52 protein-coding genes and 1 pseudogene (2 of these 53 running past the window's edge) are annotated in these 55,575 nt (G+C 73.1%); 19 read left to right on the top strand and 34 right to left on the bottom strand.

The window, feature by feature from the left end; translation table 11 throughout:
- The 4 genes from ACZ6MA_RS27945 to ACZ6MA_RS27930 all read right to left on the bottom strand — a co-directional run.
- Positions 1–231, bottom strand: the 5' end (the start) of a protein-coding gene (locus tag ACZ6MA_RS27945) for a polyprenyl synthetase family protein (protein ID WP_469436944.1). Its footprint begins 1,005 nt before the window's first position; 231 of the gene's 1,236 nt are visible here — the first part of the coding sequence; its start codon is at positions 229–231; the stop codon falls past the left edge of the window.
- A 99-nt stretch (positions 232–330) separates the two neighbouring features.
- Positions 331–1,269 carry a diacylglycerol/lipid kinase family protein gene (locus tag ACZ6MA_RS27940; RefSeq protein ID WP_469436943.1) on the bottom strand — a complete coding sequence of 313 codons (939 nt, stop codon included), beginning with the start codon at positions 1,267–1,269 and terminating at the stop codon, positions 331–333.
- Positions 1,266–2,852, bottom strand: coding sequence for an MFS transporter (locus ACZ6MA_RS27935; RefSeq protein ID WP_469436941.1), 1,587 nt, complete (start codon positions 2,850–2,852; stop codon positions 1,266–1,268). The genes ACZ6MA_RS27940 and ACZ6MA_RS27935 overlap by 4 nt, the downstream gene beginning before the upstream one ends.
- Before the next feature lie 3 nt (positions 2,853–2,855).
- A complete protein-coding gene (locus tag ACZ6MA_RS27930; protein WP_469436939.1) occupies positions 2,856–3,746 on the bottom strand; it encodes an SDR family oxidoreductase in 891 nt (296 codons plus the stop codon).
- Positions 3,747–4,031: 285 nt separating this feature from the next.
- On the opposite strand from ACZ6MA_RS27930, the gene ACZ6MA_RS27925 reads away from it, so the two are divergent.
- Entirely contained in the window at positions 4,032–4,688 is a 657-nt protein-coding gene (locus ACZ6MA_RS27925; RefSeq protein WP_469436937.1) for a maleylpyruvate isomerase N-terminal domain-containing protein, read from the top strand.
- Between the two features lie 203 nt (positions 4,689–4,891).
- A pseudogene (locus tag ACZ6MA_RS27920) lies at positions 4,892–5,080 on the top strand (phosphotyrosine protein phosphatase); the annotation flags it as partial.
- Positions 5,081–5,134: 54 nt separating this feature from the next.
- Here ACZ6MA_RS27920 and ACZ6MA_RS27915 read toward each other — a convergent pair.
- Positions 5,135–5,767, bottom strand: coding sequence for an alpha-ketoglutarate-dependent dioxygenase AlkB (locus ACZ6MA_RS27915; protein WP_469436935.1), 633 nt, complete (start codon positions 5,765–5,767; stop codon positions 5,135–5,137).
- Positions 5,768–5,874: 107 nt separating this feature from the next.
- On the opposite strand from ACZ6MA_RS27915, the gene ACZ6MA_RS27910 reads away from it, so the two are divergent.
- The 5 genes from ACZ6MA_RS27910 to ACZ6MA_RS27890 all read left to right on the top strand — a co-directional run bounded on the left by ACZ6MA_RS27910 (position 5,875) and on the right by ACZ6MA_RS27890 (position 10,050).
- Positions 5,875–6,369, top strand: coding sequence for a metallophosphoesterase family protein (locus ACZ6MA_RS27910; RefSeq protein ID WP_469436934.1), 495 nt, complete (start codon positions 5,875–5,877; stop codon positions 6,367–6,369).
- Between the two features lie 225 nt (positions 6,370–6,594).
- Positions 6,595–7,149: a hypothetical protein gene (locus ACZ6MA_RS27905; RefSeq protein WP_469436932.1), complete on the top strand. Its 555-nt coding sequence runs from the start codon at positions 6,595–6,597 to the stop codon at positions 7,147–7,149.
- An 82-nt stretch (positions 7,150–7,231) separates the two neighbouring features.
- Positions 7,232–7,780, top strand: a complete 549-nt coding sequence (locus tag ACZ6MA_RS27900) for a hypothetical protein (RefSeq protein WP_469436930.1) — start codon at positions 7,232–7,234, stop codon at positions 7,778–7,780.
- 148 nt (positions 7,781–7,928) lie between these two features.
- Positions 7,929–8,363, top strand: a complete 435-nt coding sequence (locus tag ACZ6MA_RS27895; protein ID WP_469436929.1) for an ester cyclase — start codon at positions 7,929–7,931, stop codon at positions 8,361–8,363.
- A 241-nt stretch (positions 8,364–8,604) separates the two neighbouring features.
- Positions 8,605–10,050: a glyceraldehyde-3-phosphate dehydrogenase gene (locus ACZ6MA_RS27890; protein WP_469436927.1), complete on the top strand. Its 1,446-nt coding sequence runs from the start codon at positions 8,605–8,607 to the stop codon at positions 10,048–10,050.
- Positions 10,051–10,236: 186 nt separating this feature from the next.
- Here the strand turns inward: ACZ6MA_RS27890 and ACZ6MA_RS27885 are convergent, their stop codons facing one another.
- The 15 genes from ACZ6MA_RS27885 to ACZ6MA_RS27815 all read right to left on the bottom strand — a co-directional run bounded on the left by ACZ6MA_RS27885 (position 10,237) and on the right by ACZ6MA_RS27815 (position 25,750).
- Entirely contained in the window at positions 10,237–10,488 is a 252-nt protein-coding gene (locus ACZ6MA_RS27885; protein ID WP_469436925.1) for a hypothetical protein, read from the bottom strand.
- 35 nt (positions 10,489–10,523) lie between these two features.
- Positions 10,524–10,832 carry a hypothetical protein gene (locus tag ACZ6MA_RS27880; RefSeq protein WP_469436923.1) on the bottom strand — a complete coding sequence of 103 codons (309 nt, stop codon included), beginning with the start codon at positions 10,830–10,832 and terminating at the stop codon, positions 10,524–10,526.
- Between the two features lie 31 nt (positions 10,833–10,863).
- Positions 10,864–11,910, bottom strand: a complete 1,047-nt coding sequence (locus ACZ6MA_RS27875; RefSeq protein ID WP_469436921.1) for a polysaccharide pyruvyl transferase family protein — start codon at positions 11,908–11,910, stop codon at positions 10,864–10,866.
- A complete protein-coding gene (locus ACZ6MA_RS27870) occupies positions 11,900–12,832 on the bottom strand; it encodes a glycosyltransferase family 2 protein (RefSeq protein WP_469436919.1) in 933 nt (310 codons plus the stop codon). Before ACZ6MA_RS27870 ends, ACZ6MA_RS27875 begins: the two co-directional genes overlap by 11 nt.
- Entirely contained in the window at positions 12,829–13,818 is a 990-nt protein-coding gene (locus tag ACZ6MA_RS27865) for a glycosyltransferase family 2 protein (RefSeq protein WP_469436917.1), read from the bottom strand. The genes ACZ6MA_RS27870 and ACZ6MA_RS27865 overlap by 4 nt, the downstream gene beginning before the upstream one ends.
- Complete coding sequence (locus tag ACZ6MA_RS27860; protein ID WP_469436916.1) at positions 13,815–14,813, bottom strand: glycosyltransferase family 9 protein; 999 nt, start codon at positions 14,811–14,813, stop codon at positions 13,815–13,817. The genes ACZ6MA_RS27865 and ACZ6MA_RS27860 overlap by 4 nt, the downstream gene beginning before the upstream one ends.
- A gap of 154 nt (positions 14,814–14,967) precedes the next feature.
- Complete coding sequence (gene rfaE2, locus ACZ6MA_RS27855; RefSeq protein WP_469436914.1) at positions 14,968–16,386, bottom strand: D-glycero-beta-D-manno-heptose 1-phosphate adenylyltransferase; 1,419 nt, start codon at positions 16,384–16,386, stop codon at positions 14,968–14,970.
- A gap of 114 nt (positions 16,387–16,500) precedes the next feature.
- On the bottom strand, positions 16,501–17,211 hold the full coding sequence (locus ACZ6MA_RS27850) for a D-sedoheptulose-7-phosphate isomerase (protein WP_469436913.1): 711 nt from the start codon (positions 17,209–17,211) through the stop codon (positions 16,501–16,503).
- A gap of 54 nt (positions 17,212–17,265) precedes the next feature.
- Positions 17,266–18,594 carry a glycosyltransferase gene (locus tag ACZ6MA_RS27845; protein ID WP_469436911.1) on the bottom strand — a complete coding sequence of 443 codons (1,329 nt, stop codon included), beginning with the start codon at positions 18,592–18,594 and terminating at the stop codon, positions 17,266–17,268.
- The gene (locus ACZ6MA_RS27840; RefSeq protein WP_469436909.1) at positions 18,591–19,553 is read right to left on the bottom strand and encodes a glycosyltransferase; all 963 of its coding nucleotides are present in this window, start codon (positions 19,551–19,553) and stop codon (positions 18,591–18,593) included. The genes ACZ6MA_RS27845 and ACZ6MA_RS27840 overlap by 4 nt, the downstream gene beginning before the upstream one ends.
- A complete protein-coding gene (locus tag ACZ6MA_RS27835; RefSeq protein ID WP_469436907.1) occupies positions 19,550–20,668 on the bottom strand; it encodes a glycosyltransferase family 9 protein in 1,119 nt (372 codons plus the stop codon). The genes ACZ6MA_RS27840 and ACZ6MA_RS27835 overlap by 4 nt, the downstream gene beginning before the upstream one ends.
- Positions 20,662–21,387, bottom strand: coding sequence for a D-glycero-alpha-D-manno-heptose-1,7-bisphosphate 7-phosphatase (locus ACZ6MA_RS27830; RefSeq protein WP_469436906.1), 726 nt, complete (start codon positions 21,385–21,387; stop codon positions 20,662–20,664). Before ACZ6MA_RS27830 ends, ACZ6MA_RS27835 begins: the two co-directional genes overlap by 7 nt.
- Positions 21,388–21,781: 394 nt before the next feature.
- Positions 21,782–22,939, bottom strand: a complete 1,158-nt coding sequence (locus ACZ6MA_RS27825; RefSeq protein ID WP_469436904.1) for a glycosyltransferase family 2 protein — start codon at positions 22,937–22,939, stop codon at positions 21,782–21,784.
- Entirely contained in the window at positions 22,927–24,681 is a 1,755-nt protein-coding gene (locus ACZ6MA_RS27820; protein WP_469436902.1) for a carbamoyltransferase family protein, read from the bottom strand. The genes ACZ6MA_RS27825 and ACZ6MA_RS27820 overlap by 13 nt, the downstream gene beginning before the upstream one ends.
- Positions 24,682–24,787: 106 nt before the next feature.
- The gene (locus ACZ6MA_RS27815) at positions 24,788–25,750 is read right to left on the bottom strand and encodes an NAD-dependent epimerase/dehydratase family protein (protein ID WP_469436900.1); all 963 of its coding nucleotides are present in this window, start codon (positions 25,748–25,750) and stop codon (positions 24,788–24,790) included.
- 745 nt (positions 25,751–26,495) lie between these two features.
- Between ACZ6MA_RS27815 and ACZ6MA_RS27810 the strand changes: the two genes are divergently transcribed.
- Positions 26,496–27,806, top strand: a complete 1,311-nt coding sequence (locus ACZ6MA_RS27810) for an MFS transporter (protein WP_469436898.1) — start codon at positions 26,496–26,498, stop codon at positions 27,804–27,806.
- Positions 27,807–27,892: 86 nt separating this feature from the next.
- Here the strand turns inward: ACZ6MA_RS27810 and ACZ6MA_RS27805 are convergent, their stop codons facing one another.
- Complete coding sequence (locus ACZ6MA_RS27805; protein ID WP_469436897.1) at positions 27,893–28,129, bottom strand: DUF6480 family protein; 237 nt, start codon at positions 28,127–28,129, stop codon at positions 27,893–27,895.
- Between the two features lie 220 nt (positions 28,130–28,349).
- Between ACZ6MA_RS27805 and ACZ6MA_RS27800 the strand changes: the two genes are divergently transcribed.
- The gene (locus tag ACZ6MA_RS27800; protein WP_469436896.1) at positions 28,350–28,766 is read left to right on the top strand and encodes a CBS domain-containing protein; all 417 of its coding nucleotides are present in this window, start codon (positions 28,350–28,352) and stop codon (positions 28,764–28,766) included.
- Between the two features lie 73 nt (positions 28,767–28,839).
- Here the strand turns inward: ACZ6MA_RS27800 and ACZ6MA_RS27795 are convergent, their stop codons facing one another.
- The 7 genes from ACZ6MA_RS27795 to ACZ6MA_RS27765 all read right to left on the bottom strand — a co-directional run bounded on the left by ACZ6MA_RS27795 (position 28,840) and on the right by ACZ6MA_RS27765 (position 37,030).
- On the bottom strand, positions 28,840–29,715 hold the full coding sequence (locus ACZ6MA_RS27795; RefSeq protein WP_469436895.1) for an NmrA family NAD(P)-binding protein: 876 nt from the start codon (positions 29,713–29,715) through the stop codon (positions 28,840–28,842).
- Between the two features lie 102 nt (positions 29,716–29,817).
- Positions 29,818–30,045: a DUF5133 domain-containing protein gene (locus ACZ6MA_RS27790; protein WP_469436894.1), complete on the bottom strand. Its 228-nt coding sequence runs from the start codon at positions 30,043–30,045 to the stop codon at positions 29,818–29,820.
- Positions 30,046–30,172: 127 nt separating this feature from the next.
- Positions 30,173–30,889 (bottom strand): HAD family hydrolase, encoded by a 717-nt coding sequence (locus tag ACZ6MA_RS27785; RefSeq protein ID WP_469436892.1) that lies wholly within the window; start codon positions 30,887–30,889, stop codon positions 30,173–30,175.
- Between the two features lie 3 nt (positions 30,890–30,892).
- The gene (locus ACZ6MA_RS27780; RefSeq protein ID WP_469436891.1) at positions 30,893–32,413 is read right to left on the bottom strand and encodes an FAD-dependent oxidoreductase; all 1,521 of its coding nucleotides are present in this window, start codon (positions 32,411–32,413) and stop codon (positions 30,893–30,895) included.
- Positions 32,414–32,587: 174 nt separating this feature from the next.
- The gene (locus tag ACZ6MA_RS27775; protein WP_469436889.1) at positions 32,588–33,607 is read right to left on the bottom strand and encodes an SDR family NAD(P)-dependent oxidoreductase; all 1,020 of its coding nucleotides are present in this window, start codon (positions 33,605–33,607) and stop codon (positions 32,588–32,590) included.
- A 79-nt stretch (positions 33,608–33,686) separates the two neighbouring features.
- The gene (locus ACZ6MA_RS27770; RefSeq protein ID WP_469436887.1) at positions 33,687–34,877 is read right to left on the bottom strand and encodes a zinc-dependent alcohol dehydrogenase; all 1,191 of its coding nucleotides are present in this window, start codon (positions 34,875–34,877) and stop codon (positions 33,687–33,689) included.
- Between the two features lie 68 nt (positions 34,878–34,945).
- Positions 34,946–37,030, bottom strand: a complete 2,085-nt coding sequence (locus ACZ6MA_RS27765) for a catalase (RefSeq protein ID WP_469436886.1) — start codon at positions 37,028–37,030, stop codon at positions 34,946–34,948.
- A gap of 227 nt (positions 37,031–37,257) precedes the next feature.
- Between ACZ6MA_RS27765 and ACZ6MA_RS27760 the strand changes: the two genes are divergently transcribed.
- From ACZ6MA_RS27760 to ACZ6MA_RS27750, 3 genes are all read left to right on the top strand, one after another.
- Positions 37,258–39,588: a protein kinase domain-containing protein gene (locus tag ACZ6MA_RS27760; RefSeq protein WP_469436884.1), complete on the top strand. Its 2,331-nt coding sequence runs from the start codon at positions 37,258–37,260 to the stop codon at positions 39,586–39,588.
- 268 nt (positions 39,589–39,856) lie between these two features.
- Positions 39,857–41,086, top strand: coding sequence for a serine hydrolase domain-containing protein (locus ACZ6MA_RS27755; protein WP_469436883.1), 1,230 nt, complete (start codon positions 39,857–39,859; stop codon positions 41,084–41,086).
- Between the two features lie 197 nt (positions 41,087–41,283).
- Positions 41,284–42,141 carry a GNAT family N-acetyltransferase gene (locus tag ACZ6MA_RS27750; protein ID WP_469436881.1) on the top strand — a complete coding sequence of 286 codons (858 nt, stop codon included), beginning with the start codon at positions 41,284–41,286 and terminating at the stop codon, positions 42,139–42,141.
- Positions 42,142–42,273: 132 nt separating this feature from the next.
- Here ACZ6MA_RS27750 and ACZ6MA_RS27745 read toward each other — a convergent pair whose 3' ends face one another.
- The gene (locus ACZ6MA_RS27745; RefSeq protein ID WP_469436879.1) at positions 42,274–43,374 is read right to left on the bottom strand and encodes a mechanosensitive ion channel family protein; all 1,101 of its coding nucleotides are present in this window, start codon (positions 43,372–43,374) and stop codon (positions 42,274–42,276) included.
- Between the two features lie 247 nt (positions 43,375–43,621).
- Between ACZ6MA_RS27745 and ACZ6MA_RS27740 the strand changes: the two genes are divergently transcribed.
- Complete coding sequence (locus ACZ6MA_RS27740; RefSeq protein ID WP_469436878.1) at positions 43,622–44,218, top strand: dihydrofolate reductase family protein; 597 nt, start codon at positions 43,622–43,624, stop codon at positions 44,216–44,218.
- Positions 44,219–44,271: 53 nt separating this feature from the next.
- On the opposite strand, the gene ACZ6MA_RS27735 is transcribed toward ACZ6MA_RS27740, so the two are convergent.
- On the bottom strand, positions 44,272–44,991 hold the full coding sequence (locus ACZ6MA_RS27735; protein WP_469437074.1) for a TetR/AcrR family transcriptional regulator C-terminal domain-containing protein: 720 nt from the start codon (positions 44,989–44,991) through the stop codon (positions 44,272–44,274).
- A gap of 177 nt (positions 44,992–45,168) precedes the next feature.
- Between ACZ6MA_RS27735 and ACZ6MA_RS27730 the strand changes: the two genes are divergently transcribed.
- On the top strand, positions 45,169–46,761 hold the full coding sequence (locus ACZ6MA_RS27730) for a CocE/NonD family hydrolase (protein WP_469437072.1): 1,593 nt from the start codon (positions 45,169–45,171) through the stop codon (positions 46,759–46,761).
- A 39-nt stretch (positions 46,762–46,800) separates the two neighbouring features.
- On the top strand, positions 46,801–47,322 hold the full coding sequence (locus tag ACZ6MA_RS27725; RefSeq protein WP_469436876.1) for a DUF6314 family protein: 522 nt from the start codon (positions 46,801–46,803) through the stop codon (positions 47,320–47,322).
- 101 nt (positions 47,323–47,423) lie between these two features.
- Here ACZ6MA_RS27725 and ACZ6MA_RS27720 read toward each other — a convergent pair whose 3' ends face one another.
- Positions 47,424–48,410: a Rossmann-fold NAD(P)-binding domain-containing protein gene (locus tag ACZ6MA_RS27720; RefSeq protein WP_469436874.1), complete on the bottom strand. Its 987-nt coding sequence runs from the start codon at positions 48,408–48,410 to the stop codon at positions 47,424–47,426.
- Between the two features lie 120 nt (positions 48,411–48,530).
- Between ACZ6MA_RS27720 and ACZ6MA_RS27715 the strand changes: the two genes are divergently transcribed.
- Positions 48,531–49,436, top strand: a complete 906-nt coding sequence (locus tag ACZ6MA_RS27715; protein ID WP_469436873.1) for an aminoglycoside phosphotransferase family protein — start codon at positions 48,531–48,533, stop codon at positions 49,434–49,436.
- A gap of 184 nt (positions 49,437–49,620) precedes the next feature.
- Here the strand turns inward: ACZ6MA_RS27715 and ACZ6MA_RS27710 are convergent, their stop codons facing one another.
- The gene (locus tag ACZ6MA_RS27710) at positions 49,621–50,658 is read right to left on the bottom strand and encodes a hypothetical protein (protein WP_469436872.1); all 1,038 of its coding nucleotides are present in this window, start codon (positions 50,656–50,658) and stop codon (positions 49,621–49,623) included.
- Positions 50,659–50,751: 93 nt separating this feature from the next.
- Here ACZ6MA_RS27710 and ACZ6MA_RS27705 point away from each other — a divergent pair, with 93 nt between their 5' ends.
- Positions 50,752–51,261 (top strand): MarR family winged helix-turn-helix transcriptional regulator, encoded by a 510-nt coding sequence (locus ACZ6MA_RS27705; RefSeq protein WP_469436870.1) that lies wholly within the window; start codon positions 50,752–50,754, stop codon positions 51,259–51,261.
- A gap of 394 nt (positions 51,262–51,655) precedes the next feature.
- Complete coding sequence (gene proP, locus ACZ6MA_RS27700; RefSeq protein WP_469437070.1) at positions 51,656–53,176, top strand: glycine betaine/L-proline transporter ProP; 1,521 nt, start codon at positions 51,656–51,658, stop codon at positions 53,174–53,176.
- A gap of 23 nt (positions 53,177–53,199) precedes the next feature.
- Here proP and ACZ6MA_RS27695 read toward each other — a convergent pair whose 3' ends face one another.
- The gene (locus tag ACZ6MA_RS27695; RefSeq protein WP_469436869.1) at positions 53,200–53,859 is read right to left on the bottom strand and encodes an MSMEG_1061 family FMN-dependent PPOX-type flavoprotein; all 660 of its coding nucleotides are present in this window, start codon (positions 53,857–53,859) and stop codon (positions 53,200–53,202) included.
- Positions 53,860–53,942: 83 nt separating this feature from the next.
- Here ACZ6MA_RS27695 and ACZ6MA_RS27690 point away from each other — a divergent pair, with 83 nt between their 5' ends.
- Entirely contained in the window at positions 53,943–54,509 is a 567-nt protein-coding gene (locus ACZ6MA_RS27690) for a hypothetical protein (protein ID WP_469436867.1), read from the top strand.
- Positions 54,510–54,622: 113 nt separating this feature from the next.
- Here the strand turns inward: ACZ6MA_RS27690 and ACZ6MA_RS27685 are convergent, their stop codons facing one another.
- Positions 54,623–55,575, bottom strand: the final stretch of a protein-coding gene (locus ACZ6MA_RS27685; RefSeq protein WP_469436866.1) for a collagenase. 1,429 nt of this gene lie beyond the right edge of the window; only the last 953 of its 2,382 coding nucleotides appear in the window; its start codon lies beyond the right edge, outside the window; it ends in the stop codon at positions 54,623–54,625.

Genomic DNA, 55,575 nt, shown 5'->3' with positions numbered 1-55,575 from the left:
GGGCAGTCCGAGGAGGTCCCGCACGGTGTCGGGCCCGAGGTCCTCGGGATCGGGGTAGAGGTCCGCGATGTGGGCGCACAGTTCGGCGGCGAAGCGCCGCATGTCCCCCCGTACCGGACTCGGCAGCCGCGGCGTCCGACGTGCCGCGGCATCCCGGGGCGCGGGGACGGCGGGGCGGCGGCGGACGGGGGTGTGCCGCGGTGAGCCGTCGGAGGTGGAGGTGACGTGCATGGTGGGCCTTTCTCGTGGCGGCGGCGCGGCCCGGACCGTGGTGGAGGACCGCGTGGGGTGAGGCGGGGGCGCGCGCCGGGGGTATGTGGCTGCCGGGGGTCAGATCGCGATGGCCAGTGCCTGTCGGACCGACGAGAAGGACACGGTGCTGCGGGGGGACAGCGGTTCGCCGTCCACGTGCAGCGCCGTCTTGCCGTCGGCGTCGACCGACAGGGACTCCACTCGCGGGAAGCGGGTCACGGGACGGCCGTGGTGTTCGCGCTGTGGGGCGAGAAGCATGCGGGCCGCCAGCAGGGCGCAGTGCGGGACCGAGGCTTCGGTGAACGCCAGCACTTCCAGGTCCGTGGTCCAGGTGGCGGCGGGGCACGGGTTCAAGGGCCAGGCACCCAGGTAGGCGTAGGGCGAGGCGTTGGCCACCAGGACGGCGAAGGCCCGCTCCGTTCGCTCTGCCGAGGTGACCCGCAGGTCCGTCCCGCCGCGCCGTGCTCCGCGCGGGAAGACGCGGATGCCCTCGGCGACGGAGCGCAGCACCGTCGCCCTCGTGCCGTGGCGTCGTGCCCGGGAGACGCGGGCCATCAGCTCCGCGCCGAAGCCGATGCCGGACGCGCAGAGGAAGTACCGTTCGTCGGCCCTGCCCACGTTCACGACCGTTCGGCGTTCCCCGTTCACGGCCGCTGTCAGTCGCCGGACGGCGTCGGGGACCGTTCGGCCCGTGCCGAGGGAGCGCCCGGCGATGTTGATGCCGCCCGCGGGAATGATGCCGAGCGCGGTCCGCTCGCGGGGATCGCCGTGGGTGCCGTCGGCGAGGAGGCCGTTGACGGCCTCGTTGAGTGTCCCGTCGCCGCCGGCCACGACGAGCAGGGGCAGGGCGTCGCGCCGGGCCGCCCGTGCCAGTCGCGCGGCGTGCCCGGGTGAGGTGGTGACGGCGACGCTCACCTGTGCGGCCGTGGACAGTGCGGTCACCACCGCGGCGATGTCGGTCCGGCCTGCCCGGGTGGCGGCGGGGTTGACGACGAGGAGGGCGCGCGGGGCCGTCATGGGCGGCCGGACCGGGTCATCGCGGGCCCCTGGGCCGGTTTTCGTCCGTCGGGGCGCCGCACTTCCCGCAACAGGTACAGGGCCGTGCCGGCTCCGGCGAGACAGAGCACGGCGGACAGGTACGCGGTGTGCTGCAGAGCGGAGACGAACGCCGTCCGCGCGTCGCGCGCCAGGGATCTCGCGGCCTCCAGCTGCCGCGCGCCCCGGGCTGACGCCGGTCCTCCGGCTGCCGCGGCCTCGGCCGCCATGCGCCGCGCCTGCGACAGGGCGGACAGGAGGTGGTCGCGGGGCCCGGGCCCGCCGGGCGTGTTCCGGTGCGTCGCGTCGGACATCGCCGAGGAGTAGAAGGTGTTGAAGACGGAACCCATCGCGGCCACCCCGGACGTGCTGCCCACGCTGCGCACCGCGTCGTTCACGGCGGCGCCGACCCCCGCTGTCTCCCCGGGGACCGCACCCATGATCAGGCCGGTGGCCGGTCCGCCGGCGAGCCCGGTGCCGGCTCCGACCAGCAGGAGGAAGACGTGCAGCCTGCCGTCACCCGGGCCCGCCGACAGGCCGGCCAGGACGAGGAAGGCGCTTCCGCACAGTGCCAGGCCGGTGACCATCATGTGCCGGGCCGCCACGTGGCGCGCCCCGGCGGCGGCGAGCGCTCCCCCGCACGTCACGCCCAGGCCTCCGAGCACCATCGTGGACCCGGCCGCGAACGGCGACATTCCGCGCAGCCCTTGCAGGTAGAACGTCAGGACGAAGGTCGAGCCCACCAGCGTGAAGAACAGCACCGACAACGTTCCCACCGCGACCGCGTAGGCGCGGTCGCGGAACAGCGCCAAGGGAAGCATCGGCGAACGGACGCGGCCCTCCCAGCGCACCATCGCCACGAGCAGCGCCATGCCGTCGGCCGCGACGCCCAGGACCCGTCCGTCGGCCCAGCCGTGCCGCGGTGCCTGGATGAGGGCCCACATCACCGCCGACAGCCCGGCGCAGGACAGCAGGAGCCCGACCGGGTCCGCCCTGGGCGCGCGGGCCGGCCGGCAGGCGGGCACCACCGCCATGACACCGGCCAGGGCCAGGGCGACCAGCGGCACATTGCCCCAGAAGCACGCCCGCCAGGAGTACCGCTCCACCAGCCACCCCCCGAGGACGGGGCCCACCAGGACGCCCACGCCCGCCACCGTCGCCCAGAGGGTGACGGCGAACCGCTGACGGGCGGGGCCCGTGAAGACATGGACGAGGACCGACAGCGTCGACGGCATGACGAGGGCGGCTCCCGCTCCCATCAGTCCGCGTGCCAGGACGACCTGCGCGGCGTCGTCCGCCAGGGCCCCGAGCAGGGATGCGGCCCCGCACACCCACAGTCCCGCCACCAGTGCCGTGCGCCGGCCGTGGCGGTCGCCCCAGTTGCCGGCGGCGAGGACTCCGGCCGCGAGCACGAGCATGTAGGTGGCGACGACCCACTGCAACTGCGCGGCGCTCAGCCGCAGTTCGCGCTGCATCCGCGGCAACGCGGCGTTGAGAACGGTCTGGTCGATGCCCAGCAGCATGAGGGCCACGCACAGGGCGGCGAGCACCCGCCAATCGCGCACCGGTCACTCCCCCGGGAGCGGAAAGGCGGAGCGCACCATCGCCTCGAACCACGCCCGTGGCAGCACACCGTGCAGTCCCAGACACAGGTGCGCGGCCGCGCCGACCCCGTAGCGGGGCCTGGGGTCCCTCGCGCTCAAGGCCCGTTCCACGACGGCGGCCACCGCCGGTGTCGCACCGACGCCGTAACGGCGCGGTCGTGCCCGCACCTGTCGGTAGAAGCGGTCCAGCTCCGCGCGGAACGCCCGGTAGGCCGGGAGGCCCCGGCCGCTCGATGCGAGGGTCCGCAGGGCGGTGTCGATGAACGCGGTGCGCACGGTGGCCGGTTCCACGGTGCTCACCCGGATGCCGAACGGGCGCGTCTCCATGCGCAGTGTGTCGCTGAGGCAGGTCAGCGCGTGTTTGCTGGCGTGGTAGCAACCGCCCCCGGGGAGGGAGAAGCGGCCGGCCACGGAGGAGACGTTGACGATGCGTCCGGTGCCCGCGGCCCGCATTCCGGGCAGGACGGCCTGGGCCATGCGCAGCGCCCCGAAGACGTTGACTTCGAACTGCCGCCGTACATGCTCGACATCGATGTCCTCAAGGGGGCCCGGCAGGGCGTAGCCGGCGTTGTTCACCAGCCCCCAGACGGTGCCGTGAACGGCCTCCACCTGCCGGACGCACTCCTTCACGGCCGTCTCGTCCGTGACGTCCAGGCACGCCACCCGCGCCCCCGCGGAGGCCAGTTCCTCGACGTCCTCGACACGGCGGGCCGTCGCGTGGACCGCGTAGCCACTCCGCAGTAAGCGCAGGGCGACGGCACGGCCGATGCCCGAGGAGCAACCGGTCACCACGACGGCTCGTGGTTCGGCTTCGGGGCCCATTCCTGACGCGCGTACCTCGTATGACGTTCCCACGACTGGTGGATCCTGCCCGTGTGCCGGCCGAGGACGACGCGGTCCTTCGGTCATTAGCCCATTCGGGGCGTGGACGTGTGCCTTCGGAGACCTGGGGGTCAAAGGGGTGTTCGTCGCGGGGAGTTGAGTTCCCACCGGGCACGGCCGGCTCGCCTCCCCCACCCGGCCGGGGCGGGCGGGGGAGGGAGGCGGCCGAGGCGGGGGCGAGGTGCCGCGACCCCATTCCCTTCCGTGGCCGCCTTGTCGGCCCTTGTCGGCCCTTGCCGACCGGACTACGGTGCCGGTGTGGATCTCTTCGCACGTTCGTGGACGGCGTTGCGCACGGCGGTCGCCGGGCTCGCCGACGATGACTTCGCACGGCCGTCCGGCTGCGCCGGCTGGCTCGTACGGGATCTGGTGTGTCATCTGATCATCGACGCCCAGGACGTCCTGATCACCCTCGCGACCCCCGCCGATACCGAACCGACCCGCGACGCCGTCACGTACTGGGACGTCACCGAAACGCCGCCGACCGGCGACGACCCGCTCGACGCGCTGACCGTCCGGCTGGCCGCCGCGTACGAGGAGCCGGGGCTGCTCACGTTCCACCTGGACGACGTCGGCTCCGCGGCCGGCCGCGCCGCCGGACTCGTCGATCCGGGCCTTCGGGTCGGCACCCGCGACGAGGTCCTCACCGCGGGTGACTTCCTTTCCGCGTACGTCCTGGAGTGGACGCTGCACCACCTCGATCTGGTCGCACACCTCCCGCACGTGGCGGGGCCGCCCCCGGAAGGGCTGGCCCGGACCCGCGAGATGCTGGAGAAGATCACCGGAGCCGCGTTCCCGGCGTCGTTCTCCGATGAGGACGCGCTCCTGGTCGGCACCGGGCGGCGCGCCCCGACCGACGCGGAGCGGGCCGAACTGGGTGCGCTGGTCGCGCGTCTCCCGGTCGTCCTCGGGTGACCGTCTCCGCGTGTCCGTCGCGGGATGGCAGCGCGTGACGCGCGGGATCCGGACGGTTCGGGCCGCGAGGACCGGAGGGCCGGTTGCAGGCCGGGAGCGGACGCGCCGGGCTCAGCCGCCGCAGGCACAGCCCGCGGCCGCCGGCCCGGTTGCCGGCAGCCTCGCCGGTGTCGTTCCGTCCGGAGCAGCAGGCGTCGCCGTCCCGGGCGTCCGACGTGGTGATCACCATGGGTCGCGGCGACATCTGCCCCGTCTTCCCCGGTCAGCGCTCCCTCGACCGGCGGCTCGACGACCCCGCCGGGCAGGGCGTCGAGGCGGTCCGCCCGATCCGGGACGAGATCGAGCGGCGCGTCTGCGGCCTGCTCGCCGGACTCGGCATCGAGACGGCCTGACCGCCGCCACGCCGGTGGCGCGACGTCGTCCTCGTCGAACGCCGCGGCCCGGTCTCACCGCACGCCGCGCGGCCGGAACTGGATGCTGATGCGCGGGCCCACGGGCTTGGCGGTCTTGGGGATCGAGTGGTCCCAGGTGCGCTGGCAGGTGCCGCCCATGACGATGAGGTCGCCGTGGCCCAAGGGCTGCCGGACGTGGGGGGCGTCGCCCTCGCGGGGGCGCAGCGTCAGGGGGCGCGGGGCGCCGAGGGAGAAGATGGCGACCATGGTGTTCTCCCGGTCGCCACGGCCGATGCGGTCGCCGTGCCAGGCCACGCTGTCGCGGCCGTCGCGGTAGAGGCACAGACCCAGGGTGCGAAACGGCTCACCGAGTTCGGCGGCGTAGTGCGCGCTCAGCGCGTCCCGCGCGGCGGCCAGGGCCGGGTGCGGGAGTTCGTCGGCCTCGTCGTAGTGGGCGAGGAGGCGGGGGACGGCCACCACGTTCTCGTACATGTGCCGCCGCTCGGCCCGCCAGGGCACCGATGTCATGAGTGCCTCGAAGAGGAGGTCCGACCCCTGGAGCCAGCCGGGCAGGACATCGATCCACGCACCGTGGGCGAGCGATGTGCGGCGCGCCTCGTCGATCGGGCGGCCGAGTCGGACTTCGTCCGCGAGGTCGAAGAGGGATCCCTGGAGCTGGACTGCCATGGGTGCAGTTTACGCCACATATAGAACGTGCGATCGAATGTGCGGGCGCATGGCCCGCCCACGGTTCCCGGCGGGCGGTCTTCCCGGGCCGCATTAGGCTGACCGGCATGCGGTTGCTGTTGACGTCCGACACGCACGTCCCCCGGCGCGCCCGCTCGCTGCCCGACGCACTGCTGGCCGAGGTGGCACGTGCCGAGGTGGTGATCCACGCCGGGGACTGGACGGACGTCCCCACCCTCGACCTCCTCGCCTCGCGCGCGCGACGACTCGTCGCCGTGTACGGCAACAACGACGGTCCCGAGCTGCGGGCCCGGCTGCCCGAGGTCGCCCGGGCCGACGTCGGCGGGCTGCGGTTCGCCGTGGTCCACGAGACCGGGCCGGCCCAGGGGCGCGAGAAACGGTGCGCCGAGCGTTTTCCGGGCGTGGACGTGCTGGTGTTCGGGCACAGTCACATTCCCTGGGACACCACGGCCCCCGGTGGCCTGCGGCTGTTGAACCCCGGCTCCCCCACCGACCGGCGGCGTCAGCCGCATCACACGTTCATGACCGCCGAGGTCGACGGCGGGCAGCTCACCGAGGTGACGCTGCGCCGTCTCGGCTGACTTCCCGGCCTGGCCCTCAGTGTGCGGTCCGGCCCGCCTCCGGCGGGCCCGGCCGATGCTTGCCGGTTGGGGCGGGTGAGGAGGACGATGGGGAAGGGGCGAGAAGGCGTGTGCGATCGCCGCCCGGCAGGGATCGGCGGGAACGTGGGCGCCGCCTCGGCGGCCGGTGTCCGGGCGCAGCGGTCGCCGTGCTCGGGGAGCATGCGGCTACGAGCGGAGGATGCCATGTCCCTCATCACCATCATCATCATCGCCGCCGTGCTGGTGCTGCTCGTATGTGCGGTCTCGGCGTGGACGCTGACCGCGCGCCGCCGGAAGCTGCGGGAACGCTTCGGTCCCGAGTACGAGCGGACCATGGAGGCGGAGGACAGTCGCCGGGCGGGCGAGCGCGAGCTGCGCGAGCGCCAGGAACGCCACGACGCGCTGGACATCAAGACGCTGCCGGCATCTGTCCGCGACCGCTACGCGCAGGACTGGACGCGCGTGCAGGAGCGGTTCGTCGACCGGCCCGACGACGCGGTCCACGAGGCGGACCGGCTCGTGACCTCGCTCATGGGCGAGCGCGGGTATCCGACCGAGGGGTACGAGCAGCAGGTGAAGGACCTGTCCGTGGAACACGGACGCACTCTGGAGCACTACCGCGCCGCCCACGAGGTCAACGACCGCAGCAGTCGCCACCAGGCGACCACGGAGGAGCTGCGGGGCGCGATGGTGCACTACCGCGCGCTGTTCGAGGAGTTGCTCCACGACGGCGACCGGCCGCGTGAGAGCCGGGGATGAGAGGGCGGCCGGGCCGCCTCCGGGCGGTGCGCCGGCCCCGTCGGTGTCCGGACGGACGCATCGGTGTCCGGAACGGACCACGATGACGGACGGAAGTGACGAGGAAATGCACGACCACGACACACCACGGGACGACGAGGGCGTTCTCTCCACGGAAGACCTGGCCGGTGCCCGGCAGGGCATCGGAGGCACCGGGAGCACCGGGGACGAGGCACCGGATCCGGCTGAGGCGCCACCGCGCTTCCCCGGGGAGGCCACAGACCTCGGCCAGGAAGAGCGGGAGGAACAGGAGGGCCGGGAGGATCAGGAGGACGGCGGCGTGACGTCCGCAGGCGACCGCCGCGAAACGGAACCGGCCGAGGAGAACGAGCCCCTGCTCGGCGCGGAACAGGAGGAGTTCCGCGCCAGGTGGCAGAAGGTCCAGAGCGACTTCGTCGACGATCCCAGGGACGCCGTCAACGCGGCCGACCAGCTCGTCGCCGAGACGATGCAGGCTCTGGCCTCGACCTTCTCCGAGCACAAACGAGGTCTCGAGGACCAGTGGCAGCAGGGCGGGGAGGTGGCGACCGAGGATCTGCGCGTCGCCCTCCAGCACTACCGCTCCTTCTTCAACCGCCTGCTCAGCACCTGAAGTCCGCCCGCCGCCCGCCCTTGGTGCGGTGCGGGCGGCGAGACGGCGTGGGGCTCTCGCACGCGGTCTCGGTCCGGAGGAGTGAACCTCGGTGAAGGCGGGGCGCGTCACCTCCGGTGGACGCGGCGCACCGGGCCACACTGCCGGGGTGTCCGTCGAAGAGAACAAGCAGCTCGTCCGCCGCTTCTACGCGGAAATCGACCAGGGCAACGTCGACGCCTTGGACGACCTCGTCGCCGAGAACTACCTGGACCACTCGCCCCCGCCGTTCCCGGGTATGGGCACCGGTCTGGCGGGGTTGAAGCAGATCTTCCAACTGTTCTGGGAGGCGACGCCCGGCACACACGAGATCCAGGACCAGGTGGCGGAGGGCGACAAGGTCGTCACCCGGCTGTTGTGCCGGGGTGTGCACGAGCGCGATCTGCCGGGCATTCCCGCCACGGGCAACCAGCTGGAGATGACGGCGACGGTCGTCCACCGCGTCGAAAACGGCAAGCTGGCGGAGAAGTGGTCCGACAAGGACCTGCTCGGCTTCCTGCAACAGCTCGGGGTCCTTCCGCCACTCGGGGAACCGACCGGGTGAACGACATCACACCCCCCACCGCCGGACCGCGCGGACTGAACGCGCTTCCGGCCTCCGGCCACCGCTGACCCCACGGCGGTGGCCGCCGCTTTGTGCCGTTCCGTTGTCGTCGCTCCCTCTTCGCCCACCGGGCCCGCCTCCCGCTGCCCCGTGCGGCCCGACCGGGGAGAGGGCACCACTTGGTTGATCAAATGAGTGGCGGGTTAGCATATGAGCACCGCCTAGCTCGAAAGATGGACCTGTGACTGTCAATGACGACGCGTTCACGAACTGGAAGAACCGCGAGGAGATCGCGGAGTCGATGATCCCGATCATCGGGAAGCTGCATCGCGAGCGGGACGTGACGGTCCTGCTGCACAGCCGCTCCCTGGTGAACAAGTCGGTGGTCAGCATCCTCAAGACCCACCGGTTCGCCCGGCAGATCGCCGGCGGGGAGCTCTCGGTCACCGAGACGCTGCCGTTCCTGCAGGCTCTCACCACGCTCGATCTCGGCCCTTCGCAGATCGACATCGGCATGCTCGCCGCGACGCACAAGAGCGACGACCGCGGTCTGTCGGTGGAGGAATTCACCGCCGAGGCGGTCGCCGGTGCCACGGGTGCCAACAAGATCGAGCGCCGCGAACCGCGCGATGTCGTTCTCTACGGTTTCGGCCGCATCGGCCGCCTCCTCGCCCGCCTGCTCATCGAGAAGGCCGGTTCCGGCAACGGCCTGCGGCTGCGTGCCATCGTCGTCCGCCAGGGCGGCGACCAGGACATCGTCAAGCGCGCCTCGCTGCTTCGCCGTGACTCCATACACGGCCAGTTCCAGGGCACGATCACCGTCGACGAGGCGAACAGCAAGATCATCGCCAACGGCAACGAGATCAAGGTGATCTACGCGGGCGACCCGTCGGAGGTCGACTACACGGCGTACGGCATCAAGGACGCCATCCTCATCGACAACACCGGCAAGTGGCGCGACCGCGAGGGTCTGTCGAAGCACCTGCGCCCCGGTGTCTCCAAGGTCGTCCTGACCGCGCCGGGCAAGGGCGACGTCCCCAACATCGTGCACGGTGTCAACCACGACACGATCAAGCCGGACGAGCAGATCCTGTCCTGCGCCTCGTGCACCACCAACGCGATCGTCCCGCCGCTGAAGGCGATGGCGGACGAGTACGGCGTACTGCGCGGCCACGTGGAGACCGTTCACTCGTTCACCAACGACCAGAACCTGCTGGACAATTACCACAGCGCCGACCGTCGCGGCCGCTCGGCGCCGCTCAACATGGTCATCACCGAGACCGGTGCCGCGTCCGCCGTCGCCAAGGCGCTGCCCGACCTCAAGGCCAGGATCACCGGCAGCTCGATCCGCGTCCCGGTGCCGAACGTCTCGATCGCGATCCTCAACCTGCGGCTCGCGCGCGAGGCCACCCGCGAAGAGGTTCTCGAATACCTCCGCGACGTGTCGCTGACCTCGCCGCTCAAGCGCCAGATCGACTTCATCGGCGCCCCGGACGCGGTCTCGAGCGACTTCATCGGCTCGCGCCACGCCTCGATCATCGACGCCGGCGCCACCAAGGTCGAGGGCGACGACGCCATCCTCTACCTCTGGTACGACAACGAGTTCGGCTACTCCTGCCAGGTCATCCGTGTCGTCCAGCACGTGTCCGGGGTGGAGTACCCGACGTACCCGGTTCCCGTGGCCTGATCCCGCCTGATCCCGGCGGTCCGCTCAGTGCGGTACCCCGCTCGGCGGGCCATGCGGCCGGTCACCGATCCCGATCGGTGACCGGCCGCTGTCCGTCGGCTGCCGCCCCGACCGCGTAAGTGCGGCCGTCACCAGGAAAGACCGTGGGGTCTTCCTGGGCACGCCGGGTGGCGGCGGTCGTCCGGGTCAGTCCGGTGGCTCCGCGTACGGGGACGGCTTCGGGGTCGCCGCGGGCGGGGCCGGTGCTCCGGAGCGATCCGTGTCCGCTTCCTCGTCGCCCTCGTCCTCGTCCTCGATGTCTTCGGGTTCCTCGGGGCCGGTTTCCGCGCCGCTCCAGGGGTCCGGCTCCCCCGGTGTGCCGCCCGCTTGCTGGTCGGGCATGTCCCGGGGCACAGCGGCGCCCTGGCCCGCGGGCTCCTCGCTGCGACGGTCCGTCATGGGTTCTTCCTCTCTCCGGTGCTGTTCAGGGGAGGTCAGGTGTCGTCCCCTGGCGGGCGGTCCCCTTTCGCGGCCTCGCCACCCGTCCGTCTTCCCTTTCCGGCCTGGTGCCGCCGGGCGTCGACTCCCTTGAGCGCCTCGTCGTCCGCCGTGCCGCCCGCGGCCCGGTAGCCCTCGCCACCGCTGGCCGTGCCGGGCACCCAGCGTTCGCGCGCTGGGCTCTCCTTGCCGGAGGCCGCCCCCGGTTCCTTCTCGTCCCGCGCCCGCTCGTAGGGGTCGGCGCGGTGCTTTCCCGGTTTCCGCTGGGCCATCTCGCTCGCCTCCGCGTTCGCTGGCAACCCCACCGGCTGGGGCTGAGGCCCGTCGGGTACCCGGTTACCGGTGGCGCATGCGGCCGGGTGGTCCTCGATGTGCTCTCCCGGTGCCCGCGACGGGTGCCCCTCCATCGGCGGGAGCCGGGCCGAGACGCAGCAGAAGGTCGTCGAGAACGGTGTTCTCGGCGGGACGGGGGTGGGCCCGGAGGAGGTCGGCGGCGCACCTTCGGCCTTCGGGTGACAGGCACCAGCGCAGGAGCCGGTCGAGGTGGCAGGGGTGGGCGCGGTCGCACGGCAGGACGGCGGGCCAGCCGAGCGCGAGGGCCTGAGCGGTGACTTTCGCACCGCCGGCGACGGGGTCGACGGCCAGGGCGGGAACGCCCGCGCGCAGGGCGAGGACCATGCCGTGCAGCCGGGTGGTGACCACCGCGTCGAGGCGGGTGAGGACGGTGTGCAGTTCGTCGGGGGTCGCCGGGAGCCGCCAGTCGCGGGTGTCGAGGCGGGTGTCCAGCGGCAGACGGGCCGCACCGGTGGTGGGCAGCCACTCCCACAGGGCGCGGGTGACGGCGGTGTGACGCCGCCGCGGCCCGTATTCGCGCTGGCCGTGGGTGAGGACGACGCCCAGCAGCGGGGGACGGCCCGGCAGGGGCGCGTGGAGGCTGAGGTCGGTGGCGGGGGCGGCTCCCACCAGGTCCCGGCACAGAAGATCGTCGAAGAGGGTGACGGCCGGATCGGCCGGATCGGGCACGGAGACGCCGACGGCGATGCGGCGGCACCGGGAGAAACGGGTGTGCAGGTCGAGCAGGGGGCTGGTGCCGTCGGGGGCGGGCCGTGAGTGCAGGGGGCCGCAGGCGAAGACCAGGTGGGTGTAGCGGGCGGGGTCGGTGGCGGTGAGGTGGAGGGCGGCGGGGCGGAAGGCCGGGGACCAGGCGGTGTCGTGGTCGATGCCGGCCCGGCGCAGCGCGTGCTGCACCGCCCGGGCCGCGAGCATGTCGCCGGCGGTGACCTCGCCGTGCAGGAAGCTGAACCACCCGGTGAGCAGTACCCGGCGGGCGGGCCGCCCCGGTCCCGTGGTCGGCCCGGCGGCTGATGGTGTGTCAGCCGACATAGCGGCGGGCGGCCGAGTTCTTCTGCGGCGCTTCGAGCAGGCGCAGCCGGTCCTCGACGGGACGGGGCAGGGGGCGGCGTTCCCGCAGGACCCAGGGGGTGCCGGCCAGGGCTTCGGCGAAGGCGCGCAGGGAGGTGGCGTCGCGGGGCACGGTGCGGGCGAGGTGGGCGGTACGGCGTACCGCGGCGGGGGCGGAGCGGCGCAGCCAGGTGGTCCACAGGGTGTTGCGGATGCCGTGGCGGCGTCGCAGGCGGGCGTCGCGGTGGGGTGAGGGGCGGTGGTGCGCGGTCAGATGGTCGGCGTAGCCGAGCCACCAGCCGCGGGCGGCGAGGTCGGCGGCCAGGAGTTCTTCCTCACCGCCGAGCCACAGACGCGGGGAGAATCCTCCGGCGGCGCGGAAGGCGTCGGTGCGCAGGACGGTGGCGGCCGCGAGGAAGGAGCCGAGGGCGGGGCCGGGCAGCCATGAGGGGCGCGGAAGCGGGGAGTCGCGCAGTTCCGTGACGATGGGGTCCTCGAACGGTTCCCCGCCGGCTGTCGTGTCGGCGTGCTGTCCGGGGTGGGGGTGGACGAGGATGCGGGCGGTGACGGCGGCGAGGCGGGGGTGGGTCTGGAGGAGGTCGGCGGCGCCGGTGAGCGAGCCGGCCTCCCACCACGAATCGTCGTCGCAGAAGGCCAGGTAGGGGGTGGTGGCCAGCCGGGCGGCGAGGTTGCGGCCCGTGGCGCCGAGGTTGCGGCCGGGGGTGAGCAGCGTGACGGCGGGGTGGTGGGCGCGCACGGCGTGGGCGGTGTGATCGCTCGACGCGTTGTCGACGACGGTCACCGGTGGCCGTTCGGGCAGGGCCGCCAGCCGGTCGAGGGTGTGCAGGAGTTCGTCCCGGCGGTCGCGGGTGATGACGACGACGGTGGTGCGGGGGTCGGTCATGGCTGTTCTCCCTTGGGGCGCCGCGCTCTCGCGGTGACGGGCGGGACCGTGGGGTGGGTCCCGGGGGCCGGGGAAGCGGGGAGCCTCGCGCGAAGGGAGGGGGCGAAGGCGGTGGGTGTGCTGTTCTCCACCGTTCTGACGCCGCGTTCGACGGCGGGCGGCAGGCGGCGTCGGCGGGCGAGGGCCGCGGGCAGGCGCCCGGCGGTGGCGGCCAGGGCGGTGCGCGCCTGGGGGTCGGCGGGGCAGGCCCGGGCCAGGTCCCAGGTGCGGGCCAGGGCGTAGGGCAGCGGGCGGCGCATCCACGCGGTGAGCAGTTCGTTGCGCAGTACCCGGGCGCTGCGTCCGGTGCGGGGGGCGGGGTCGGGGTCGTGCCAGGCGATGACCTCGGGGCAGTGGGCCAGGCCCCAGCCCCGGCCGGCCAGGTCGAGGGCGAGGAGGGTTTCCTCGCCGCCGAAGTGCAGGAGGGGCTCGAAGCCGCCGACGGACAGGAATGCCTCCCGGCGCACGACGGCGGCGCAGGCGAGGAAGCCCAGTACGGAGGGGCCCGGGAGGTCGGGCTCCCGTCCCAGGGGTGCGGCGGCCAGGACCGCGTTGAGGGGGTCGGGGCGGCCGGTCCGGCCGACGCGGGTCGCGGCGGCGATCAGGCCGAGGCGGGGGTGGGTGTCGAAGAGCCGGGCGGCCCGGCCGAGGGCGCCGGCCTCCCACCAGGAGTCGTCGTCGGCGAACGCCACGTAGGGGGTGGTCAGGACGGCGGCGCCGAGGTTGCGGCCCGTGGCGCCGAGGTTGCGGCCGGGGGTGAGCAGCGTGACGGCGGGGTGGTGGGCGCGCACGGCGTGGGCGGTGTGATCGCTCGACGCGTTGTCGACGACGGCCACGGGCGGGCGTTCGGGCAGGGCGGCCAGTCGGCTGAGGGTGTGCAGCAGGCGTTCGCGGCGGTCCCGGGTGATGACGACGACGCCGACGCGGGCGTCGGTGGGGCCGGTCACGGCACGGGCTCCGCGGTGGGCCGGGGGTCCGGCAGCCGTTCGACGGCGGCGAGGACCTCGGCGGTGGTGACGCGCAGCAGCCGGGGGTCGGGGACGGGTCCGTGCGCGTCGCCGGGGCGGGCGCGGTCGTCGGGGCCGGGGTGCCACAGCACGTGGTGGTGCGGGGTGGGCGGTGGTCCCCACAGGCGTGGGGCGACGGGGCCGAAGAGAACGACGGAGGGGGTGCCCAGGGCGGTGGCGAGGTGGGCGAGGCCGGTGTCGCCGACGACGACGGCGCGGGCGCGGGCCACGAGGGCGGCCAGGTGGAGGAAGGGCAGGTCGGCGGTGCCGCCGAGGACCGTGGCGGCGGGGAGGCCGGCTTCCCGTGCGACGCGGTGGGCCAGCGGCCCTTCGCCGGTTCCGGCGGTGAGGACCACCTGGTGTCCGGCACGGTGCAGGGCCCGGGCCACGGCGGCGAACCGTTCGGGGGGCCAACGGCGGGCGGCGGCGTCCGCCCCCGGGTGGATGACGATGGCCCCGGGGGCGGGTGACGGCGCGTCGGGCGGGGGGATGCGCAGGTCGTCGGGGTCGGCGGTGATGCCGTAATGCCGCAGGAGCCGGCACCAGCGGGCGCGCTCGTGTTCGTCCTCGCGCCACTGGGGGCCGGGGAGCCAGGGGGTGCCGGGGTGGGCGTACGCGTAGAGACGGCGGGGGTTCAGGGCGTGCAGCAGCAGGTGGCTGGGCGGTCCGTTGCCGTGCAGGTCCACGGCGATGTCGGGGGGCGGGCCGGCCCAGTCCAGAGCCGTGGGCACGGCCCTGGCGGGTGCTTGCGCGGGCAGCAGCCGGTCGACGGTGCCGGTGGCGGCCGCGGCCTCGGCCAGCCGGGCGGGGGCGGCGAGGACGAGGGTGTGGCCGGGATGCGCGCGGCGCAGGGCTCGCAGGGCGGGCACGGCGGTGAGGAGGTCACCGAGGCCGAGGGCGCGCAGGACGAGCAGGCGGGGCCGGTCGGCTGTCATCGGCGTACTCCCCGGGGGTGGTGGACGCGGGCTGTGGGCAGGTGCCGGGCGAGTGCCGCCGGGTACCGGGCCATGCGCCGGCGCGACCGTGGGCGGAAGGCACCGGCGGGGCCGGCCGGTGCGGGTGCGGTGCGGGAGTGGTGCGGGCCGGGCGTCACGGGCGGGGTCCGGGGGCCGGGCGGGAGCGGGCGGCGCGGCGGGCCAGTTCGGTGGTCGACCGGCCGGCGAGATAGGGCAGGGTGACGGCTTGTCCGCCCCATTCGCGCAGGGCGGCGGCCTCGGGGAGGTTTTCGGCGGTGTAGTCGCCGCCCTTGGCCCAGACGTCGGGGCGCAGGGCGCGCAGCAGGGTCTCCGGGGTGTCTTCACGGAAGACGGCGACGGCGTCGACCGAGCCGAGGCCGGACAGGACGCGAACGCGGTCGGCTTCCGGGGTCAGGGGGCGCCCCGGGCCCTTCAGCCGGCGGATGGAGTCGTCGGAGTTGAGACAGACGATGAGACAGTCCCCGATGCGGCGGGCGCTTTCGAGCAGTCCCACGTGTCCGGCGTGGAGCAGGTCGAAACAACCACCCGTCGCGACGACGGTCCCCCCCCGGGCGCGGACCGATTCGGCCAGGGCGAAAGGATCACCGGAGTGGTGGGAGGCGGGCGGCAACGGGCCCTGGGGATCCCACAGGTGGTGGTTGCCCGCGCCGCCCGCCGCGACGAACGCGGCGGCTTCGGCGACCGCCCGCTGGACGGCCTCTTCGGGCAGGGCGCCGTCGGCCAGGGCGGCGGCCGCGATGGCGGCGAAGCAGTCTCCGGCACCGCAGGGGTCACCGGCGGCGGGGTGCGGTGGGGGGACGAGCATGGGGCTGTCGCTGCCGTTACGGGTCAGGATCGCCCCGCGTTCCCCCAGGGTGACGGCCACGGCCGCGGCCTCCCAGCGGGCTGCCAGGCGGGTACCGCGGGCGGCGTGCGCGCGCAGTGAGTCGTCGTCGGGGCCGGGAGAGCCGGGGTCCGGGGGTGCCAGGGCGCGGGCCTCGGCCGCGTTGGGGGTGGCCAGCCGTACTCCGGGAACGGGAACATCGCCCTTGGGGTGGGGGTCCCAGAGCACCGGGGCCCGGCGGGCGGCCTCGGCCAGCAGGGCGCGCACGGCCCGGGCGGTGCCCCGGCCGTAGTCGGCGACGAGTACGGCCCCGGCCTCCTGGAAGGCCTCCCGCACGGCGTCGCCGGGCTCGCCGGGTATTCCGCCGCCGTCGTCGATGCGGACCAGCGGCCGGTCGCCGGCGCGTACCCGTGTCTTGACGGGCAGCGTGCCGACCAGGGGCAGTTCCACGACGTGCACCCGGGGGGCGAGGGCCTGACGGACGAGGTCGCTGGCGCGGTCGTCGCCGAGCGCGGTGACCAGCACGACGGACCGGCCGTCGCGGGCCGCCAGCGCGGCGGCGAGCCCGGCGCCGCCGGGGTGGGCGCGGTGGTGCACGACGTCCACGACGGGGGCGGGGGCGTCGGGCGCCAGGCGCGTGGCCTCGCCGTCGATGTCCCGGTCCAGGAGGGAGTCGCCCACGACCACGAGCGGCTGTCGTTTCTTCATGGCCTCTTCCTTCGCTTCCTTCGCTTCACCCCGGGCCCGCCCGTCCTGGGGAGTCCTCGCAAGTCCGGGTGCTCGGTGCGTGGGGGCGGGGGCGGTTCGTGAGCGGCGCTCGCCTCAGCCCGCGGGTACGGCCGGCCCGGCCGGGCCGTTGGGCGGGACGAGCGACGGCGCGACGGCGGGGGCGGCGGGGGCGGCGGCGGTCCCCCGGCCGGTCAGCGGTGCCGACCTTCCGTCCCGGGCCGGCGCCGGTGCGCTTTCCACCGCGTCGAACGACTCGCACACCAGATGCAGCACCACCAGGTGTGCTTCCTGCACGGTGGCGGTGTTGTCCGCCTCGATGCACAACGCCTCGTCCGCCCGGGCGGCCAGCGGGTTGGGGCGCGGCCCGGTCATCGCCCAGACCCGCAGCCCCGCGGAACGGCCCCGGTCGGCCGCGGCGAGCAGGTTGGGGCTCCGTCCGGAGGTCGACATCAGCAACAGGACGTCACCCGGCCGGCCGTGGGCGGCGACCTGGCGGGCGTAGAGCTCCTCGAAGCCGTAGTCGTTGCCGATCGCGGTGAGGCTGGAGGTGTCCGCGTGCAGGGCGATGGCGGAGTAGGCGGAACGCTCGGCGCGGTAGCGGCCCACCAGTTCGGCGGTCAGGTGCTGGGCCTGGGCGGCGCTTCCGCCGTTGCCGGCGGCCAGCAGCCGGCCGCCCGCGCGGAGGACGGTGGACAGTTCCCGGCCCCATGCGGCGGCCTGGCCCAGGCCGCGGTGGCGGAAGCGGTCCAGGGCGTCCAGTAGGCACTGGCAGTGGGCGTGTGCGGCGTGCAGGGTATCGGTCATGGTGTGTCGGGCCTGCCCGGTGATGTCTCGGCGGGCCGTGCCTCCTTGCCTGTCTCAGCGGTGCGGTCCTGCCGGTGCGGTGCTCCTCGGCGATGCCGCCGGGTGCTGCCCCACGGGTTCCCGCCGGTACGCGGCCTCCGGGCGGAGCGGGCCCGTCGGGGGGACCCGCGACGCCAGTACGTCGCGGTAGACGTCGTCGGTGGTCGCCGCCACCCGGTCCCAGCCGTACCGGGTCAGTACCCGGCGGCGGCCGGCGACCGAGCACGCGGCGCGGCGCGCGGGGTCGGCGAGGAGGGCGGCCACCGCCGCGGCCAGCGCCGCGGGGTCGCCCGGTGCGACGAGCCGGCCGGTGGCGGGGTCGGCCACCGTGTCGAGTTGGCCGCCGACGGCGGTGGCCACCACGGGGGTGCCGCAGCCCATCGCTTCCAGGGGCACGATGCCGAAGGGTTCGTAGTCGCCGGGGCACAGCACCACATCGGCGCTGCGCAGCAAGGGGGGAACGCTCTCCCGCGGTATGGCCCCGGTGAAGCGGACCCGGTCGGCGACACCGGCTTCGTGGGCCAGCGCGCGCAGTCGTCGTACTTCGGGGTCCTCGTGCAGACGGTCGGGCGGGGGGCCGCCGGCGATGACGAGTTCGGTGGCGGGCAGGGCGGCGAGGGCGGTGACGGAGAGAGCCGCGCCCTTGCGTTTGACGAGCCGTCCGATCTGGAGGATCCGGTGGCGGCGGCCGCGGGGGGCGACGGGCCCGTAGGGGGTGAAGACCGAGGGGTCCACACCGCAGGGGACGATGACCGTGTGCCGGCGGGGCACGCCCATGGCGGCCAGTTCCCGGACCTCGTCGCGGCAGGTGGCGATGACGCGGTCGCAGTGCCGCCCCAGTGTTCTCTCCACGGCGATGCGGGCGGGAGGGCTGGTGTCCTCGTGCCGTTGGTGACGGCGCTTGACGGTGCCGAGGGCGTGGTAGGTGTGCACCAGCGGCAGACCGAGTTCGCGGGTGGCGGTCAGGGCGGCGAGGCCCGACATCCAGAAGTGGGAGTGCACGATGTCGGGCGGGTCCTGACGCCACTGCCGTATCAGGAAACGCGCGAAGTGCTCCATGTGCGGCAGGAGTTCGTCCTTGGGGACGTGCCGGGGCGGGCCCGCGGGTACGTGGCAGACGTCGACGCCCGGTCGCAGCGGTACCCGTTCGGGCAGCTGGGGGTCGTCCCGCCGGGTGTAGACGGTGATGTGGTGGCCGCGGTCGGCGAGGGCGGCGGAGAGGTGGGCGACGTGGACGTTCTGTCCCCCGGCGTCGACGCCGCCCAGGGCCGCGAGGGGGCTGGCGTGTTCGGAGACCAGCGCGATGGTGCGCGGCACCGTCGCGGCGGGGCGTGAGATGGTCATCGGCTCACCTCCTCGATGAGGTGTTCCCAGTCGCGCAGGAAGCGTTTGAGTCCGTAGCGGGCCAGGGCCGCGCCGCGGGCACGCGCCCCGTCCTCGGCGGCGGCCTGGGGGTCGTCGAGGTAGCGGCGGGCGGCGGCGGCCAGGGCCTCGGGGCGGGTGGAGAGCACACCGGTGCCCGCGGGCACCGCTTCGACGACTTCGGTGGTGGCCAGGGCGACCACGGGCATGCCCAGGTGCATGGCTTCCAGCAGGGACAGGCCCAGGGAGGTCCAGCGCACGGGGTGCAGATACAGGCGCCGCCGGGCCATCTCGGCGTGCAGCCGGCTCTGTGGCAGATCGGCGCTGCGGCACTGGGCCGCCGGGAGGCCCAGGTGCCGGGCGAGGTGTTCGGTGCCCATGCCGAACACGTCGAGGGGGACGGCCCCGCCGAGGGCGGGCAGCAGGTCGGTACCGGTGGTACGGCCGCGCCGGACGGGCTCGTTCACGACGACGGCGGCCCTGGCGAGCTGCCCGGTGTAGAGGTGGCCGGGGTCGACGACGCCGTGCTCGATCACGGTGGTGCGGGTGGTGCCGTTGTCCCAGAACAGCCGGTTGAAGTGGGTGACGTGAACGAGGGTGAGGTCGTCACGGTCGGCACAGGGGTGACGGGTGTCGGGTATCGCGCCGTGGGGGGCGTTGTGTTCCAGGTAGACCGCCGGTATGTCCCGGCCGGGGCGGCGGCCGAGCCAGCGTTCGGCCAGTTCCCCCTCGTGGGGCCGCTGGAGGACGACGAGGTCGATGTCGGTGTCCCGCAGTTGCTCGGGGGTCAGCTCCAGCACCGACTCCGGCCAGGGGTAGGTGACGGCCCGGCCCAGCCCGTCGGGACCGCGGTCGGCGGTGACGGGAACGAGGTAGGTGTGCGGTCCCTGGACGAACGCGGTCGTCCACGATCCGTGCACGTGCCACAGCAGGATGTTCATACGGTGACCTCCTGGTCGGGGCCCCGGTCGGAACCGGGGCCGGGGTCGGGTGCGGGGCCGTGGTGAACATGGCGGCCGGGGCGGTCGTCGCGGGTGTGGTCGCGGTGGAGCAGGGAGTCGACGGCGTCGAGGAGTTCGGCATCGGTGACCGAGTCCAGGCAGGGGTGGCCCGGGACGGGGCAGACACGGGCTCTGCTGCCGGCGCAGCCGGCGTCCTGGCGGCCGAGGAGGATGTGCGGCACCCCGTAGGGGGCCCAGCGGTGGGCCGGTACGACGGGGGCGAACAGACAGATGACGGGGGTGCCGACGGCGGCGGCAAGGTGGGACGGGCCGGTGTTGCCGACGATGGCGGCGCGGGCTCCGGCGAGCACGGCGGCGAGTTCGGGGAACGTGGTGCGTCCGCCGAGGTCCAGGGCGTGGCGTCCGGCGACGGCCGCGGTGAGTCGCCGTTCGCCGGGGCCGCCGGTGACCACGACGCGGTGGCCGGCCGTCGCCAGGGCGGCGACGGCGCGGGCGGCACGGGCGGCGCTGAAGGCACGGGCGGGCACCGCGGCGCCGGGGTGGAGAACGAGGTAGGGGCCCGCGCCGGTCAGCCGGGCGCTCGGCCGCATTCCCTCGATCCGCAGGGTGCCGTCGTCGCCGGGGGGCAGCCGCATGCCGGCCGCTTCGGCGAGGGCGAGGGCGGCGCGGGCCTCGTGCTGGTGGGGTGCGCGGTGGTGGCGCAGGTCGAGCAGCGAGCCCGGGTAGTCCTCGCTGTCCGCGGCGATCCAGGGGACGCCCGCCATTTTCAGCAGGAGGGCGGTGGGCAGGGGGCTTTGGTGGTACGAGGTGAGGATCAGTGCCCGGTCGAAGCGGCGGGCGGCGATCGTGTCGACGAGTGCCTCGATGGCCGCACGCCGGACCGGTGGGGGTGTGAGGCCGACCCAGGGGGCCTCGTGCCGCAGGATCTCGTCGACGCCGGGCAGCAGCAGGGCGGCGGCTTCGCCCTGGGGCCCGCACAGCAGGGCGGTGTGCCGGGAACCCGCCGCGGCGGCGCGGACCGCCGGCCCGGCCAGCAGCACGTCGCCGGCGCTGTCGAGCCGTACCACCAGGGTCCGGGCGCGCGCCGTCACCATGAGCCCTCCCCGGCCGGGCCGGGGCCGACCCGCGCGGGCCCGTCCCCCGGCGGGACGGCGCCGCCGGACCGGCGTTCGGGGCCGGGGCCGGCGTCCTCGTCCGGCAGGAGTGCGCGGACCGCTGCCAGCAGGTCCGGGGCCCGTTCGGGGGCGGCGTCGATCTCCTCCCCGCGGGTGACGGGCGTGGGGACGAGGACGCCCCGGGCGCCGGCGGCACGGGCGGCCGCCAGGTCCGCGCCGATGTCGCCGATCACGGCCACCCGGCGGGGGTCGGCGCCCAGTCGCCGGCACGCGGCGTGGATCAGGCCGGGGGCGGGTTTGCGGCAGGCACATCCGTCGCCGGGGCCGTGCGGGCACACGGCCCATACGGCGAAGGGGCCGAGCAGCGTCTCGACGCGCCGCTGGACGGCGCTCACCCGCCGGTGGTCCAGCAGTCCCCGGGCGACGCCCGACTGATTGCTCACCACTCCTACCGGTACGCCCCACGAGCGGACGGCGGCGACCGCCTCACGGGCCCGGGGCATCAGGCGCACCCGGCGGGGGTCACCGTTGTAGGGCACGTCCTCGATGAGCGTGCCGTCCCGGTCGAAGAGCACCGCCTGCGGCCACGCCGTACGGCGTGGCAGGACCGGGGCGCCGGCGGGCGGACACGCGGGGAACAGCCACGGGCCGCCGTCGGCCGGGTCGGTCGGTGTCTGCGGAGCGGGAGTTGTGAGCACCTACCCCGGGTATCCCCGGCGAGTACGTACTAAACGGGGCAAATCGGTTACTTTCGGTGGCGGGTCACCTCTCGCCTGGCCGACGGACCTTTTGACTGCGGGCCGTCTTTGCCGCCTGCGGCGGCGAGCGCCTCTCGCCTGGCCGGCGGACTTTTGGCTGCGGGCCGTCTTTGCCGCCTGCGGCGGCGGGGCGCCCTGCGGGCGCGTCCTCAATCGCCGGACGGGCTTGGTTCGGGCTGAGCCCAGCCATATCAAGCCCGTCCGGCGTTTGAGGACACAGCACAGCAGCCCGTCCGGCGTTTGAGGACACAGCACAGCAGCCCGTCCGGCGATTGAGGACACCGCCGCGCAGCGGAGGTGCGGGCGACACGGCCCGCCGCGGCAGCGGCCCGGCTCAGCCCAGACCAAGCTCGTCCGGCGTTTGCGGACACCGCCTCGCAGCGGAGGCGTACACGACCCGCCCGGGCCGCGGCGGTTCCGCGTCCGGGAGCCGCCACCCGGTCCGGTCGGGGGCGGGCGGCCGGTAGGGGGCGGCGCGGTGGTGGCGGGCCAGGCCCCGCAGCCAGTGGAAGACGGCGACGGGCGGGATGAGCGCACTGGTGGCGGCCATGACAGCCACCTCCTGCCGGGTGCGCGGGCCCGGTGCGATGCGGGCCCAGGCGAATTCGGCGGTGCCGGCCAGCCACAGTGCCGCGCAGCCGGCCGCCGCCCGGGGCCGGCTCGCGGCGGCCCCGGCCGCCGCGAGCGCTCCGGCGGCGGTGACCATCAGATGGACGGGCAGCCGGCCGCGGGGGGCACCGGCCCGGGCCCACCAGGAGCGGCCGTGCAGCCGGTTCATCAGCACGTCGTCCGCGTTGCCCGCCTGGGTCCGCACCGAGACCCAGCGGTCGGCCGGGCGGACGGGGTGGGTGGAGCTGCGGTGGCCGCGGCTGATGGTCCAGCCCGCGTCGATCACTCGCAACGCCAGGTCGGCGTCCTCTCGGAAGGCCCGGGGGAACCGTTCGTCGAAGCCGCCGACCGCTTCCAGGGCGGTGCGCCGGTAGGCCATGTCGGCGGTGATCCACCGGGCGTCGGCCAGGCCCGCCGTGGTGCGTTCCCAGTCCGTCGGCCGGCGGTCGGGGGGCAGGGGGACCGTGACCCGGGCCTCGACGGCGGCGGTGCCGGCGCCGGCCGACGCGAGATCGGCGGCGAGATCGGCCGGCCAGGTGGGGCCGGGCACGACGTCGTCGTCGAGAAACGCGATCCACGGCTCGCGTGCCGTCCGCCACCCCGCGTTGCGGGCGGCGGCCGGCCCCGCGGCGCAGCCGGGTACGACGTGCACCAGGTCGCGCAGCGACGCGGGCACGCTCACGGGCAGCGGGGTGCAGTCGCGCAGTGGCCGGTCGTCGACGAGCACGATCCGCCCGGGGCGCGGGCCCTGGCCCTCGGCCAGGGCCCGCAGGCAGTCGGTCAGGCTGGGGCGGCCCAGGGTCGGGATCACCACCGCGAACCCTTCGTGCGGGGCCGCGGGGGTGGCATCGAGGTGGGCCGGGGTGTCGGTCACCGCAGGCATCCCTTCTCCTGGGGGCGGGTGGCGTCCGGCGCGGGCTCGGTGGTTTCCACGGCCCGCGCCGTCTCGGGGTGCTGGACGGTGGCGGCCGCGCCGGAGCGGCTCGCGGCGAAGAACTCGCCGCGGCGGATGACGAAGGGGCCCATGGCCAGGAGGTCGACGGGGGCGGAGCCGAAGCATTCCAGCGCGTCGCGCGGGTCGTCGACCATGGGGCGGCCGGCGGTGTTCAGGCTCGTGTTGACGACCACCGGCAGTCCGGTGAGCCGTTCGAAGGCGCCCAGCATCCGGGCCACCAGCGGTTCGGTGGCCGAGTCGACGGTCTGGATCCGGGCGGTGCCGTCCACGTGCACCACGGCGGGGATCCGGTCCTGCCACCGGGGGTCCACATCATGGACGAAGAGCATGTACGGGCTCGGCAGCGGCCCGTCGAAGATCTCGGCGGCCCGTTCGGCCAGCACCATGGGGGCCACGGGCCGGAACTGTTCCCGTCCCTTCACGTCGTTGAGCCGCTCCAGATTGCCCACCCGCCCCGGGTGGGCCAGCAGGGAGCGGTGGCCCAGGGCGCGGGGGCCGAACTCCGCCCGGCCCTGGAACCAGGCGACGATCGCGTCCTCGGCCAGGGCCCGGGCCACGGTCTCGGCGATGTCGGCCGACCGTTCGTAGGGCACCTGGGCGGTCTTGAGCCAGGCCTCCAGCTCCGCGTCGGACCAGCCGCGCCCCAGGTCGGCACCGGCAGGGGGTTCCGGTGTGCGGCCGGCGTCGGCCGCCAGCAACAGGGCTCCGCCCAGTGCCGTTCCGGCGTCGCCGGAGGCCGGCTGTGCCCACACCCGGGCGAAGGGGCTCTCGCGGGCCAGCCGGGAGTTGGCGACGCAGTTGAGCGCCACCCCGCCGGCCAGGGTGAGCACCGAGTCGTGTGTGCGGCCGTGCAGCCAGCGGGCGAGGTCCAGCAGGGTTTCCTCCAGGACCGCCTGGGTGCTGGCGGCCAGATCTGCGTGCTCCTGGGTCCATGCCTCCCCCGCGCGCCGGGCCCGGCACAACTCCTCCCACGGCACCCCGGCGGCACGGAACCCGCCGTCACCGGTGGCGTGCACGTAGCGGCGCAGTTCGGTCCGCATCCGTGGGGTGCCGTAGGAAGCCAGAGCCATCACCTTGTACTCGTCGCTGGAGCGCAGGAAGCCCAGGTGCTGGGTGAGTTCCTCGTAGACCAGCCCCAGGGAGTGCGGCAGTTCCTGCCCGTGGAGGGGCTCCAGCCGGTTGCCCGTGCGGCGGGCCGCGAGGTGGGATGTGGCCTCGCCCCGCCCGTCCAGGACCAGGACCGAACAGGACTCGGCGCCGGGGGCGGCGAAGGCGCCGGACGCGGCGTGGGCCATGTGGTGCGGTACGAAACGCACCAGGTCCGCGTCCAGGCCGGGCAGCGCCTCGGCGAGGAGCCCGGGGGCCTCCCGGGCGTACATCAGCCGCACGTGGTCCCACGGGTCGTGCAGTCCGAGCGCGTCGGCGGGGCGGGAGAGGCCCGGGTCGAAGGAATAGGCGACGGCGTCGAGGTCCTGGGGGCGCAGCCCGGCCTGGCTCAGACACCAGGAGGCGGCCTGCCCCGGCATCTCCCAGGCGGAGAAGGGCACCGGGCGCTTTCCGTGTTTGCGCCGGGAGAAGCGTTCCTCCTCGGCGGCGGCGACGGTCCGCCCGTCGATCACCAAGGCGGCGGCGGGATCGTGGAAGAGTGCGTTGATTCCGAGAATACGCATGGTCGAGAGCCCCTTTCGTGCTCTGTCCCCGCCCCGCCGGCTCCGGGGACGGCCCGTGTCGGCGCGCGTGTCCCGCCCGGTGGCGGCCGGGTGGTCGGGGTGGGAGTCAGGCCGGGCGCTGCTCCCGGAACCAGCTGATGAGCCGGGCCAGCCCCTCGACGGCCGGGATCCGGGGCTCCCACTGCAGCTTGCCCCGCGCCAAGGTGATGTCCGGGCAGCGCACACAGGGGTCGTCGGTGGGCCGGTCGATGAAGCGGATGGTGGAGGAAGAGCCCGTCAACTCGATGACGGTGCGGGCCAGTTCCAGCATGCTGATCTCGTCCGGGTTGCCGATGTTGACCGGCCCCCGCAGCTCGGAGGCCGCCATGGCGAGGATGCCGCGCACGGTGTCGTCGACATACGACAGCGACCGTGTCTGGCGTCCGTCACCGGTGACCGTCAGCGGCTCTCCCGCCAATGCCTGGGAGATGAAGGTGGGCACCGCCCGTCCGTCGTGACCGCGCATCCGCGGCCCGTAGGTGTTGAACAGCCGTACGATCGCGGTGTTGGTGCCGTGCACGGCCGCCTCCGCGGTCACCAGCGCCTCCGAAAACCGCTTGGCCTCGTCGTACACACTGCGCGGGCCCACGGGGTTGACGTGCCCCCAGTACCGCTCGCTCTGCGGGTGCTGCTGGGGGTCGCCGTAGACCTCGGACGTCGAGGCGAGCACGAACCGGGACCCGTGCCGCCGGGCGAGCGCGAGGACGTTACGGGTGCCCAGGCTGCCGGTCTCCAGCGTATGCAGCGGCAGCCGCAGGTAGTCGGCGGGCGAGGCCGGGGAAGCGAAGTGCAGCACCAGATCGGGTGGCCGGGGTATCTCGAACGGCTCGCAGACATCGGCCTCGACCAGGGTGAAACCGGTGTGTCCGCGCAGGTGGTCCACGTTCCGCGCGGAACCGGTACAGAAGTCGTCGACGCAGGTGACCGCGCTCCCCTGTGCCACCAGCGCGGTACACAGATGCGAGCCCACGAAGCCGGACCCGCCGGTCACCACTACGTGCTCCCACCGGGGAACGGAAACCGAAGCCATAGGACCTCTCCTCACTCGTCCCCGAGAACATGGCCACCCGTCGAGTCCCGTCGGGTGGCCCACACCCGGGCGGGCCGGGGCGGCCGGTGCCTTGCCGGCGGTACCCGGGTGCCACCGGGCGGCAGCCCTCGAAGTACCCCCGCCCGCGTCCGGCAATCGGACAAGCCGGCGCATGCACCCCAACGGCCCGGGCCGCCGTGCGGAATCCCGCTCGCCGCGTACCCTGGCGGCCGCCCGCCGACGGGACGGCGAGCTTCCGGCGCCCGGTGGGCCATGGTGCGGTTCCGCGGCGGGACGTTCCCGCGATACCACAGGCCTGGTCCGGCCGTGTGAGCAAGCCCACCCGGCGGCCCGGCCCCTTGTCCCGTAAGGCCACGAGAGGCCCCGAAGATCCAATTTCCTTGATCACCACTGCGCCGGGGGCCGGAGTCTGTGACGATGGGACGTCGCCGTCACCGGCAGCCGTCCCGCTCGTCGGGCGGCCGCCGGACGTCTGACGTCCGCGAGGGCACCGCGCACCGCCGCCGGTGCCCTTCGTACGGCCCGCATCCACCTTTCGAGCCTGCTGGGCTCTTCACGAAGTCGTTTCGCCGTGCCTTCTTCCGCTCCCGCGCCCACCACAGCCGTGCCGTCACCGGCGGTGTCCCCGGACGCAGCCGCCGTCCGCCGTTCCCCGCTCGCCCGGCTCCCCCGCCGTGCCGCCGGCGGGGGTCACGCCCCGTGGCGTTCCCTGCGCCATCGCAGCATGCGCTGGTGGTCGCTCGCCAACCTCGTGTCCAACGCCGGCACGTGGATGCAGCTGACCGTGCAGAACCTGCTGGTCCTGCAGATCACCGGTTCCGCCGCCGCCACGGGGCTGTCGCTGTCCGTCCAGGTCGCCCCCGGCTTGCTCATGGGCCTCCTGGGCGGCGCCGCCGTGGACCGCTGGCCGCGCAAACTGACCGCCGCGGTGAGCCAGGCCGTGCTCGGCCTGATCGCCTTCACCACCGCCGCCCTGGTGGCTTTCGGCGAACTCAACGTGGGCATTCTGATGGGCCTGGCGGCCGTCACCGGACTCATCGCCACCATCGACGGACCGGCGTGCGCGCTGTTGGGCAACGACCTCGTGCCCACCAAGGACGTGCCCTCCGCCATCGCGGTCGGCTCCCTCGTCCACAGCGCGGGCCGGCTCCTCGGCACCGCCCTGGCCGGTATCGCCACGGCCTTCCTCGGTACCGCCTCGGCCTACGCGGCCAACGGCCTGTCCTTCCTCTTCGTCGCGGCCGTCATCCCCTTCCTCCGCCCCTCCCCGGAAGCCCGGCTCGCCGCCGCCCCGGTCACGCCGGACCCCGAGCAGGCAACTGAGCCGGCTCGTGAGCGGGCCGGTGGACGCCGCACTCGCCAGGGCACCGGGGCCCGCGAAGGCCTGGCCTTCTTCCTCAAGCGTCCCCGGCTGGTCGCGCTCGCCGCGGTCACCGGCCTGAGCGCGATCTTCGGGCGCAACTACGCCCTGACCCTCGCCGTCCTCGTCGCCGGCCCCCTGCACGCCGGTGCGGGTGCCTACAGCACCGTCTCCACCGTGCTGGCCGTCGGCGGTACCGTCGGCGCGGTCCTCGCGGCCCGGCTGCGCAGCCCCTCCGTGCGTCTGGTCGCCGCGCTCGCCGCCGCCGGAGGCCTTCTCCAGGCCGTCGCCGGGTTCTCCCCGTCGCTGACCATGCTGCTCGTCCTCGTCCTGCCCATGGCCGTGATCGAGTCGGTCTCCGACACCGCCGGCACCACCGTCCTGCAGACCGATCCCCCGCCCCATCTACGGGGCCGTGTGCTGGGGGTGTGGCGCAGCGCCAGCACCGTCTGGGGGCTCATGGGGCCGCCCCTCCTCGGCCTCCTGATGGAACTCGCGGGCCCGCGCGGAACCCTGGTTTCCGGTGGTCTCGTGATCGCCCTCGCCATCACCGCGGGGGCCCTGCACCACCGCGGCCGCACCGCTCGCGCCGCCGAGCCGTCCGTGGCGGCCGGCCCCGTGCCCATCCCCGTTCCCGTGCCCGCGCAGCCGGCCACCCTGGCCGCCACCGCCTGACGCCGCTGCCGCGCCCCGGTCGGTGCGGTGTGGTTCGGTGTGGTGTGGTCCGGGGCGGTGGTGGTCCGGGGCGGCGGGCCGCCTTTTCAGTCCCTCAGGAGGGCCACCGCCATCGCGGCGAAGAGGCCGGCCACCAGCAGGACGAGCAGCACCAGCACCGCCACGGGCATCTTCGCCCACCCGGTCGTGGGGTTGTGCCGTTCGAAGGGGCCGGATTCCGAGGTGCTGCCTTCGGCGGGCGGCGTCTCCCCCGGAGGCACACCCCCGCCCGGCTCCAGTCCGGGGGTCTTGTCAGGATCGGGGTCCATGCTGGGGGTTGTCATGGCGTACGAGTATCAGGAGCGGCTCCCGCACGCACCCCACGAGCCCGCGTTTTGCCTGTTCTCACCGGGAAGGCCGCAAGCGCGGCCGTCCGGTCGACGGGGCCGGGCGGCGGAGCCGGACGGGTGAAGCCCGGCCCGAAGCCCGGGCCTCCTCAAGGGGCGAGGTATGGATACCGACGGCGCCTCGGTGGTGAGGTGCCGTCGACCGCAGGGAGCAGATGTGACAACGGCGCGAGAGATCATGACCGAGGGCGCGGAGTGCGTCGGGGCCGAGGACAGTGTCCTGTCGGCGGCGAAGCAGATGAGCCGGCTGGGAGTGGGGGCGTTGCCGATCTGCGGCAGCGACGACCGGCTCAAGGGGGTGCTCACCGACCGGGACATCGTGGTGAAGGTCCTCGGCCAGGGCAAGGACCCCGGGCAGGTGACCGCGGGGGAACTCGCCCAGGGCGAAGCCGTCACCATCGGTGCCGACGACGACGCCGGGGAGATCCTGCGGACCATGGGTGCGCACAAGGTCCGCCGGCTGCCGGTCATCGACGGCCACCGGCTGGTCGGCATGGTGGCCTTGGCCGATGTCGCCCGCGCCCTGCCGGACCGCCAGGTGGGGGACCTGCTCGAAGCCCTGTCCACCGACTGAACCGACCCACCTCCGCTCCGCACACCGGGCCGGCCTGTGGGGTCCGTGAGCGGATCGCACCGGCGGGCCGGGCTCAGCCCGCGAGCAGGGGCCGGAGGTGGGTGTAGGCCCAGGCCTTCAAAGGGGTGGGGGTCGTGGTGGTCACATCACGGGGCTGCTCCGGCACGAGGCCGCGCGTTCCGGCCAGCATGCCGACGATGCCCTCCACCGCCTTCGGCGGCAGGCCGGCCGAGCCGAGCTGGGAGCGCACGTCGTCGTCGGTGACGGACCGGAGGCGAATGGGGCGCCCCACTGCCTCGGTGAGGATCCGCGCGACCTGATTGAACGTCAGGTCTTCGGGTCCGTGGACGCCCTGGACCACCCGGCCGTGCCAGCCGTCGTGGAGCAGTCGGGCGGCGGCCACCTCGCCGATGTCGCGGGGGTCGACCCACGCCATGGGCCGGTCGGGGTCGGCCGCGGTCGTCAGCACCCCCTGGCGCAGTTCGTCCACGCCGAGCAGGAGGTTGGTGAAGAAGTAGCCGCAGCGCAGATGAAGGACGTCGGCGCCGGTGGCGTCGAAGAGTTCCTCGATCCGGGCCAGACCGTCGATGTGGCCCACCCCGTGCCGCTTCTCCGCCCCCACACTGCTCAGGAACACGATCCGCGCCACCTCCCCGGCGCGGGCGGAGTCGGCGAGGGCGGCGGCGGTGCGCTGTGACGTTTCGACCGGCTCCTCGACCGTGTGCGGTGTGGGGTCGACCCAGAAGACGGTGCGTGCTCCGGAGGTGGCCCCGCGCACGAAGCCGGCGTCGGTGAGATCGCCGCACCGCACCTCGACACCGCCACGGGTCCGTGCGTCCAGGCGCGCCGGATCCCGCACGAGCACCCGGGGCCGGACACCCGCCTGGATCAACAGCCGTACCACCCGCGATCCCACGTGTCCCGTGGGTGTTGTGACAACGATGGTCACCGTGAAGCTCCCTTCGCGCGTGCCCGTCCCGTGCCCCGGAGCCTCAGCGCTCGGAGCGCGGCACCGGTTCGCTCTCCTCGGACGGGCCGCTCTCGCACGGGGTCAGGCGCTGAGGACGGAGTCGTCCAGGGTCCGGGCCCCGGGAAGCCGGTGGCGGGCCGCGATCAGGGCGGCGTCCACGTCACGGGTTCCCGTGGACACGCACAGCGTGTAGGAGACGTCCTCCATACGCCGGCGCACCTCTTCCCCGCCCTTCTCGGCGCCGAGGGCACGGAGGGTCTCGTACTCCGCGATCAGGTCGGCCAGCACTGCGGGGTGGGCCATCAGCATGTTCGGGCTCCTCTCGACTGCCGTCTCTTCGGGCGTCCGCCTACCCGCGATACGGGGCTTCACCCGTAGGAAGGTGCCCGCGGTTCAGGGAGGTTCCGGCGGTTCGCGGGGTCGCGGGTCCGGGCGTTCACGGGATCCGGCCGAACGGGCTGTCGTCCAGCCCCGCGAGCAGGGCGGCGGGGTCGCGGTAGACGGCCAGTGCTCCCGCCTCCCGCAATTCGGCCTCGCCGATGCCGCCGGTCAGCAGCGCGACGCACCCCACTCCCGCCCGCCGCGACGCCCGCACGTCCCAGACCGTGTCGCCCACGAACACCGCCCGCTCGGGCTCCACGCCGGCCTGTTCGAGTGCCTGGAGCACCGGGTCGGGGGCGGGTTTGGTGGCTTCGACGTCGTCGGCACTGGTGGCGTCGAGGATGGCGTCGTCGGCGTCGATGGCCCGGCGCAGCGCGGTGAGTTCCGATCCCTGCGCGGAGGTGGCGAGGACGACCCGCCAGTCGCGGGCGGCGAGGGCGCGCAGCAGCTCGGCCGCCCCGTTCAGGGCGGGCAGCCGGTCGAACCACGTGGCGTACAGGACCTTGTGCGCCGTGCTGATGGTCTCGTCCTCGTCGGTGTCGCGGTCGGCACCGAGCAGCCGTTCCAGGAGCCGGCCGGAGCCCATGCCGACGGTGTGCTGGATGTCGGTCATGGCGACGTGGTGGCCCGCTTGGCGGAACGCCTCCCACCAGCAGACGGTGTGCAGGTAGTTGGTGTCCACGAGCGTGCCGTCGACGTCGAAGACGGCCGCGCGGGGACGCGTGTCGCCACGTTCCTCGTGGGGGGTCGCGGGATGCGCCTGAGGGCACACGGTTCAGCCCTCCTCCGGGTCGTGGGCGAGGTCGTCCTCGACGGCGTATTCGGTCAACGGGCTGGTGGCGGGCCCTTGGAGGAGGGTTCCGTCGGTGTCGAAGCGCGAGCCGTGGCAGGGGCACTCCCAGGTCCGCTCGGCGGCGTTGAACGCGACCAGGCAGCCCATGTGGGTGCAGCGGGCGGACAGGACGCGCGGGGTGCCGTCGTCCTGCCGGTAGACCGCGCACCGGCGGCCCTTCACCCGGACGAGGGCTCCGGTACCGGGCGCGACGTCCGTGATGGAGTCCACGTGGGTGGGCCTGAGCCGGTCGCCCAGGAAGTGCCGGCCGACCTCCGCCTGGTGTTTGAGGAAGGCGGGAGCCTCGCGCAGGGTGCTCCACAGCCGCCGGGGGTCGTACAGGCCGGCCCACGAGGGGGCGCGGCCGGTGATGAGGTCCGCCAGCAGCCGGCCGGCCATGACGCCGCCGCTCATCCCCCAGCCGCCGAAGCCGGTGGCGACATAGGTGTGCCGGGCGCCCGGGTGGAAGGGGCCGACGAGGGGGACGGTGTCGGTGGAGTCGTTGTCCTGGGCGGCCCAGTGCCGGACGATCTCGGTTCCGGGGAAGTGTTCGCGGGTCCAGCCGGCCAGCTTCTCGTAGCGTTCGGTGACGCCTCCCGCTCCGGGGGTGAAGCCTTCACCGGTGACGATCAGCAGGCGTTGCCCGTCGGTATAGGGTGCGGTCCGCACGGACCGTTTGCCCGACTCCTGGGTGATGTACATGCCGCCGGGGTCGAGATCGGCGGGGATGGGGGCCGCGACGACGAGTTCACGGCGGGGCGAGAGCCGGGTGAACAGCAGTGCGCGGTCGAAGACCGGGTAGTGCGTGGCGACGACGACGTCACGCGCGGTGACGACGGTCCCGTCCTCGGTCGTGACGCGGCACGGTGTGCCTTCGGTCAGCCCGGTGACGCGGGTGCGTTCGTGGATCCGTCCGCCCCGGGCGCGGATGTCCTCGGCGAGGGCGAGCAGGTATTTGCGCGGGTGGAACTGGGCCTGGTCCGCCACCTCGACCGCGCCGGCGACGGGGAAGGGCAGCCCGGTCTCCTCGACGTAGGTCGCGGGGAGCCCCGCCTCGCGGGCCGCCTCGGCCTCGGCCCGGACGCTTTCGCGTGCTCCCGGGTCGGTGACGTAGGTGTAGGCCGCGAGGCGTTCCAGCTCGCAGTCCGCTCCGAGGGCGGCGGTGATCTCCGCGACCCGTTCGACGGCTTCCTGCTGGGAGCGCGCGTACAGCCGGGCCGCCTCGCTCCCCCGGGTGCGGCGCAAGGTGCCGTAGACGAGGGTGTGCAGGGCCGTCACCTTGGCGGTGGTGTGGCCGCTGACGCCCGCGGCCAGCCGGTCGGCCTCCAGGACGGCCACCGAGCGGCCGGCGTCCACCAGTTCCCAGGCGGCGCTCAGTCCCGCGATGCCGCCGCCGATGACGACGACGTCGACCTCGAGGTCGGCGGTCAGGGGAGGGTGGGTGCCGGCGGGTGCCGTGGCCATCCAGTGGGATTCCGCGGTGCCGGGGGGCTCGGGGGCGGGCTCGGAAGGGGGAGAAAGGGGTGGCATGGCAGACCGGGTTCCCCCCTTGGCCCGGCCGAACCGTCCTCCGCCGGTATTAGCCCGGACGGCCGGTTCCCGCCGGACCCCACCGGTCGCGGCGGGCCCCCGCCCGTCTCAGCCGGCCGGGGGCCCGGCGGCCGAGGGCCGGTCGTGGCCGCGCTGGTTGAAGCGGTCGGCGGCCTTGTCGTTGAGCGCGCTCAGGGCACGGCGCAGCCGGGGCACGGGCCCGGCGGGCGGGGTGTCGAGGGTGTGGCCCTCGACGGTCTCGCTCCGCCCGCCGTCGGGGCGCGGCAGGGTGCGGGCGAAGACCGACAGGAGACGGGTGGTGGTCGCCGGGGCGAGTCCGTGGGCGGTCGCGGCGAGCCGGGCGGCGGGGGTCAGGACGATACGGGGCCGGCGGCGCTCGATGCCGGAGACGATGCGTTCGGCGGCCCGCTCCGCGTCCATGGAGACCAGGGGCGCGCCCGCGAGCGCGGAGAACCAGGCGAATTCCCGCTCGGCGGCTCCGGCGAAGCGGGCGTGCAGGTGGGAGCCGGTGCGCATCAGTCCGGGGTGGACGGCGGTCACCGTGACGCCGCGCGATGTCTCCTCCGCGCGCAGGCCCTCCGCCAGCGCCGCCACGGCCGACTTGGCGCACGAGTACGGCAGGAGGTGTGGGACGGCGACCAGACCGCCGACGGAACCGATGAGCGCCAGCCGCCCGCCGGCCCGGCTGCGCCGCAGGTGCGGCAGGGCCTCGGCCGCGGTGTTGAGCGCCCCCTCGAAGATCGTGGACATGGCGTCCCGGAAGCCTTGGGTGCCCACCGATTCCCAGGGCGCCACCTGGATGACACCCGCGTTGGCGATGGTGAGGTCCACGCTTCCGTGCCGGGCGGCGACCTCGGCGAAGAGGTCCCGTACGGCGGCCTGGTCGCGTACGTCGCAGACCGCGCCGTGGACGCGGTCCGCCGGGCCGGTCCCGGTGAGGATCGACTCGGCGTCGGCCAGTTCCGCCGCGTCCCTGGCCGCGATGGTGACGGTGGCCCCGCGTGCCAGCAGCTGACGTGCCATGAGCAGGCCCAGACCGCGGGAGCCGCCGGTGACCACGGCGGACAGCCCGTCAAAGGGGCGGTGGTGGGGTGCGGGGCGTTGCATGGGGGCTCCTTCTCCCGTGCGCTCCCGTGCGGCGGGCTCTCCCGCGCGACGGGAGCCGTGTGATCGTCCGAGGAAGTGGTCACGGGTGCAGAAGGATTTTCAGCACGCCGTCGGTCTTCTTCTGGAACAGCTCGTAGGCCTGTGGTGCCTCGTCGAGGGGGAGGTGGTGGGTGGCGAAGGTGTCGACGCCGAGGACGTCCTCGTCGGTGAGGAGCGGGAGGATCTCGTCCGTCCAGCGGCGGACGTTGGCCTGGCCCATCCGGAGCTGGATCTGCTTGTCGAAGAGGGTGAGCATGGGCATCGGGTCGGTCATGCCGCCGTACACACCGCTGATGGAGATGGTGCCGCCGCGGCGCACCAGGGCGATGGCCAGGTGGAGGGCGCTCATGCGGTCCACGCCGGCCTTGTGCATGAGCTTCTCCGCCCAGCGTGGCGGCATCAGACCGGCGGCCTGCTGGGCGAGCCGGCCGGCGGGGCTGCCGTGGGCCTCGGTGCCCACCGCGTCGACGACCGCGTCGGGGCCCCGGCCGTCGGTGAGGTCACGGACGGCGGTCAGGAGGTCGCTCTCGTGGTCGAAGTCCTCCAGGTCGAAGACGTCGAAGCCGTCGCGGCGTGCCCGCTCCAGCCGGTCGGGCACGTGATCGATGCCGATCACCCGCCCGGCACCCAGGTGCCGGGCGACCCTGCAGGCCATCGTCCCGATGGGGCCGAGCCCGAGGACCGCGATGCTGCCGCCCGGCTCCACACCGGCGTACCGCACGGCCTGCCAGGCCGTGGGCAGGACGTCGGAGAGGTAGACGAACCGGTCGTCGCTCGGCCCGTGCGGCACCTTGATCGGGCCGAACTGTGCCTGCGGCACCCGGAGGTATTCGGCCTGGGCGCCGGGTACGGCACCGTAGAGCTTGGTGTAGCCGAACAGCTGGGCGCCCATGCCGTGTTCGCGGACCTGGGTGGTCTCGCACTGGGTGGGGAGGCCGCCCCCGCACATCACACAGCTGCCGCAGGCGATCTGGAAGGGGACCACGACCCGGTCGCCGGGCGACAGGCCCGGCACCTGGGATCCGGTCTCTTCCACGATGCCCATCGGCTCGTGGCCGAGGATGTCGCCGGGCGTCATGAACGGGGTGAGCACCTCGTACAAGTGCAGGTCGGAGCCGCACAACCCGGTCGAGGTGATACGGATGACGGCGTCGGTGGGTTCTTGGATCACGGGGTCCGGGACCTGGTCGATCCGGACGTCGCGCTTGCCGTGCCAGACGGTGGCCCGCACTGCGGATCATCTCCTTCGGGGGGCGGCGGGGAACGGGGAGGGCGGCGTCGGCGGGCGGCCGCGGCTCCTCAGCCGGTGAGCGGCGGGCGGTCCCAGTGGCGGTGGGCGGCGACGGCCTCGGCAAAGGCCCTCGGGAAGTCCCCGTTCGCGTCGTCGCAGGTCACCACGCCGCGGTCGGCGACGGACTCGCCCGCCTCCGATGCCGTCCGCAGGTCGTCCGGGAGCAGCGCGGCCAGGTCCCGTACGGCGGAGCCGGTCGCGCCGATCGCCTTGCCGTGCCGGTAGGCGTCCCGGATGAAGCGGCGTGCGGTGTCGGCGTGGAGGGGGGTGGGGTCGAGTCCTCCGGCGGGCAGCAGCACGGCGTCGTACAGCACCGACGCGACGGTGGGCAGCGCCCGGTCGACTTCGGTTTCGGTGCCGTCGGCGGCGGTGACCGTGCCGTCCTGCGGGGCGATGAGTTCGACGATGGCGCCCTGCGCGGTCAGGGCGGCCCGTACCGCGGCCGCCTGGCCGGCGTCGACACCGTCGGAGACGAGGACGGCGATCTGGCGGGTGCTGATGGAGGGGGCGCCCTGGTTGTTCTCGAAGCTCAGTGCCGGCGAGGGGGCCGGGCGGGGGGTGTCGGGTGCCTGTCGCGGCGGGGCCACGCCCACGCCGGCCGCGACGGCCACGGCGAGGTCGTGGTCGACGTGGGCGAGCTGCTCGACGGTGCGGGCCCGTACCTCCTTGGCCGACACCTTGCCCAGCTCGAAGCGGAACGCGTCGATGATGTGCTGCTTCTCCCAGTCGGCCATGCTGTGCCAGAACAGCGCGGGCTGGGTGTAGTGGTCGTCGAAGCTCGGGCTGCGCCGGCGGATCTTGGTGCCGTCGACGCGTTCCGTCAGATGGCGGTAGGCCGCCGGATCGCCGGTGGCGAGCGCCGGGCATCCGCCGCCCAGCGAGTTGGGGCTGTAGTTCGTGCCCCGGTGGATCTTCCCCTGGTGGTAGCCGTCGCGCTGGTTGGTGCGCACGGGCGCCACCGGCCGGTTGACGGGGATCTGGGCGAAGTTCGGTCCGCCGAGCCGGATCAGCTGGGTGTCGAGGTAGGAGAAGTTGCGGGCCTGGAGCAGCGGGTCGTTGGTGAAGTCGATGCCCGGCACCACGTTCGCCGTGTGGAAGGCGACCTGTTCGGTCTCGGCGAAGAAGTTGTCGGGGTTGCGGTTCAGAACCATCCGGCCGATCGGCCGGACGGGTACCAGCTCCTCCGGGATGATCTTGGTGGCGTCGAGGAGGTCGAAGTCGAAGGAGTGCTCGTCCTCCTCCGGTACGAGCTGCACCCCCAGCTCCCACTCCGGGAAGTCCCCCGCTTCGATCGTGTCCCACAGATCACGGCGGTTGAAGTCCGGGTCGCGGCCCTGCGTCTCCTGTGCCTCGTCCCAGACGAGGCTGTGCACGCCGAGCTTCGGCTTCCAGTGGAACTTCACGAACGTGCCCTTCCCGTCCGCGTTCACGAACCGGAAGGTGTGCACTCCGAAGCCCTGCATCATGCGGTAGCTGCGCGGGATGGCCCGGTCGGACATCAGCCACATGATGGTGTGGAGCGTCTCCGGCTGCAGGGAGACGAAGTCCCAGAGGGTGTCGTGCGCGGAGGCGCCGGTGGGGATCTCGTTGTGCGGCTCGGGCTTCACGGCGTGGACGAAGTCCGGGAACTTGATGCCGTCCTGGATGAAGAAGACCGGGAAGTTGTTCCCGACGAGGTCGTAGTTGCCTTCCGAGGTGTAGAACTTCGTCGCGAAGCCGCGGACGTCCCGGACGGTGTCGGCGGAGCCGCGCGGGCCCTGCACCGTCGAGAAGCGCACGAAGACCGGTGTCCGGACGGACGGGTCCTGGAGGAAGGCCGCCTTGGTGAACTCCGCGCACGAGGCGTAGGGCTCGAAGTAGCCGTACGCGCCCGCGCCCCGGGCGTGCACCACCCGCTCCGGAATCCGTTCGTGGTCGAAGCGGGTGAGCTTCTCGCGGAAGTGGAAGTCCTCCATCAGGGTGGGACCGCGGTCGCCGGCGCGCAGCGAGTCGTCGGTGTGGTCGACGACCACCCCCTGGTCGGTGGTGAGCGGTCCCCCGGCCGGGTCCTCCGCGCGAAACGCGTCACGCTGCTGCTGCTTCGGGTCAGTCATCGAGTATTCGACCTCTTCCTGCCTGCTCGTTCCGCCGGGCCGTCCCTTGTGTCCTCGTCCCCGCTCGTGCTCATCGGGGCTCCTGCGTACCGAGTGACCAGACAGACGCACTTGAAACACGGCCGTTCGAGGGCCATGTGACAGGTGTGGTCGTCCCGCGTCGGCCGGGGCCGCCCTCGCCGGTGATTCGAGGAACGGCGGCCGGGCGGCTTGGGTATGTTGTCCCGGTGCGGCAGATCGGGGGGTTCACCCTGGAACGGCGGCTGGGGTCCGGGGGCATGGGGGTGGTGTACCTGGCGCGCAGCCCCGCGGGGCGCCGGGTGGCACTGAAGGTGATCCGCCCCGAGTACGCCGACGACCCCCACTTCCGGGCCCGGTTCCGGCGCGAGGTGGCGGCCGCCCGCAAGGTCAGCGGCGCGTTCACGGCGTCCGTGGTGGACGCGGCACCCGACGCCGATCCGCCCTGGCTGGCCACCCAGTACGTGCCCGCCGCGTCGCTGGCCTCGCGGGTACGCTCCGGTGGCCCGCTGCCGGTGGCGGACGTCGTGCGGCTGGCCGGGCAGTTGGCGGAGGCGCTGCGCGACATCCACCGGCAAGGGCTGGTGCACCGGGATCTCAAACCGGGGAACGTGCTGTTGGCGGACGACGGCGCCCGGGTGATCGACTTCGGTATCGCCAAGGCCGTGGCGGAGAGCCGGGCCCTCACCCGCAGCGGCAGCATGGTCGGAACCCCGGCGTTCATGGCGCCCGAGCAGATCGCCGGGCCGCACGGCATCGGTGTGGCGACGGACGTGTTCGCGCTGGGGTCCGTACTGGCCTTCGCGGCCATCGGCCGCAGTCCCTTCGAGGACCCGGCGGCGAACGGCGCGGAGCCGATCGCCGCCGCCTTCGCCGTGGTCCACAAGGAGCCGGACCTGACCGGCGTGCCCGGTCCGTTACGCGGGCTGATCACCCGCTGTCTGGTCAAGGACCCCGCCCGCCGGCCCGGCCTGGACGAGGTGCTGCGCCTGGCCGCCCGCGCCGGGGAGGGCGCGCACGCCCCCGTCCGGTCCGGCCGGGCGCGCGGAGGGCGGTACGCCAGGGCCCTGGCCGCCGCGCTCGCCGTGCTCGCGGCCCTGGTGGTCCAGGGGGACGGCCCGCGATCCGCCGGATCGCCGGGAAACGGCTGCGCCGACGGCTTGCGGATCATCGGGGAGGAGGGCAAGGCGCGCGGCTGTGTCGGACTACTGGCAGGCACCTCGTTGTCGCCGGGGCCCTCGGGCGGCAGCCTGACCCCGGTGCTGGAACGCCTCTCCGCGGAGAACCGGCGGGTCGTCAAGGCGGCCGCACGGCCGGGCGGGCGGCCGTTCGTGTCCATCGTCTATCTGACACCGATCACCGTGGAGTACGACGGCACCAGTGTGATGGAGAGCGTCCGGCACGACCTGGAGGGCGCCTACCTCGCCCAGCGCCGGGCCAACGGCGAGGCGGGGCCCCGGATCAGGGTGCTGTTCGCCCAGACCGGTGGCACCGCCGAGCAGCGCGAGTACACCGTCGGCCGGGTGCTGGACCGTCAGCGTGCGGAGCGGATCGTGGCGGCGGTCGGCCTGGGCGGCAGCACGGCCTCCAGCCAGGACATGATCGGCAGTCTGACGGCCGGGGGCCTCCCCGCCTTCGGGTCGGTGCTCACGGCCGACTCCTGGGCGGGCACACCCGGCCTGGTGCGCATCGCGCCCGCCAACGCCGACCAGGCCTCCGCCGCCGTACGGTTCCTGTCCTCGGGCGCGAACGCCGGCGCCGGTGTCCTGCTCGTCCAGGACGTCGCCGCGGGGGACCAGTACACCAGCACTCTGGCCACGCAGTTCCGTGCCCGCGTACCGGCCGAGCGGCTGGTCGGCGACGGACCGAAGCTGTTCGACTCCTCCCGGCCCGGTCTGGCCGGTGTCTTCCGCGCCCAGCTCGCCGGGCTGTGCGCCGCGGGGCCGGACATCGTCTATTTCGCGGGGCGCGGCACCTCCCTCCCCGCCTTCCTGACCGCGCTCGCCGACCGCCCGTGCCGGAACCGGCCGCTGACGGTGTTCTCGGGAGACGACACCACGCAGATCACGCGCACCGACGGCTTCGGCCCGAAGGAGCTGGCCACGGTACTGCGCACGGGCCGGATCGGCCTTCTCTACACCGGGCTGGCCCACCCGGGGGCCTGGTCGGTGTCCCCCGGGGCGTTCGCCCCCGAGGCCGTCGCCCCGTTCCGCGACGGCACCTTCGCCACCGCGTTCCCCGGCAGCGACCTCGACGACGGACGGGCGATCATGATGTACGACACCCTGCTGACCGCGACCCAGGCCGTCCGGAGCGCCCCGGCGGTCTCCGACCCGACCGCCACCGACGTCTACCGGACCCTGGCCGCGCTGCGTGCGGGCAAGGGCCTGCCGGGCGCGAGCGGCTGGATCGCCATCGGCGGTGACGGCGGCCCGCGGGACAAGGCCATTCCCGTCATCCGTATCGAGCCGAACGGCCGGACTACCACCGTCGCGGTCACCTCGGCCGACGGAACCCCCTACACCCCCGCCGGGCGGTGAGACAGCGGCGTCGTCTTCATGAAGGCACACGCGTCGCACGCTCCGAACTCCCGCTTCCCGTCCCGCCGTTGGCTCGGTTCGGGGGTTACGGCACTCCCCCGGCCCCGGCCGGAACCCGCCCCGCGAACGGCAGTGGTGTCCGCCTCCGGTAAATCACCCTTCGGCACCCATATACGATCTTGGTCCCCCGCACATGACGAAACCGGGACCAGAGACAAGTCACCGGGAGACAGAGGTATTTATGGTGAGAACCAGGCTCACGCGTTCGATGACCACGTTCGCGGCCACCGTGGCGCTGGTCGCCGGAGGCGCGGTGAGCGCGTCCGCCGGGCAGAACCCCGCCACGCCGGACACGTCCGCGGTGCGGGCCGCGCTGCAACGCGTCGTCGACTCGGGCGCACCGGGCGCGTTCGCCGTGATCCGTGATCACGACAACCCCGGGCTGGACCGGTCGCTGGCCCTCGGCAAGGCCGACCTCGACGGCACGCCCATGAACACCGACTGGCGGTTCCGGGTCGGCAGCAACACCAAGATGTTCACCTCCGTCCTCGTGCTGCGCCTCGCCGAACAGGGCCGCATCGACCTGGACAAGCCTCTGCGCGACTACCTGCCGCAGGGCACCCTTCCGCAGAACTGGCCCATCACCGCACGTCAGGTGATGGAGCACCGCGCCGGGGTGTACGACCACACCAACGCGCTCCTCGAACAGAGCGGCGAGGAAACCACCGACGCCTTCGAAAAGCGCATTCGCGACACCGTCTACGAACCCAAGGACCTCGTGGGCATGTCGGTCGGGCGAGGGTTGCAGTACACCCCGGGTGGCTCGTACGCGTACTCCAACACGGGTTTCGTGCTGATGGGCCTGGCCGTCGAGCACCTCACCGGCCGCCCCTACGCCGACGTGCTGCGCGAGCAGATCCTCACACCGCTGAATTTGCGTCAGACGTCCTTCACCGTGCCGGAGAAGACCATCGCCGGTCCGCACATCACCGGCTATCTGACCCATGACGACCGCCGCAAGCCGCTGCTCGACTCGACGGAGCAGACGGCGTCGTGGATCTGGAGCGCGGGAGGCGTCGTCTCCTCCGCCTCCGACCTCGACCGTTTCCTGACCGCTCTGCTCGCCGGAAGTTCCGGAGGGCTGGTCTCCGACGACTCGCTGCGGCAGATGGCGAGTGTGCTCCCCACTCCCACCGCGAAGGTCGGCTACGGGCTGGGCCTGCGGGAGATCACCCTCTCCTGCGGCAAGGTCCTCGGCCATGGGGGAATCGTCCAGGGCTATCAGACCCAGACCTTCGCCACCCCCGACGGCAAGCGCACCGTCGCCCTCTTCGCCAACGCGTCCAACAACGGTGCTGTCACCCAGAGCCTGACGAACACCCTGGAGCCCGCGTTCTGCGACAAGGCGACCGCGGCCCCCGCGCCACGCCGCTCACTCACTCCCCGGAACGGGAACGGCCATCACTTGGTCCCGGCCGTCGAGGACACCCGTATCTGAGGCCGCGGAGATCACGGGGCCTTTTCGGCCCCGTGCTCGAAGCCGGGACCTCCCGGTACGGGCGGTCCCGCTCCCCCGTCCTCTGCCCCGGATCCCGTCTCCCGGTCCCGTTTGCCGTCGTGGCGACCGGCGCGTTTGATGGAAGGAGAGCCCAGGGCGGGTAGCAGCTCCGGCAGAACCCGGAAGGAGATGCCATCGTGGAGCTCATAGTGCGCCCCGGAAGGGCGGACGACGCCCGGGAGTGCGGTCGGATCTGTTTCGAGGCCTTCTCCGGGATCGCCCGCGAGCACGCGTTCGCCTCCGACATCCCCGGTGCGGAGGAGGCCGCGGGAATGTGCGGGACGCTGCTGAACCACCCCGGCTTCTACAGCGTCGTCGCCGAACTCGACGGCCGGGTCGTGGGCAGCAACTTCCTCGACGAGCGGTCGGCCGTGGCCGGTGTCGGGCCGATCACCGTGGACCCGGACGCTCAGAACAGCGGCGTCGGACGCCGTCTCATGCAGGACGTCATGCGGCGGGCGGCCGAGCGGCGGGCACCCGGCATCCGACTGCTGCAAAGCGCCTACCACACCCGGTCGTTCGCGCTCTACGCCGACCTCGGTTTCGTCTTCCGGGAATCGGTGGCCTGCCTGCAGGGGCCGCCGATCGGAGGAAGCGTGCCCGGGTACGGGGTACGCGCGGCGACGGAGGAGGACCTGCCCGCCTGCGACGAGGTGTGCCGGAAGGTGCACGGGATCGATCGCGGCGGCGAGGTCGCCGACGCCCTCGCGATGGGCACGGCCCGGGTGACCGAGCACGACGGGCGCGTCACCGGCTATGCGAGTGACCTGTCGTTCTTCGCGCACGCGGTCGGTGAGAGCACCGAGGACATACGGGCACTCATCGCCGCGGCTCCCGCCTTCGGCGGCCCCGGCATCCTCGTCCCCGCGAGCGACAGCGGCCTGCTGCGGTGGTGCCTGCGACGCGGTCTCAAGGTGCAGCAGCTCATGAGCCTGATGACCGTCGGGGTGTACAACGAGCCCGACGGGGCGTATCTCCCCTCCGTCCTCTACTGAGCCGCCGAGGACGTCGTCCGGAGACCGATTGCCTACGGCCTGTCCGGCGGATCATGCGGGCGGGCGCTGCGGCGCGTGGCGGACGGGCTGGATTCAGCCCGTCCGGCGATGGAGGACGCGCCCGCAGGGCGGTCAGGCGGTGGTGCCGAGACGGCGGCCCGGCGCGGTGTCCGGGGACGGGTCGCCAGGCGGGATCACCGCGTCCCCGCTCGGCTCCAGGGAGACGGTGCGTGCCGGAGCGGGGATCCTGATGCCCTCGGCGCGGTACCGCTGGTGCAGACGCTTGATGAATTCATGCTTGATGCGGTATTTGTCGCTGTACTCCCCGACCCCGAGGATGACGGTGAAGCCGATCCGGGAGTCCCCGAAGGTGTGAAACCGGACGGCCGGGTCGTGGTCGGACACGGCGCCGGTGATGTCCTTCATCACGCTCTCGACGACCTCGTTGGTCACCCGCTCGACGTGTTCCAGGTCGCTGTCGTAGCCGACGCCCACCTGCACCGTGACGGTCAGCTGCTGTTCGGGCCGGCTGAAGTTGGTCATGTTCGTGCCCGCGAGCTGGGCGTTCGGGATGATGACCAGGTTGTTCGAGAGTTCCTCCACGACCGTGTTGCGCCAGTTGATGTCGCGGACGTAGCCCTCCTCGCCACTGCTGAGCCGTATGTAGTCCCCGGGCTGCACCGTCTTCGAGACGAGGATGTGCACGCCCGCGAAGAGGTTGGCCAGGGTGTCCCGCAGCGCGAGGGCGATCGCCAGACCACCCACGCCGAGAGCGGTGAGCAGGGGCGCGATGGAGACTCCGAGGGTCTCCAGAATGATGAGGAAGCCCATCGCCAGGACGAGGGCGCGGGTGATGTTGACGAATATCGTGGCCGATCCGGCCACGCCGGACCGGGACTGCGTCACGGACCGCACCAGCCCGCTGATCACTCGGGCAGCGGTGAGCGTCGCGGTCAGCATGACGAGGGCCGTCAGCGTCTGGCTGACGATGTGTCCGACCTGCCGGGTCAGCGGGAGGGCGGCTGCCGCCGCCGCGACCCCGGCCGCCACCGCGGACCAGGGGACCAGGGTGCGCAGCACGTCGACGATGATGTCGTCGCCGCTCCACCGGGTTCTGCGGGCCCGTTCACCGAGCCAGCGCAGGATGACCCGCAGTACGAGGGCCACGGCCAGGCCTGCGGCCACCGCGATGCCCGCGGCGATGATGTCATGCAGTGTCAGATCCCGGTTCATCGGCGTGCGCCCTCCGTTCCGTGGAGCCGAGCGACGGTGTCGCACGCTGCCATGAGCCCGGAGTGATGTCTCGTCACCTTGTATGTCCTGCCTGTCCCGAGGGTTTCACCAGTGCGCCGGATCGTGAGGTGACCCGGCGCGAGAAGTCATCCTCCCCCCACCTCCGTCGGGCCGCTCGGCTAGGGTCTGGTGCGAAACGGATGTCGAGGTGAATCGGACCGGCGGAGCGAGGAAGAGGAGCGGCCCCGTGCGCATCGTGGTCACCGAGTTCATGAGCTTGGACGGCGTCGTGCAGGCGCCGGGCGGGCCCGAGGAGGACACCGAGGGCGGCTTCGCCCACGGCGGCTGGTCGCACCCGTTCTTCGATCCGGAGGTGATGGGCGGTGCCTTCGACGACGCGCTGGCCCACGCCGAGGCCCTGCTGTTCGGGCGCCGCACGTGGCAGACGATGGCCGCGGCGTGGCCCGGGCGGGCCGGTGACCCCTTCGCCGACCGGATGAACGCCATCCCGAAGTACGTGGTGTCCAAGACGCTGGGCGACGACGAGCTGACGTGGGATCACACCACCCGCATCCCCGGCGACGAGGCCGTCGCCCGTATCCGCCGGCTGCGTGAGGCAGCCGGTGGTGACCTGGTGGTCATGGGGAGCCCCACGCTCGTCCGCACCCTCCTGCGGGAGAGCCTGGTCGACGAGCTGCGGCTCATGATCGAGCCGGTGCTTCTCGGCGGCGGGAAGACGGTCTTCCCCGATGACGGGGTGCTGCGCACCTTCGAGCTGGTTTCCACGGTCACCAGCGGCACGGGCGTGCAGGTGTGCACGTACCGGCCGGTCACCCGGAGGTAGCTGCCGCCGACGCGCCCGCGGGTGCCCCACCGGCACCCGCCGGCCGGATCCCCTTAGGCGGTGGCGTCGAGGCCGTCGACCAGACGGTCGAGGAACCGGGTGAAGGTGGTGGCGGGGTCCAGGGGACGGCCGGGCGCGGAGAGGGCTTCGGCGAGTTCCGGGTGGTTCCCGTCGGCGGCGACGGTGGCGAGGTAGCGGGCTTCGGCCGCGGCCCGGTCGGGCTGGTCCGCGGCCGCGGACTGGGCGATCTCGTAGCCAACGTGTCCGGTGACGAAACCGGTGAGCTGGCTGAAGACCTCCAGCTTCGCGGCGCCGTCCAGCCGGGAGGGCCGCAGGGCGGCGAGCGCGCGTTCCAGGAAGGCCAGCGCGTTGGGGCCGAGTGTGCGGCGGGTGGACAGCGCGGCGGGGAGCCAGGGGTGCCGCAGCATGAGGGCGCGCTGGAGGTGGCCGATGGCCTTCAGGTCGGTACGCCAGTCGCCGGTCAGGGGATCCGTCGTCGGGAGTTCCCCACTGACGTGGTCGACCATCAGTTCCAGCAGCGTCTCCTTGTCGGGGGCGTAGCTGTAGAGCGACATGACACCGGCCCCGACCCGGGAGGCGACTCGTCGCATGGTGACCGCCTCCAGCCCCTCGGCGTCCGCCAGGGCGACGGCCGCGGCCGTGATCGCCGCACGGCTGAAGGCGGGCTTGCGCCCCCGGCCGGGCCGGCCGGGGTTCAGCCAGAGCTGCTGGGGGTCGACGCCCGTGGCGCCGGCCCCGTCACGACGGGTCATGTTCTTCTCGTCCCTCTCCTGATCGCCAAGGGGTGCGGAGAACATCCAAGCATCCGCTATTCTCGTACGACGTACGGGAATAGCGGAGGGGAAGCCATGCCACCACACGCGCAGGACGTCGTGTCGAAGCCCGACCGGACCGCACCGACGGGGAAACCGCCGTGGGCCGCACGACTGATGCGGGCCACCTGGCGCGGCCTCCCGGCCGGACCGCACGAAGTCGGCTGGGAGCAGGGGCTCGCGGTACCGGGCGCCGACGGCAGCCCCTTGCTGACGGACCACTACTTCCCGCGAACAACGGGTGATTTCCCTACCCTTGTCGTGCGCTCCCCCTACGGCAGGGGCTTGCCGTGGTCACCCATGTACGGGATCCTCTTCGCCGAACAGGGCTTCCACGTGATCCTGCAGAGCTGCCGCGGCACCGGCGGCTCGGGCGGTGCGTTCGCCCCATGGCGCAACGAGGCCGCCGACGGTCACGCCACGGTGGCGTGGCTGCGCGCGCAGCCCTGGTTCGACGGCACCCTGGGCACCGTCGGCCCCAGCTACCTGGGCTACGTCCAGTGGGCACTGGCCCAGGACCCGCCACCGGAGCTGAAGGCGATGGTGGTACAGGCCGGGCTGCACGATCCCCATGCCTTCTTCCACGCGGGCGGCGCGCTCAACCTGGAGAACGCCCTCGTCTCCGGCATCGGCGTGACGTACCTGCACCAGGGGTGGGCACCCATGATGAAGGCGACGCTGCGGCTGCAACGGCGCCTGCGCGGGATCACCACGGCGCCGCCACCACGCGGGGCCTTCGCCTCGGTCTACGGTGACGTGCCCTGGCTGGACGATGCGCTGACCCACCCGGACGCCGATGACGCGCACTGGCACCGCACGTCCATGGGAGAGGCCGCCACGCGACTGGGCGTGCCGACCGGGCTGGTCACCGGGTGGTACGACGCGCTGCTCGACCAGACCCTCGAGCAGTACGGCCGACTGCGCCGGGCCGGATGCGACACCGCCCTGCTCATCGGCCCCTGGACCCATACGTCCGCGTTCCAGAAGGGCTGGCCCGAGGTGTTCGCCGAGAGCCTCGCGTGGCTGCGCGCGCACCTGTGCGACGATCCGTCCGCACTGCGTCCCACTGCGGTGCGCGTGCACGTCGGTGGTGAACAGGCCTGGCGGGACCTCCCCGACTGGCCGCTGTCCCCGGGCACGGTCTCCTGGTACCCCACCCCGGACGGGCATCTCACCGCGCAGCCGCCCACGGACTCCGTACCGCTGGCGACCTTCCGCTACGACCCGGCCGACCCCACCCCTTCCGTGGGCGGCCCGCTGCTCTCCCGGACCGCCGGCCCCCGTGACAACGGGCCGCTGGAGGCACGCGAGGACGTTCTGACGTTCACCGGACCGCCGTTGACCGAGCCGCTGGAGGTTCTCGGCCCGGTCTCCGCACGCCTGCGGATCTCGACGGACACCGGATACGCCGACGTCTTCGCCCGTCTGTGCGACGTCGACTCCCAGGGCCGTTCCACGAATGTCTGCGACGGGCTGGCGCGGCTGCGGACCACCGGGCACTCCCCCTCGGACGTCACCGTGGCCATGAGCGCCACCGCCTACCGTTTTCCCGCCGGTCACCGGATTCGTCTGCAGATCAGCGGGGGTGCCCATCCGCGCTACGCCGCGCACCCCGGCACCGGGGAGCCGGCGGCCGACGCCACCGGCCCCCAGCCGGTACACATCACCCTGCACATGGATTCGGCGTTGCGGCTTCCGCACGGCACGTAGGCCGCGTCCGGCGCCACGGCGTCGAGCGATAATGCGGTCATGAGTTCCACCGCCCACGGTCCGCTCCCCTCCGGGGCGTCGGTGCCGCATCCCGTTTCCGACGCGGTGGCCTACCTGGACGGGCAGTGGGCGGTCGACCGTACGCTCCTCGATCTGGCCACCGGTATCGAGGGGACGTTCCACGGCACGGCCGTGTTCCGGGCGTCCGGTGACGCCGGGTACGTCCTGCACATCGAGGACGGCGAACTGACCTGGAACGGCACCGTCAACCGGGCGGGCCGGACGCTGCGGCTGTACCCCGCACCGGACGGGACCGCCGAGGTGACCTTCGCCGACGGCCGAGCCTTTCACGCCCTGGACCTGCGCACGGGCCACTGGGACGTCCGGCACCCTTGCGCCGCCGACGTCTACGACGGGACGTTCACCGTCGTCTCCCGCGACGAATGGCGGCTGCGCTGGCGCACCACCGGCCCGGCCAAGGACCAGCTCCACCGCTCGGTGTACCGGCGGCGGGGCGCCCTGCGGGCGCGTTCACAGCACAGCAGCCCGTCCGGCGCTTGAGGAGACCACACAGCAGCCCGTCCGGCGCCTGAGGACACCACACAGCAGCCCCTTCGTCGCTTGAGGAGACCGCCGCGCGGCGGTGAGGCGTTCGGGGCCGGTCAGGCGAGGGCGTCGAGCAGCTCACGCTCGCGCTTCGGGCTGAGGCCCGCGCGCCTGGTGCGGTCCAGGCCGCGCTCGCGTTCCCAGCGCAGCGTGTCGGCCAGCAGTTCCGCCCGGGGGCGGTGCCGCAGGCCCGCGGCGCGGGCCGCGGAGCCGTTCCGGGCCGACCACCCTTCCCAGCCGGGCTCGGCCAGCCACATCGGCAGTGATTCGGGGCCCATGTACCCGGCCACGCCGTTCGCGAGCAGCCATGCCCCGTCGGCGGGGGTCACCGGCCCGGTATGCCCGCCGATGTCGCGGGACAGCCGGAGCCAGTCCTCGAAGGGAACGACCGGGCCGACCGCGTCGTAGATGCCGGTGGTCCCCGCCTCGGCGGCGTCGAGCAGCCAGGCGGCGAGGTCCCGCACGTCGACCACCTGCGTCGGCAGGGCCGGCGCGTCCGGCACCAGCATCCGCCCCCGCGGGTCCCGTGCGGCACGGGCCACCCAGTATCCGGAACGGTCGCTGTGATCGCCGGGGCCGCCGATGAGGCCGGCGCGCGCGATGAGCAGCCGGTCGTGGACGACGTCCGTCGACGCCTGCTCACAGGCGGCCTTCGCCTCGCCGTACAGCTCGCGGCCGACCTCATGTCGATCGGTCGGGGCAAGGAGCGCCGCGGACTCGTCCGCGTCCGGCAGGGCGTGGGAGGCGTAGGCACTGACCGAGGAGACGTAGGTCCAGTGTCTTGCCCTGTCACCCAACGCGTCGAGGGCCTCACGAACGAAGCCGGGCTGCCACGACACCTCGAAGACCGCGTCCCAGACACGGTCGAGCAGCGGCTCGTAGGCCGAAGGGGAACGCCGGTCGGCGCTCAACAGTGCTGCTCCGTCGGCGACTTCACCGCTTTCGCCGCGCGCGAGACACGTCACCCGGTGACCGCGCTCGACTGCCTGCCGCGACAACTCCCGTCCCAACCACGCCGTACCACCCAGAACCAAGATTTCCATGCCCGCACTCAAGCACCGCGCGTCCCGGGCACCAACAGGGTTCGCGGAGAGCGGATCTTCGCCCCCGGTGCCTCGGGGAGGCTTGACGCCCGCCCGCACCCGGCGGTCGGATGGCGGTCCATGAACACAGCGCATCCGCATCCCGCTCGGCCTTCCCTCGACGAGGGCCTCGTACGACGGCTGGTCGCCGGACAGTTCCCCTCCTGGGCGGGACTGGCGGTGGAGCGGCTCACCTCCGGTGGCACGGTCAACGGCGTGTACCGGCTGGGTGACGACATGGTGGTACGACTGCCGTTGGCGGAGGGCGGAGCCGAAGACACAGCGATGGAACGGCGGTGGCTGCCCCGCCTCGCGCCCCTCCTGCCGACGGCCGTTCCCGAGGTGCTCGGGGCCGGGGAGCCCGCCGACGGGTACCCGTGGCCATGGTCGGTCTACCGGTGGCTGCCGGGCGTGACCCCCGAGGCGGGAGCGCTGAGCCGCCCCGTGCTGCTGGCCGAGGACCTGGCCGGGTTCGTGACGGCCATGCGGAGCATCACCCTGCCGGAGGCGCCGACGGCCCATCGAGGTGGACCGGTCACCTCGCTCGACGCGTCGACCCGGGCGGCGATCGAGGAACTGCGCGGAATCCAGGAGGAGGGCGTCGACTGCGACGCCGCGGCCGCCGTGTGGGAGGAGACACTGCGGGCCCCGGCCTGGGACGGGCCGCCGGTGTGGCTGCACGCCGATCTGATGCCGGGCAATCTGCTGGTGGACGACGGCAGACTGACCGCGGTGATCGACTTCGGGTGCATGGGGGTGGGCGATCCGGCCTGTGATCTGTTCCCGGCGTGGAATCTGCTGCCGGCCGACGCCAGGGAGGTCTTCCGCGAGGCACTCGGCGTGGACGACGCCACCTGGGCCCGCGGCCGCGGTCGGACGCTCTCGCAGGCACTGATCGCGCTACCGTACTACCGGCGGACGAACCCGGCGATGGCGCGCACCGCCCGGCATGTGATCCGGGCGGTGCTGGGGGAAGCCGGTGCGTAGGCCTGGCCGGCGGTTCTTCGGCTACGGGCCGGTTTTGCCGCCTGCGGCGGCGAGAGCGCCCTACGGGCGCGTCCTCAATCGCCGGACGGGCTTGATTCGGCTGGGCTCAGCCAAAACCAGCCCGTCCGGCGATTGAGGACTACCGCCGCGCAGCGGTGGTGCGAACGGCACGGCCCGCGGCGGGTCAGACGCCGACCGCTTCTTCCATCTCCTCCTCGGAGTCGGCGGCGGCGGCAGCCGCAATCGCAGGCCCGGGCCGTCGCCGGCTCTCGGCTGCCCACGCGAGGCCGGTCACGGCCAGGCCGACGGCCAGCCACAGGACCAGGGTCCACAGGTGCCCGCCGAAGCCGGCGTTGTCGAAGTAGGCGAGGCTGCGGGTGCCTTCGACGAAGGCGGCGCCGTTCCAGAAGTCGTGCAGGGGGGCGAAGAAGCCGTTCTGCAGCTCGGGCCGGAAAATACCGCCGGAGCTGGTGAAGTTGAGCATCACGAACAGCGCCATCATCGTCAGCGTCGTCCATCGCTTGAGGAAGGTGTGCAGCCCGGTGCCGATCAGCAGCACGCCGGCGGAGTAGAGCCACGCCATCCCCCACAGTCCGCCCAGCCCGTGGTCGACGAGATGGAAGACGGGCCCGGCCAGCATCACGCCGATCACGCTGACCACGAGCGAGGTCGCCGCGGCCAGCAGTGCCCGGATCCGCATGGGCAGGACCGCGCCGGCGCCGCCGATGACCGCCACGGAGGCGTAGGAGCCGATGCTGATGGCGACGAGCAGGAAGAAGATGCCCTGTCCGGTCGGGTCGTCCTTGGCGGGCGGCGCGATGTCGGTGACCTTCAGCGGGGCGCCTTGGCGGGCGGCCACAGGTGTGAAGACCTTCTGCACGACGGAGGCGGTGGTGTCCGATCCGGCCGAGGCGACCATCAGCTCGGGCGCCTTCGCGTCGGGGACGAACGCGCCGAAGATGTCCTGGTGACGCAGCTGGTCCGCGGCTTGCGCCCGGTCGCCGACGGTACGGACGGTGAGGGCGTCGCCCGCCTTGTCGGTGATGCTCCGCGCCAGGGCCCGGGCGTCGGGGCCGGATCCCACCACGGCGACCGGCAGGTCGTGCGGTGCGGGATCGGCGAAGGCACCGAGGTAGGCCATGCCCATGCCGATACACATGAGCAGCGGGGTGAGCAGATGGGTGAGGACATGGCGCAGGGCGCCGCCCGTCGCGGATTTCATGGTGGTTCCTCGACTCCCCGAAGGGATGGTTGGTATCTACAACTATTCCATCTGGTTGTACTCTACATCTAGATAGGGAAGAGAGGCCACCCCGTGTCCGACCGCGACGATTCCACCGAGATCATCCAGCGTGAGCTGACGGCCTTCGCCCGGCGCTCCCGGGCCGCCGCCGCCCGCATGCACCCCGAGTTGTCGCTGGTGTCCTTCGCCCTTCTCGCCCACCTGGAGGACCGGCGCGGATGCCGGGCGACCGACCTCGCGGACCGGTTCCTGCTCAACAAGTCCACCGTCAGCCGGCAGGTCGCCGACCTCGAACGCCTCGGCCTCGTGGAACGCCGCCCCGACCCGCACGACCAGCGGGCCCGCAACCTCCATCTGACCGCCCGCGGCGTCGCCGCCCTGACGCAGGTCAGCGGCAACCGCCGGGCGGCCTTCCGTGAGCGCCTCGCCGACTGGGACGAGGCCGACCTCTCCCGCTTCGCCGCCTATCTGCTGCGTTACAACGACCAGACGCCCGGGCCCCCGCCCTGCCAGTCGATGAACGCCGGGTCCTCGAGTCGCACGTCATCCCCCGGCACACCGGCCCGGCGCAGGAACTCATAGAGATCGATCACCCCGTACGCCGTGCCCAGGACCTCCCGGCCGACCGTCACCTGGCGGCCGCCCGACGGCGACGGCGGGTGGACGACGATCCGGGCGGTTCCGGGCATGGTTCCAGCGTCCGTCCGAAAAGGCCCCGGCGCATCCCGGCGGCGGCACCACCGCTCCCGTTCGCACGGGTCGCGCGTTACGGGCGGGTCATGAGCGTGCCGGGCCCAAACACGATTCAATGCATAAACCGCTAAATACGGCCCATGAGTATGTGAACGCCCCAGGAGCCCCAGCGGCACCTGGAACCCCGACCTACCGGCAGGTGACCGTGAGCGCCGATCGCAAGAAGACTCCGAAGCCCGGGCGCACCGCCCCCTCCCGCGGTGGCGCGGTGGCCACCGACCGCATGCTCCGCACCTTGCTACGGCGCCGCAAGAAGTCGCTGGACATCACGGACGTCACGGTCACCGACCGCCCCGAGGTCCGACGCGCGGTGCTGGCCGCCGCCCTGGGCAACATGATGGAGTGGTTCGACTTCGGTGTGTACGCCTATATGGCTGTCACCCTGGGCAAAGTCTTCTTCCCTTCCAGCTCGCCCGGTGCGCAGGTCGTCGCCGCCTTCGCCACCTTCGCGGCGGCCTTCATCGTCCGGCCGCTCGGTGGTCTGGTCTTCGGTCCGCTGGGTGACCGCATCGGGCGCCAGCGGGTGCTCGCCGCCACGATGATCATGATGGCGGTGAGCACCTTCGCCGTCGGTTTCCTGCCGGGCTACGCGACGGCCGGGTTCGTCGCACCCGTGCTGCTGCTCGTCTGCCGTCTGGTGCAGGGCTTCTCCACGGGCGGCGAGTACGCCGGGGCCACCACGTACATCGCCGAGTACGCACCCGACACCCGCCGTGGATTCCTGGGCAGCTGGCTCGACTTCGGCACGTTCGTCGGCTACGCGCTCGGGTCGGGGCTGGTGACGGTGCTCACCGCGGCCCTCGGTACCGACGGCATGACCGACTGGGGATGGCGCCTGCCCTTCCTGGTCGCCGGGCCCCTCGGGCTGATCGGCCTGTACATGCGGATGCGGCTCGAGGAGACGCCCGCCTTCCGCGCGGAGACCGAGGCGGCCCAGGCGCGGACCCAGGGTGCTTCGGGTTCCCATGAGGACGAGATCGAACAGGCCCGCCAGTCCGGCCGGGGACGGCTGAAGGAGATCTTCACCGAGCACTGGCAGGCGGTGCTGATCTGCATGGGGCTGGTGGTCGTCTACAACGTCACCAGTTATCTGGTCACCTCGTACCTGCCGACGTATATGACCGAGACACTCGGCAAGGACCCCACCACCGCGCAGTTGCTGATCCTCGGCACCATGGTCCTGGTGGCCCTGACCATCACCGTCGTGGGCCGGTCCTCCGATGCCTGGGGACGGCGGCCGATGTTCATGGCGGGCAGTGCCGCCCTGATCGCGCTCGCCATCCCCTCGATGCTGCTGGTCCGCGCGGACGGCGCTCTGCTCCCGGCGTTCGGCTGCCTGATCCTCGGGCTGCTGTTGGTGTGCTTCGCGGGCACCGCCGCCGCGACGCTGCCCGCGCTCTTCCCGACCCGGCTGCGCTACGGGGCGCTGTCGGTCTCGTACAACATCTCCGTGTCGCTCTTCGGCGGTACCACCCCGCTGGCGGTGTCCGCTCTGCTGGAAACGACCGACAACCCCATGATCCCCGCGTATTACCTGATGGCCGCGGGTGCGGTCGGGCTGGTCTCGGCGTTCTTCCTGCACGAGACGGCGGGCAAGCCGCTGCGCGGTTCCGGACCGATGGTGGAGACGCCGGAACAGGCCCGGCTCCTGGTGGCCGACAGCCGGACCGAGGCCGGCCGTCGCGCCAGGGACATCTGGATGCGTCTGCGGCACCCGGGGCACCACCACCACGAGGAGCGCTGAGCACAGGCGGGCCCGCGCGTCGGCTACGCGTACCGGTACTTGAGGGACTCCTCCTCGCTCCGTCGCACTTCTTCAAGGGTGAGGTCGGGCAGGCGCAATTGGGCGAGCGTCACTTCGGCGGAGGTGGGCTGCGCGTCGGGCGCGAGCCACTCGTCGGGCTTCCAGGCGGCGCCACGCAACAGGGCCTTGGGGCAGTGCGGGTACACCTCGTCGATCTCCACCACCAGCGCGCTGACCGGCCGCTTTCCCACCGCGGTCAGCCGGTCGAGGAGTTCGGGCCGCGCGGAGACGCACGCCCGGCCGTTCACCCGCAGCGTGGTCGTGCGGCCGGGGATCACGAAGAGCAGACCGACATGGCCGTTCTCCAGGACGTTCAGCATGCTGTCGAGGCGCTTGTTGCCGGTGGCGTCGGGGATGACGAGGGTCCGCTCGTCGAGCACGGCCACGAAGCCGGCCGGCCCGCCGCGCGGGGTCGAGTCGCAGCGGCCGTCCGCGTCGGCCGTGGCGACGAAGACGAGGGAGGAAAGGCCCACCAACTCCCGTGTCTTGTCGGTGAGGTGATTCATCTCCTTGCGGAGAGCGGCGGCGCCCGGCATCTCGTACAGCGAACGCAGCCCCGCGACGTCTTGTAGGGAATCCTTGCGCAGCTCGTCGAACAAGCTGGTGGTGACGGCGTCAGTCATACGGCGAACCCTAGAACACGCACTCGAACCTGCCCAGTGAGTCCGCCGCCGCGGGCGACGGCCGAGGGCCGTACGGTGGCGGGGTGACCGACACCGTCGAGGCCATCGAGGCCGCTCTGCGCCAGCGGGACTGGGTCCCGACCGAGAACGAACAGGCACTCGGCGGGGAGTTCCTCTTCCGCCGGGGCGAACTGCAGCAGACCCCCCGTCCGGTGATGCCCGTGCGGCCGGAGCCGTGGGGCCCCTGGACGACGCAGTACCTGGCATGGCTCACCGACCTGGTGAGCATGGCGGACGGACTCGTCGAGCGGTGGCCGGGCCTGTCCCCCGCCGGCAGCCCCATGGTGACCCTCATACGCGCCTACGTCGCCCCGGCCCGGCCCTTCGGCCCGCTCGCCCATCACCTGGAGCTGGCGTGGGTGACCGACCCGCCGGAGCTGCCCGCGCCGGACGAGGTCGCGCGGCACGCCGAACGGCTCGGGTGCTCCCCGGAGGAGGCCGGGCGGAAGCTGAGCGACCGCGCGGTCAAGGCATGGGAGGACGATTGCCTGCCGGTCGTGGCGCGCAGGCAGATCGACGACGTCACGCGCGGCATGATCAGAACCGGGTCCGTGCTCGCCGCGGCCGTCATCGGTGACCCGGGCCACTGATCGCGGGCCCGCCGCCGGGGCGGCGGCGGATGGCGGGCGTCGCGCCCGGCGCGCCTTCGGCCCGAGGCACCCGCGAGGCCGCACGCGGGCGCGTGCGGCCTCGGGGTAGGCGGTCAGCCGCGGAGGGGGCCTTCGCAGGTGAAGTCCGCCGAGCCCGCGGGGCGGTCGGGCCAGATGTCGACCTTGCCGAAGGAGCAGTTCATGTCGGCGAAGTTGTTGGTGCCCTTCTTCGCGCGGCCGAGAATGAAGTAGTCGACCGTGTCGGACATGTCCTTGAAGACCAGGTCGGCGTTGCCCGGGCCGCTCAGATTGGCGGTGATCCGGCCCGTGCAGGTGAAGCGGGGGCGCCGTGGGTCTCCGTCGGTGCGGCAGTCGGGCTTGTTGCCGGTCGTGGCGGCGAAGGACGCCCGGATCGTGGCGGGGTGGCCCGCGTCCAGCCGGCTGATGGGAGTGAAGGTGGTGTTCGGCACGTACAGGTCCTTGACCTTGGCGATCTGCCGGTCCAGGAAGGCATCGTAGGCGCGCTGCAGGTTCGCGTCCCCGCCGAGCCGGTGACGCCAGGCGTCGAAGCCCGCCGGGTCGTCGGCCCGGGTGTAGCCGTACATCTCCTTGAGCAGTGACGGGCGTTCGGCCCACAGGAACTCGAAGAACGTTCCGGCGTAGGAGTAGAAGCGGAAGCCGTCCCTGTCGTACTCCGCGTGCAGCAGTTGGTCGACGGTCATGCGCGGTTTGCCGCCGGACGTGTCGTTGACGATGCTCTGGACGAGCGACTTGCGGACCTTGATGCCGCCGTCGCGGGTGGAGCCGTCGAAGAACTCCGCCGTGCCCTCGTCCATCGCGGTGGTGCGGTCGCCCTGGTACCAGGGGCCCTCGCCGAAGAGGCCCGGTACCGCCCAGCGGCCGTTGAGGTAGTGCGTGTACTCGTGGCGGAACAGCTCCTCCAGCGTGAGGGTGGAGTCCTGCGGGACCCGGCGCTCGTAGGTGTAGAAGGTGGCGCCGTTCTCGATGTAGATGCCGCCGTTGTTGGTGCCCATGCCCGTCAGCAGCGGGTGGTAGATCTCGTAGT

It is taken from the genome of Streptomyces sp. NPDC042259, from assembly GCF_055582085.1.
Note: the sequence above shows the minus strand (reverse complement) of the source record. Positions and strands in the feature narration are given on the sequence as shown.

Excerpts from the sequence above, each read along its gene's own strand:
- ACZ6MA_RS27900 (WP_469436930.1), top strand. The coding sequence starts at position 7,232 with ATGACGGACGGAAGTGACGAGGAAATGCACGACCACGACACACCACGG.
- ACZ6MA_RS27815 (WP_469436900.1), bottom strand. The coding sequence starts at position 25,750 with ATGGCTTCGGTTTCCGTTCCCCGGTGGGAGCACGTAGTGGTGACCGGC.
- ACZ6MA_RS27820 (WP_469436902.1), bottom strand. The coding sequence starts at position 24,681 with ATGCGTATTCTCGGAATCAACGCACTCTTCCACGATCCCGCCGCCGCC.
- ACZ6MA_RS27940 (WP_469436943.1), bottom strand. The coding sequence starts at position 1,269 with ATGACGGCCCCGCGCGCCCTCCTCGTCGTCAACCCCGCCGCCACCCGG.
- proP (WP_469437070.1), top strand. The coding sequence starts at position 51,656 with ATGCTCCGCACCTTGCTACGGCGCCGCAAGAAGTCGCTGGACATCACG.
- ACZ6MA_RS27710 (WP_469436872.1), bottom strand. The coding sequence starts at position 50,658 with ATGAAATCCGCGACGGGCGGCGCCCTGCGCCATGTCCTCACCCATCTG.
- ACZ6MA_RS27745 (WP_469436879.1), bottom strand. The coding sequence starts at position 43,374 with ATGAACCGGGATCTGACACTGCATGACATCATCGCCGCGGGCATCGCG.
- ACZ6MA_RS27875 (WP_469436921.1), bottom strand. The coding sequence starts at position 11,910 with ATGTCGGCTGACACACCATCAGCCGCCGGGCCGACCACGGGACCGGGG.
- ACZ6MA_RS27910 (WP_469436934.1), top strand. The coding sequence starts at position 5,875 with ATGCGGTTGCTGTTGACGTCCGACACGCACGTCCCCCGGCGCGCCCGC.
- ACZ6MA_RS27845 (WP_469436911.1), bottom strand. The coding sequence starts at position 18,594 with ATGACCATCTCACGCCCCGCCGCGACGGTGCCGCGCACCATCGCGCTG.
- ACZ6MA_RS27725 (WP_469436876.1), top strand. The coding sequence starts at position 46,801 with ATGAGTTCCACCGCCCACGGTCCGCTCCCCTCCGGGGCGTCGGTGCCG.
- ACZ6MA_RS27870 (WP_469436919.1), bottom strand. The coding sequence starts at position 12,832 with ATGACCGACCCCCGCACCACCGTCGTCGTCATCACCCGCGACCGCCGG.
- ACZ6MA_RS27860 (WP_469436916.1), bottom strand. The coding sequence starts at position 14,813 with ATGACAGCCGACCGGCCCCGCCTGCTCGTCCTGCGCGCCCTCGGCCTC.
- ACZ6MA_RS27915 (WP_469436935.1), bottom strand. The coding sequence starts at position 5,767 with ATGGCAGTCCAGCTCCAGGGATCCCTCTTCGACCTCGCGGACGAAGTC.
- ACZ6MA_RS27790 (WP_469436894.1), bottom strand. The coding sequence starts at position 30,045 with ATGCTGATGGCCCACCCCGCAGTGCTGGCCGACCTGATCGCGGAGTAC.
- ACZ6MA_RS27780 (WP_469436891.1), bottom strand. The coding sequence starts at position 32,413 with ATGGCCACGGCACCCGCCGGCACCCACCCTCCCCTGACCGCCGACCTC.
- ACZ6MA_RS27755 (WP_469436883.1), top strand. The coding sequence starts at position 39,857 with ATGACCACGTTCGCGGCCACCGTGGCGCTGGTCGCCGGAGGCGCGGTG.
- ACZ6MA_RS27720 (WP_469436874.1), bottom strand. The coding sequence starts at position 48,410 with ATGGAAATCTTGGTTCTGGGTGGTACGGCGTGGTTGGGACGGGAGTTG.
- ACZ6MA_RS27805 (WP_469436897.1), bottom strand. The coding sequence starts at position 28,129 with ATGACAACCCCCAGCATGGACCCCGATCCTGACAAGACCCCCGGACTG.
- ACZ6MA_RS27825 (WP_469436904.1), bottom strand. The coding sequence starts at position 22,939 with ATGCCTGCGGTGACCGACACCCCGGCCCACCTCGATGCCACCCCCGCG.
- ACZ6MA_RS27775 (WP_469436889.1), bottom strand. The coding sequence starts at position 33,607 with ATGCAACGCCCCGCACCCCACCACCGCCCCTTTGACGGGCTGTCCGCC.
- ACZ6MA_RS27715 (WP_469436873.1), top strand. The coding sequence starts at position 48,531 with ATGAACACAGCGCATCCGCATCCCGCTCGGCCTTCCCTCGACGAGGGC.
- ACZ6MA_RS27695 (WP_469436869.1), bottom strand. The coding sequence starts at position 53,859 with ATGACTGACGCCGTCACCACCAGCTTGTTCGACGAGCTGCGCAAGGAT.
- ACZ6MA_RS27810 (WP_469436898.1), top strand. The coding sequence starts at position 26,496 with ATGCGCTGGTGGTCGCTCGCCAACCTCGTGTCCAACGCCGGCACGTGG.
- ACZ6MA_RS27840 (WP_469436909.1), bottom strand. The coding sequence starts at position 19,553 with ATGAACATCCTGCTGTGGCACGTGCACGGATCGTGGACGACCGCGTTC.
- ACZ6MA_RS27885 (WP_469436925.1), bottom strand. The coding sequence starts at position 10,488 with ATGACGGACCGTCGCAGCGAGGAGCCCGCGGGCCAGGGCGCCGCTGTG.
- ACZ6MA_RS27735 (WP_469437074.1), bottom strand. The coding sequence starts at position 44,991 with ATGACCCGTCGTGACGGGGCCGGCGCCACGGGCGTCGACCCCCAGCAG.
- ACZ6MA_RS27765 (WP_469436886.1), bottom strand. The coding sequence starts at position 37,030 with ATGACTGACCCGAAGCAGCAGCAGCGTGACGCGTTTCGCGCGGAGGAC.
- rfaE2 (WP_469436914.1), bottom strand. The coding sequence starts at position 16,386 with ATGAAGAAACGACAGCCGCTCGTGGTCGTGGGCGACTCCCTCCTGGAC.
- ACZ6MA_RS27835 (WP_469436907.1), bottom strand. The coding sequence starts at position 20,668 with ATGGTGACGGCGCGCGCCCGGACCCTGGTGGTACGGCTCGACAGCGCC.
- ACZ6MA_RS27730 (WP_469437072.1), top strand. The coding sequence starts at position 45,169 with ATGCGGGCCACCTGGCGCGGCCTCCCGGCCGGACCGCACGAAGTCGGC.
- ACZ6MA_RS27850 (WP_469436913.1), bottom strand. The coding sequence starts at position 17,211 with ATGACCGATACCCTGCACGCCGCACACGCCCACTGCCAGTGCCTACTG.
- ACZ6MA_RS27905 (WP_469436932.1), top strand. The coding sequence starts at position 6,595 with ATGTCCCTCATCACCATCATCATCATCGCCGCCGTGCTGGTGCTGCTC.